This is a genomic window from Synechococcus sp. RC10A2 (genome assembly GCF_047502605.1).
This window is the reverse complement of the sequence record NZ_JANSHP010000064.1, coordinates 1-57671: the sequence shown is the minus strand read 5'-3', so window position 1 is coordinate 57671 and position 57671 is coordinate 1. Positions and strand designations below refer to the sequence as shown.

Here is a 57671-nt window from a genome sequence, read left to right as displayed (position 1 = left end):
CTCTGGCATTGCCAAGCCTATGCGGAGGGGATCCCTGGAGCCCAGCTCAAGATCCTGCCCGGTGCTGGACACGCCATCCCCGCCCTGCATGCGGAGCAGGTGCTGCCCTTGATTCGAGAGTTTCTGGAGAGCTTGAGCCCAAAGCTGGACTAAGGGACGCCGACTCCTCCCTTTAGGCAAGGTGGCTTTCCCGGATTTAGACTAAGAAACCGCCCTCATGCCGAGCTTCTTAGGCCGGCAGACAGAGAACCCCCTCGGCATTTCGGCTGCCTCGGCCCCCCCGCCAAAGGGAGAGGGGAGCGGCAGGCAGCATACAGTTTTGCTACATCTTGCCATAGGCAGCGAGCTATAGACTTGGAGGGAGGTAGGCTGGCAGCGCGGCCGCTTTTTCCGGCAGATCCCTGGGAGGGCAGGAAGGGGAGTGGCGAAGATACCCATCTGGCTGCGGGGAGTGAGCTATGCCATCTATGGCTTTCTCTACCTGCCGATTTTGCTCATTGCTGTCTATTCCTTTAACCGCGCCCGCTTCGGGTTGGTGTGGACAGGCTTTACCTTCGATTGGTACTGGGCTCTCTTTCGCAATGCTGCGATCTGGCAGGCCACGCAAAATACCCTTGTCTTGGCTGGAGTCAGCACCCTGGTGAGCACGCTGCTGGGATCCCTTTTGGGCTATGGGCTGTACCGCTACCGCTTCCCCGGCCAGAAGGCTGTGCAGGGACTGCTGCTGTTGCCGGTGGTCGTCCCCGACATTGTGATGGCCATTACCCTGCTGTTGTTTTACCAGTTGGTGCGCGCCTACACCGGCTGGTTTGAGCTGGGCCTGGGGACGATGGTGATTGCCCACATCACCTTTCAGATTGCCTTTGTGGCCATCGTGGTGCGCAGCCGCCTGCAGCTTTTGGATCCGGCTTTGGAGGAAGCCGCCTACGACCTCTACGCCAACACCTGGCAGAAGCTGCGCTACGTCACACTGCCGCTGGCCATGCCAGGGATCCTGGCCGCGGCGCTGCTGGCCTTTACCCTCTCCATCGACGATTTTGTGATCTCCTTTTTCACCAGCGGGCCCGAAAGCCAGACCCTGCCCATTTTGATCTACAGCACGGCGCGGCGAGGGGTGACGCCGGAGATCAACGCCCTCTCCACCGTGATCGTCGCGATAACCTTGGTTGCCGTGATGGGCTTTCCCCTGCTCAGCCGCTCCTCTAGGGAGAGGGGCCGGGGGTGAGGGATCAAGTATTGAAATAGCGGGCCGCCGGGTGGTAGGCGACGATGGCGGTGGTGGACTGCTCAGGATCCAACTGGTCGCTTTCGTCCATCCTCAGGCCGATGCGCTCCGTCTGGAGCAGCTCCAACAAAACTCGCTGATCGGCGATGTTGGGGCAGGCGGGATAGCCGAAGCTGTAGCGGGAGCCGCGGTAGCCCTGGTGCAGGATCTGGCGGATGTCGGGGCTGTCCTCGCCGCCAAAGCCCAGCTCCCGCCGGATGCGGGCATGGCACCACTCCGCCAAGGCCTCTGCCAGGGTGACGGCCAGGCCGTGGAAATAGAGATAGTCGGTGTACTGGCCCTCGGCAAAGAGGTGCTGGGCGTAGGCCGTGGCCTCTGGCCCCACTGTAACTGCCTGCATGGGGAAGACGTCCACCAGGCCGGTGGAGCGGTCGGCGAAGAAGTCGGCAATGCAGAGGCGCTGGCCGCTCTTCTGGCGGGGGAAGGTGAAGCGGGCCAGCTCCCGCACCTGGGGAGAAAGCCGAGGGCGATCGACGGTGGGCAATTGCAAATAGGTGGTGGAGCCGGGCTCTAGAGCAAACAGCTCGGGGAAGCTGGCCGGGTCGAAGAGGATCACCGTATTCCCTTCCGCCTGCGCCGGGAAGTAGCCATAAACCACCTGCGGGCGCAGCAAGTCTTCGGTAACAATCCGCTCCTTCCAGCGCTCGATCACCGGCTCCACCTGGGTGGCGAGAAACTGGGCAAACTCCTCCGCCGACTGGTCGCGCGGCTTGCGGATCTGCCACTGGCCGGCCACCAGGGCCTGCTTGTCGATGTAGAAGAAGACCTCCGGCCAGGGGATCTGATCCGGCTCGAGAACTTGGGATCCCCAGAAGGGGGGGATGGGCCGCTCGGTATCGAGGGTAACCGCCTCGGAACGACGGGTGTCTGCCCCGCCGTCGCCAGCCGAGACAGCAGGGGCAGGAGCGGCGCCCACGGTCACCTCTGGAGCCGGCAAGGTGGGATCCCTTTCCTCCACGGCTGCCGCAGCTCTCCTCTGGCGGTTGTCAGAGCGGGATCCCAGCTCGAAGTTATCCAGAAAACCCAGCCGGTCATCCCAGCGCCCGGCCGCCTTGGCCTGCATCAGCCGATCCATAAAGTGCAGGTCGGCAAAGGCGTCGCGGCCGTAGATGACTTGGCCCTTGTAGGTCTGGCGGCAGTCTTCTTCCACAAAGCGGCGGGTGAGGGCCGCCCCTCCCAAGATCACCGGCACGGTAATGCCCCGCTCGTTAAACACCTCCAGATTCTCTTTCATAAAGGCGGTGGATTTCACCAACAGGCCGCTCATGGCAATGCAGTCGGGCTTGTACTTTTCGTAGGCCTCGATGATGTTTTCCACCGGCTGCTTGATGCCCAAATTGATGACCTTGTAGCCGTTGTTGGTGAGGATGATGTCCACCAGGTTTTTGCCGATGTCGTGGACATCCCCCTTGACGGTGGCGATCAAGAAGGTGCCTTTGCACACCTCCCCGCCTACTTTTTCCATGAAGGGCTCCAGGTATTTCACCGCCGCCTTCATGGTTTCTGCCGACTGCAGCACAAACGGCAGTTGCATTTTGCCGGCGCCAAAAAGCTCCCCCACCTCCTTCATGCCGTCTAGCAAAAAGGTGTTGATGATCTCCAGGGGGGGGTATTTCTGCAGCGCCTCTGCCAGGGTCTCCTCCAGGCCGATGCGCTCGCCGTCGATGATGTGCCGCCGCAGCCGCTCCTCCAAGGGCAGTTTGGCCAGGGATCCGGTCGCCCGCAGCTCCTGCCCGGAAACCCCCGCAAACAGCTCCGTCAGCCGCGCCAGGGGATCGTAGGTGCAGATGCCCTCAGCGTTGAACTGGCGCCGATCCCAGATCAGATCCCGGCACACCTGCTGCTGTTCTTCCGGGATCTTGCTCAGGGGCAGGATCTTGGCGGCGCTGACGATGGCGGCATCCAGGCCGGCCTGGCGGCACTCGTGCAAAAACACCGAGTTCAAGACCACGCGGGCTGCCGGCGAGAGCCCAAAGGAGATGTTGGAGATGCCCAAGAGAATGTGGGCCTCAGGAAAAGCCTGGCGGATGCGGCGGATGGCCTCCAGGGTAGCCGCCCCGTTGGCCCGGTCTTCCTCGATGCCGGTGGAGATGGGCAAAGCCAGCGGGTCAAAGAAAATCTCGTAGGGCGGGATCCCGTACTCAACGGCCTGGCGATAGGCCCGCTCGGCAATCTGGAACTTCTTCTCGGCGGTGCGGGCCATGCCCTCCTCGTCGATGGTGCCGATGACCACCCCCGCGCCGTAGGTCTTGGCCAGCTCCAGCACCTTGAAGAAGCGCTCTTCCCCATCCTCGTAGTTGGTGGAGTTGAGCAGGCACTTGCCCCCGGCCACCTTGAGGCCGGCCTCCATCTTCTGCCAGTCGGTGGAATCCAGCATCAGGGGAATGGGTATCTGGGTCACCAGCCGCGAGACCAGCTCCCGCATATCCCGCACCCCGTCCCGGCCCACATAGTCCACGTTGACATCCAAGATGTGGGATCCCTCCCGCACCTGCTCCCGCGCCAGGGCCACCAGGCCGTCCCAATCTTCGGCATTCAGCAGCTCCCGCATCTTCTTGGAGCCGCTGGCGTTGAGCCGCTCGCCGATGATCAAAAAAGAGTTCTCCTGCAGGTAGGGCTGAGGGGCATAGATGGAAGCGGCAGCCTGGATGCGCTCGACGGAGCGGCGTTTGGGCCGCAGCCCCCGCACAGCCTCCACCAAAGCGGCGATGTGATCCGGGCGGGTGCCGCAGCAGCCCCCCACCACCGCCACCCCCAGATCCCGCACAAAGTGCTCCAGGTGGAAGCGCAACTGCTCCGGCGTGAGCTTGTAGTGGGCCTTGCCGCCGATGTTTTCCGGCAGGCCGGCGTTGGGGATGCAGGAGATGGGAAAGGGAGAATGGCGGGAGAGGTAGCGGATGTGCTCAGCCATCTTGTCCGGCCCGGTGGCGCAGTTGAGGCCCAGCACATCGATGGGGTAGGGCTCCAGGATGGCCAGCGCCGCCCCGATCTCCGTGCCCACCAGCATCGTCCCCTGCACCTCAAAGGTCAGAGACACCACCAGCGGCAGGCGGATCCCGCGCCGGGCAAACTCCTGCTGCACGGCCACCAGCGCCGCCTTGGTCTGCAGGATATCTTGACAGGTCTCGATGATGAGGAGATCCACCCCCCCGTCGATCAGGCCCCGCACCTGCTCGGCGTAGCTGGCCCGCATCTCGTCAAAACCGATGTGCCCTAGGGTGGGCAGCTTGGTGGTGGGGCCGATGGAGCCGGCCACAAAGCGAGGCTTTTCCGGCGTCGAAAACTCCGCCGCCAGCCGCTTGGCCAGGCGCGCTGCCGCCACGTTCAGCTCGTAGGCTTTTTCCGCGATCCCGTACTCGGCCAAGACGATCGAGGTGGCGCCAAAAGTATCGGTCTCGATGACATCGGCCCCCACCTCCAGAAAGCCCCGGTGTACCCGCTCCACCGCCTCCGGCTTGCTCAGCACCAGGATCTCGTTGCAGCCTTCTAGCTCCGGCCCGCCAAAATCCGCTGCCGTCAGGTTCTGGGCTTGCAGAGAGGATCCCATTGCCCCGTCGAAGACGATCACACGTTCCTGGAGATGCTGCAGGAAGGGATGGGTCATAGGCGGTGCGGCGCTGGCAGGGATCCTTTCCTTTTAAGGTAGTCTGATTTAAGGTAGCATTGAGCCACTTCCCCGGACTAGGCCAACCCAGGGATCCCCTAGACCAGGATCTCAGAGCCGGGACGGGGTGGGGTGAAGTTAAGATTTTCTTCGTCTGCCCCGTTGCTGTTTCCCCAAGGGCGGGCTAATTTAGGGAAGACATTTTGGTGTGAACGGCTACAGTTGCCTGCAGGGATCTTCCTCAAGGTCGCTTGCTGGCGGCTGCAATGCGCTCTTCTCCTTATAGGTTGGGGTGATTGAGGTGCTGAATATCCTGCCCTCTCAGTAAGTGGCCTGGATTGTGCCAGGGGATAGGCAAAGCCAAAGACTTGCCTTTCGAGATCTCAGGAGGTTTTACCCATCAAAACGGGTTTTGCGCCAGTTCGGTTAAACCCTATGAGCGATATCTGCTTCGAGATTGGCCTGAGCGATCGGTTGCCTAGAAGCGGGCGAGCTTGCCCGGCGCAAGTGGGGTTTGGGTCTGCGGAACTTGACTCCCTCCATCTGGCGTCAGGGGCCGCAGCAAAGTTGGAACCTGCTTCCCTCATTTCAGGGCCTAGAACCCCTTAGTCTCCTCCAGTTGTCTGTGATTAAAGTTACGAGGAACTCAGCATGGCTCAAGCAAAGGAATTGGTGCAGTCTGGTCATACGGCTCTTCTCGAACCGGATCTGGAAAGTTCATCCTCCATCCCTCTGGATGCGGACAATGAGGTGGATCCCCTCGAGACGGAACTGGATGCCAGTGACACTGATGCTTTTGATGAGGATGATGAGGACGACGAAAAGTCCCTCGAGGAGGATGCCGATGCTGCTGCCGCCGCTGCCAAGGGCCGTTCCAAGCGCAAAGCGGCCAGCAAGAAAAAACCCTACACCGATGACTCCATCCGCGTCTATTTGCAGGAAATCGGGCGTATCCGCCTGTTGCGGGCAGATGAAGAAATTGAGCTAGCCCGCGAAATTGCCGACCTGCTGGAGCTAGAGCGGGCTCGCGAGGCCGTTTTCCAGCGTATGGGCCTCTGGTCCGACCCAGAGGAGGTACCGGAGACGCTGTGGGCAGAAGAAGTGAAGATGTCCCTGCCCGAATTCCGGCGGCGCTTGCATCGGGGGCGACGGGCCAAAGAAAAGATGGTGCAGTCCAATCTGCGGCTGGTGGTCTCCATTGCCAAGAAATACATGAACCGGGGCCTGTCGTTTCAGGATCTCATCCAAGAGGGATCCCTAGGTCTGATCCGGGCAGCGGAAAAGTTTGACCACGAGAAGGGCTACAAGTTTTCCACCTATGCCACTTGGTGGATTCGCCAGGCCATCACCCGCGCCATTGCCGACCAATCGCGCACCATTCGCCTGCCGGTTCACCTTTACGAGACCATCTCCCGCATCAAGAAGGTCACCAAGCAGCTTTCTCAGGAGCTGGGCCGCAGGCCGACCGAAGAGGAGATCGCCACCCGCATGGAGATTACCATCGAGAAGTTGCGCTTCATCGCCAAGTCGGCTCAGCTTCCCATCTCTCTGGAGACTCCCATCGGTAAAGAAGAGGATTCGCGGCTGGGCGACTTCATCGAGTCGGAAGGGGAAACCCCCGAGGAGCGGGTGGCCAAGGTTTTGCTCCGAGAGGATCTGGAAAGCGTGCTGGAAACTCTTACCCCCCGCGAGCGGGATGTGTTGAAGCTGCGCTACGGCCTAGACGATGGCCGCATGAAAACCCTGGAGGAGATCGGCCAGATCTTCAATGTGACCCGCGAGCGGATCCGGCAGATCGAGGCCAAGGCGCTGCGCAAGCTGCGCCACCCCAATCGCAACAGTGTGTTGAAAGAGTACATCCGCTAGGATCCGGTCTTAGGATGGACTCAGTTGCCGCTGCCAACCGACGTGTGGAGCCTCTTCAGCATGAACCCCAATGAGACGCCGGATCCCAACTTTCCTGAGAAGGCCGACATAGAGGCCAAGGATGTACCTCCGGCCCAGGTGGAGTACCACGTGGAGGAGTTTAAGATCAGCGGGGACGAGCTGTTGGCCAAAATTCGCGAGCTGATCGAGGAGGCCAATGTTCGCCGCATTCTGATCAAAAATGCCGAAGGGCAGACGCTGATCGAGATCCCTCTGGGCGTAGGCGTGGCGGCAGGGGTGTTGGGGGCGGCTCTGTTCCCGGTGTTGGCGGCTGTGGGAGCGATCGGGGCTCTGGTGGCCAAGCTGACCATTGTGGTGGAGCGAACCCTTCGGGATGATTCTTAGCTGATCAACGTTGTTTTGAGCGTCCTGAACAATTGCGGCGCTTCTGGGCAGCCCTGACCTTCTACACTGCCTTGCCTTTGGGGCGGGCGGGCGGGCTACAGTTTGAGGGCATTGCCGCCTGGCTGCCGGCGGTGGGCCTGCTGTTGGGCGGGATCCTCACCCTGGCGGCGCTTTTGCTGCAGATTTTCCCGCCGCCGGTGCGAGCAGCTTTGCTCGTGGCTCTGTGGGTGCTGTTAACCGGCGGGCTGCACCTGGATGGGGTGGCTGACACTGCCGATGGGTTGGCGGTCAACGTCCCCAAAAGCTTTGCCGACGCGGAACGGCCAGCCGTCAACGGGCTATCCCGCCGCCTGCAGGTGATGAGGGACAGCCACACCGGGGCCTATGGGGTGCTCGCCTTGGTGCTGGTGTTGCTGCTGAAATTTGCTGCCCTGAGCAGCCTGCAGGTCTGGCCTCTCTTGCTCTTGGTGCCGGCCTGGGGGCGCTGGGGCCAGTTGCTCGCCATTGTCCTATACCCCTATCTGCGCGACCAGGGATCCGCCCGCTTCCTCAAAGACTCCACTTCCCTGCCGGGATCCCTGTGGCCGGGCACGCTGCTGTTGCTGGCCATCAGCGGGGGGGTGGGCTGGGCCGGGCTCCTGGCTTGGCGGCCTTTGCTGCTTTGGACGCTGGGATCCGCCCTGGGAGCCCTGGCCGTGGGCTATTGGCTCTACCGCCAGTTGGGAGGGCACACAGGGGACACCTACGGAGCTACGGTGGAATGGTCGGAAGCGATAGCCTTGTTGTGGGGATCCCTGCTTGGCCCGTCCTAGCCCCCCTCTCCTTTTGGGATTGGGAGAGGGGCCGAGGGGGAGGGCCTCTAGACTAGGCCAACTTGCTCGGCCAAGCCCAATTGTTGGCGGGCCGTTTGGCAATCCTGCCGGATCTGCTGGATTAAGTCTGCCACACTGGGAAACCGCCGCTCTGGGCGGATAAAGCCTTGCAGCGCCACCTGCACCTCTTGCCCGTAGAGATCGCCTGTCCAATCCAGCAGATGCACCTCAACGGTGTGCTGCAGCCCGGCAAACGTGGGCCGATGGCCAATGTTCATCACCCCAGGCAGGGCTGCCGCCTCAGCAGGCACATTCACCCAAACGCTGTACACCCCGTCGCGGGGCAAAAACTTCTCCGGCGGCAGGCGCAGATTGGCGGTGGGAAAACCCAGCTCTCGGCCTCGCCGATCCCCTGGCACCACCTCTCCGATCAGCCGGTAGGGACGGCCCAAGAGCTCCGTTGCCGCCGCCACCTCCCCCGTAGCCAGGGCAGCGCGAATGCGAGAGCTGCTCACCCGCTCCCCCTTCAGTTGCGCCTCCGGGATCACCTCCACCGGAATGCAGCGCTCGGATCCCCAAGCCTGGAGAGTTTGGGCATTGCCCGAGCGACGGTGGCCAAAGCAGAAATCCCAGCCGACGCTGAGATGGCGAACGCGCAAGCCCTGTTCCAGTACTGTTTGGATAAACTCTTGGGGCGGCTGGCGGGCAAAGGCAGGAGTGAAGGGGAGCAACACCACCTGCTCAAAACCCATCTGCGCCAGCAAAGCCAGCTTTTCGGCAGGGGGAGTGAGCAACAGTTGCCTGCGCCCCGTCAATACTTCTTGGGGGTGAGGATGAAAGGTGAGAACCGTGCGCACCCCCTGCAGGGAGTCGCGAATGGGCTGCAGCACTTTCTGATGGCCCAGGTGCAAGCCATCGAAGTTCCCGATGGCAACGGCGGTGGGTCGCAAGGTTTGAGCCAGGTCAGAAGTTACGTGCACCGCTTGGGATCCCGAACAACAGCTGATTAACCACCGCCCGACAATCTCTACCAGAGGGGCCAAAGCAAAGCCATCAGCCCGCTCAGGCCGGCCACAGCCCACAAGCTACGTCGCAGGCGCTGCAACACAGGGTCGATTTGATAGTGGACGATCAGCCGATGCTGCGCCAGCTCCTCGTCCGATTTCGCGTAGATCGCCCCATCGTACCAGCCACTTTCTTCATAGGGGATCCGCGCCTGCACCAAGCGCCGCCGCACATAGGCCCATCCCAAGTAGAGGTGGAGCAACACCAGGCTGAGCAAGGCATTGGCCCCCAGCACAGACCCAGAGACGAAGTGGCCCCAATCCCCGGCAAAGCTGACCCAGACCAGCGGCGAAACCGCCAGCACGACCACCCCCCAAACAGCGAAGATTCGCTTGAGATAGGGGATCCACTCCAAAGCGGGCCAGGAAAAAGGAAAAGACTCCCTCAGCTCTGCATACTGCCGCAGCGGCTGTTGCTCAGCAGGAATGGGATGGGAGGGATCCACCATATGGCCTTAATGTATCTACACAAAATGATACTGGCAGGCCCAGCCCCCCGCCAAGCCCAGCCCAGCCGCAGTTCAACCGAGGAGAAGAGGAGTATCGTATTAGAGTGTGGTCGCATCTACCTCTCGTTCTACCATGAGCGTCCCAGGCGAACCTGCCGCCACCACCGCCCCCTATGTGATCCTGAGAGAGCCGGACGGCAGCCAGAGGAAGTACATTCTCGCCGGAGCGACCGCTTGGACGCTGGGCCGCGATGAAGACAACGCCATCGTCCTGACCGATCCCAGCGTTTCCCGCCAACATGCCCTGCTGCAATACCTGGACAACAACAGCATCTATCTCATCGATCTGGGCAGCCGCAACGGCTCGTTCGTCAACAATCGCCGCGTCAGCATTCCCACCCTGCTGCAAGATGGAGATCACCTCACCCTCGGACAATCCCAGCTCGAGTTCCACAGCGGATCCCTGGCCAGCCCAGAACCCAGTCCTGCGGCCAAACTGTCGGACACCCTGGTTTTGCAAACCCGCTGGCTGATCTCGGTGGCCGTGGTGGATGTGCGCGGCTACGGACAACTGACCCAGCAACTGGACGAGCGCCTCCTCTCCCAGGTGATGGGCGATTGGTTCCGGCGCGGCGGAGATATCATTCAGCAGTACGGCGGCACTGTCGATAAGTACATCGGCGACGCGATCATGGCCGTCTGGTTTCATGCGCCCCAGGCCAATGAGGATCCCTTACAAGCTGAACAAGTGGGGATCGAGCTCGACGTGAAGTCGGTTTTGCGGGCCATGGTGAAGCTGTTTCAGATGACCGAGCAACTGAACGGCGAGTTTCCGCTGCCTTCTCCCCTGCGCCTGGGGGCGGGCGTCAACACCGGCTCGGCCATTGTGCGGCAGGTGGGCAACAACACCCGCCAGGAATACACCGCCCTGGGCGATACGGTCAATTTGGCCTTTCGCATCGAGAGTGTTACCCGCACCCTCAACGCCGACTTGGCCATCAGCCACGACACCTATACCTGCTTGGCGCAACAACTGGGACAGGCAGCTACCTGCTTTGCGCAGCAGGCGGTTCAGCTCAAGGGATATACCCACCCGCACCAGGTGTACTACTGCGATGTGGGGGCTCTGCAGGCCGTTCTCGGCACCTAGACCCCGCATCCCGATAGCTGGGGACGGCTCGCCGGGCCATGGGATCCCGCTGTTCTTCCAGAACCTTCTGCCGCTCTGTCGGCCGATGGGAGGGCAAGGCCCTTTCGACCGCACAAGAGCCCGACTCCTGACTGGGGTGAATCGGTGGTGGCAGAGCTTGATCAGGGGGAAAACCTGCGCAAAAGCTGCGGATCCACCTCGCCCACATAGGTATTCAGCCCGATAGCCGTGGCGATCAAAGCCCCATCCACCTCCACCCGCCGGTACTGGGCGATGGCCTCTGCCAGGGGCACATCCACCACGCGCCGATTTTGCCAGGCCACCATGCGGTCGTATTTGCCCTGGGCGATCAAGTCCACAGCCGCCACCCCAAAAGCTGCCCCCAGCAGACGATCCAAAGGAGAAGGGGTGCCTCCCCGCTGCAGATGGCCCAAAACCATCACCCGCGTCTCGATGCCGGTGCGCAGCGCGATCTCGTTGCCGATGTAATAGCCAATACCGCCGTAGAGAGACTGCCCCAGGCTGTTGGTGTAGGTCACCGGCTCTCCCGACTCGGTGCGAACAGCCTCCGCCACCACCACAATGCTGAAATTGTTGCCCCGCTCTTTGCGGTCGAGGATTCTTTTGCAGACGTTTTCCAGCTTGTAGGGGATCTCCGGGATCAGGATCACATGCGCCCCCCCGGCGATGCCAGCGCTGAGGGCAATGTGACCGGCATCCCGCCCCATCACCTCCATGACCATGACGCGGCTGTGGCTGATGGCCGTGTAGGTGAGCTGATCCAGAGCCTGCACCGCCACGCTCAGAGCCGTATTGAATCCCACGGAATACTCGGTGGCGCCGACATCGTTGTCGATGGTCTTAGGGATCCCGACAAAGTTCCAATCCCCCTGCAAAGCTAGCTGCCGGAGAATGGCCAGGCTGCCATCTCCCCCCACCCCAATGAGCGCATCCAACCCCAGCCGGTGGTAACCCGTGATCACCTCTGCCGAGCGATCCACCAAGCTGCCATCGGGCATGGGATAGGCGAAGGGGTTGCCCCTGTTCACCGTACCCAGAATGGTGCCGCCATAGCGCAAAATGCCCGAAACCCGCTTCACGTCCAGCAGCTCCGCTTCCACCGGTCGCGCCATCAGACCTGCGGTCGCGTTTTTGATGCCGTAAACCTCCATGTCATAGTCGCGGGCCCGCCGCACCACCGCCCGGATGACGGCGTTGAGGCCGCCACAATCGCCACCGCTGGTGAGGATCCCAATTCGCTTCCGTTTCGGCATGGTGCTCTAGGATGAACAGTTTGAACAAAAAAATTAAGAACTTCTTCGCTCCGCAGTTTCGAGCCGACTAGACTCTACTCCTGCAAGTGGCTTACAGCGGGCCCTGGGCCCTAGCAAGCTGTAGCCATGGGGCGCTTGACCAACCGCAGAGAAGGGAAGGCGACGGCTGGATTGATTATGTCCAGCCCTTGGGACCAAGATGCCTAGCAGAGTTTGCAGTGGGCGAGCGGCTCCGCAGACAAGACCAATTGTTCAGCATCCTTCACAACAAAGAATTAAGAAATATTGCTTGGCAAAGCTAAGTTTGGAGCAGTTTCCGCTATCTCTGAGGATAGATCTTGTAGGCAAGACTTGGGGGGAACAACTTGCCAAAAAACCAAAATTATTTGTTAAGCAACTTTGATCAAAACCCATTCAGGCCAATAAGGGTAGAGATGATGGAGATATAAGGATCGGGTCTGAGTTGGGAGAAGCATTATGACTCAAACCATTGCCCAATGTGGGCTGCGGGGGGCCTCAGAGCTGCTCAGCCGTTACCGGCAAGGAGAGCGTCACTTTCCCCAATCTTGTCTGGAGTACGCCTTCTTGCGGGGGGTCGATCTGCGCCGGGCCGACCTGCGCGGGTCTGACTTGCATGGGGCCAACCTGCGCTATGCCAACCTGCGCGGCAGCAATCTGGCCAATGCCGACTTGCGCTGTGCCGATCTGCGCTATGCCGACCTGGAGGGAGCCTGTTTGGAGGGAGCCAATTTAAGCGGAGCCCAGTACAACCACAACACCTGCTTCCCCGCCGGTTTCGATCCGGTAACGGCAGGGATGCAACGGTTCGAGTTTTAGTCAAGCTTTCAATCAAGGCGGGTGCTGCCTTGCAGCCGCAGCAAGCTCTCTAAAAAAATCGGGATCCCCAGGCGGGGATCCCAGGCTGTTTATCGGGTTAGCTAGGGCTGCGTCCGGAAGCTCTTCACCTCCAAGACCGGCCCCACCTGAGCCACCGTCACCATATCTTCTTTGAGCTGTCCCTGGATGGTGACTTCCAACCCCTCTTGTAAGAGCTCTTTGGGGGCGCGGAAGAGGGCGTAGTGCTGGCCGGAAGGGAGCGTCAGCACCCACACCCCCCCTTCGATATCCAGGAACTCGATGGTACCGCTGTATTCTTGCATCACTTCCTCAGCGCTAAACCGGTGCTGCTGGGCTGGGAATCCAGGATGGCTTGCGCCCCCAAATAGGCCAGGCCCAGGCAGAGCAAACCATTGAGAAGCAAGAAGGAGCGCCCCAGCCAAGCAGAGGATCCAAGCCATAGTACCCCCTCATAGAACAGGGATCCAGCTAGAAGCAGATGGGAGGCCATGCCGATGGAGAGGCCGACAACCGCCCAACGCCAGCGCCGATGTCCCAGGAGCAGCACCATCAACAGCCCTGGGATCAACACGCTGGCAAACAAGGGGTTCAAGGCATTGGTCTGGGCTAAGGCCGTGCCCAGCTCCGGCAGGGAGCTCCCCGCCAATTGGAAGGGCCAGCGAGGGGCACCCACAATGGCCAGGCCCTGCAGCGGGAAGAGGCCGGCGCTGCCCAGCAGGATCCCTCCCAGGAGGGGCGCCGTTGCCAGCATGGGCTTGGGAGCCAGCCACCAGCGGATCAGCACCAGGATGATGTAGCCGCCCACCACCATCAGCAGCTTGGGCACCAGGGCAATCGGGCCGCCGTCAAACCAGAAGCGAGGGTTGAGGTAGCCGTTGTTGTTCAGGTATTGCAGGAAGTCCTTCAGCCACAGCAGCAGGGGGTTCTCCTCTTGCTGACCGGTGGCCCTGGCCAGCGCCTTGGCAGCATCCAGACGACCGGCGCCGTAGAAGTTCTGCTTGTCGCCGGGCACCGGGGTGGCCGACATCTTCAGCACCTCTTCCACCTTGTCCGGATCTTTGATGCCCTGAGCCTGGATCAGCGCTGCTACGCCGGCCACGTGGGGAGTGGCCATGCTGGTGCCTTGGAAGTAGGCAAAGACCGGCTCGTTGGGGTTGCGTCGGTTGATGGTCTGCTGCAGAATGCCGTGCTCAGGATGCTCGGGAGTCTTGGCCCCGCCGGGAGCGGCGATATCTACCCCAACCCCATAGTTGGAGTAGGGGGCTTTGCTGCCATCGGGCCCGGTGGCCGAGACGGCGATGACATGCGGGTAGCGGGCCGGGTAGCTCACCTGGCTTGAGTTTTCGTTGCCGGCGGCGGCGATGATCGTCACCCCTTTGCTGTGGGCATAGGCTACGGCCTCCTCCATCAGTCGGGCCGAAGCGCGGCTACCCAGGCTGAGGTTGATGATCGTGGCGCCGTGGTCGGCAGCATAGCGGATCCCTTCCACCACGTCTGACAGGGATCCAAAACCATTGGCATCCAGCACCCGCACCGGCATGATCTTGGCCTTGAAGGCAACCCCGGCCACGCCTAGGGTGTTGTTGGTGGATTGGGCGATGGTGCCGGCCACATGAGTGCCATGGCCGTTGAGGTCGGTGGGATCCTCATCGTCGTCCACGAAGTCGTAGCCCTGCACAAATTGCGTTTGGGCCAGATCCGGCACCCGCGTCACCCCGGTGTCCACCACGGCTACCGTCACCCCTTCTCCCTGGGAAATGTCCCAGGCTTCCGGCATGCGGATGGCTCGCAGGTTCCATTGCTGGGGATAGAGGGGATCGTCGGGCACAAAAGCCGCCTGAAATTGGTAATTGGGGTGGGCATACTCGACCAGGGCTTCCCGCGAGAGCCGTTTGATGAGCCGCCGTGTGGCTCCTGGATGTTCCGCATCCACATCGAACAGGTAGATAGCCTCCTGGCGGGCAAAAGCGCTGTTGCTGCTGGGTCGCAGCGGCAAATTGTAGGCTTTGGCAAGAGCAGCGATCTCAGTGGGAGTGGCCGTGTTGACAAAGTTGACCACGATGCTGTCGTAGGGGGTGGATCCCTTGCCGCAGGCCGTCAGCAGCAGTGCCATCAGGCCAGCGCAGCAGAGACCCAACCAGCGTCTGAAGTTCATCATGCACGCCCTCGAGATCCAAAATTGTTGCCACCAGTATGCCCTCTGGATGGGCAATTGACCAGAAAATCAGCACGCTGCGTCACGAGCCTGTTCCTGTTGCCAACTTTTTCGGGGGCCACTCAGAAAACCCAGAAAAAGGGATCCCTCTGGCCAAACGATTTGTCCCGATGCATGATGGATCTGTAAGAACTTGAAATACTTCTTAACACCAGTTCTCAGTATCTCGTCATCACAGCCAAGAGAGGAACCAGCATGAGCATCGGATGGCAACGGATACTGCGCGTCGGGGCAAGCTTTTGCCTGGGGCTGTGGATTTGGCTAGGTGGGGGATCCCCGCTCTGGGCCCAGCCTGCTTTGCCAGTGGTGGAGATGGAGTTGCCGCAGCCGCCGGTGCCGGTTTTGGATTTGGCGGATCAGTTGACCAGCAATCAAGAAGCACAACTGGCCGAGCATCTGAACCGGTTGGAGGAAGAAACGGGCTGGAAGCTGCGGGTGCTGACCCAGTTTGACCAAACCCCAGGCCGCCAAGTGAAAGAGTACTGGGGCCTGAACGAGCGCAGCGTTTTGATGGTGGCCGATCCCAGGGGAGGCAACTTGCTGGCCTTTAACGTGGGAGACGCGGTGCGGGAGATCCTGCCGCGTACCTTTTGGATTGAGCTGCAATCTCGCTTCGGCAACCAGTTCTACGTGCGAGAGCACGGCACTCAGCGCGCCATTTTGGAAACCGTTGACGTTTTGGATCGCTGTTTTCACCAAGGGGGCTGCCGTGTGGTGCCCGGACTGCCGCAGGAGCAGTGGATCCTGACGCTGCTCACCTCTATCTTGGGCGGGATCGTCTTCGGGTTTGCCGGCAAACCCCGCCACGCGGAGGAGCTGTTTAACTGGCGTTGGGCTTTGCTTATCTCTCCCTTGTGGTTCATTTTGTTTGGGGCCTTCGGCATCGGCCCGGTGATCACCCGCACCCAGGATTGGCTCCCGCTGGTGCGCAACATCCTGGGCTTTCTCGCAGGAGCCTTGGTGATCTACTTGGCCCCCATTGCCCAACCGGCAGCGGAGCAGCAGTAGCCGTCCTGCCAAGTTGAGGCTAAGCTCCCTTCCCCTCTCCCTCTGGGAGGGGGGTGGGCCTCTGGGTCAAGAAAGCATCCCCCGCCTCTTGCCCCCCGAAGCAAGCCAGCGGCTGGGGGACAACTTCCCAAGAGAGAATGCTAGAATCGGTAGAGCTAAATTGCTGATGTAGCTCAGTTGGTAGAGCACTCGACTTGTAATCGAGCGGTCGTCAGTTCGAGTCTGACCATCAGCTTGGCAGGCGGCTCAGTCACTCAGCTTTGACTCTGGCAGTTTGGTTAGATTGACTTCAGGGGGATCCTTCATCCTCACCCCCTCAGATCCCCGCGCAGGGTATCTGCCAATTTGTTCCTTTGTTTGCTCTAGATGTCTATGTCGGGTCTGCCAGCCGCTACAGTTCGTCGATTGCAAAAGCTGCCCCAGGTGTCCTCGGTATGGGAAGGGGATTGCCACCGCCTACCAGGTTCGCTAGCCCTGGGATCCCAGATCTCCGCCGGCTTGGCTGAGGGGGAGTGCATTTTATGGGTGGATGGCGTTCAGGGCGTGGTGCGGGCCATGGAGGTGGTGCCTGCTGGCTCCGGCTTGGAGCCGATGGTGCGAACCTTGATCATGGCTATGGAGCGGCCCAATGCTGCCTTGCCGGCTCGTCCGCAAAAGGTCGTCGTGCGGGATCGGGAGGTGCAGTTTTTCCTGCGCGGCATTTTGCACGAGCTGGACATCAAAGTGGAATGCCAGCCGGAATTGCCGCTAATCGACGAGATCCTGCAGAGCTTTGCAGAGGCCAGTGAGGGGATCCCGCCGCCGCTGCCGGAGAACTACGCGAAGCTGCTGGCCGGCAAAGCCCTCACCCTCTGGCAAGATGCCCCCTGGGACTATCTAGAGGATCACCAAATCTTGGCGATCGAGCTAAATCGCTGGGATATTGAAACCCTCTACGTCTCGGTCATGGGGCGGCTGGGGATGGAGTACGGGGTTCTTTTTTATCGCTCGCTGCACTCCCTCAAACGGTTTCGCCAGGACGCGGGCCAACCAGAGACTTCCGAGGAGATGGAGGAAGCCTTCCTCAGGCAAGATTGTCTCTATCTCACCTTTCAAGCTCGCAATCCCGAACTCAACGAGCTATCAGACCTGGACTTGGCCGATCTGGATCCCGAAGAAATCGAGCCGAACTTCGGCACCATCCACCCTCTCGAGGGCCTGCGCGTTGTTTTGCAGGAAGATGAGGCGGCGGCTGTGGCGGTGGCTTTGGAGGCCTTGCATCGTTTTTTGAAGCAGTACCGCCGCAAGCTGGAAGAGGATTTCCAACCCTGTCAGGGGCGGTATCGCATTCCCAACCCCCAGGCCCCAGGGGAAACCCTCTCGGTGCAAGTGCGCACCTTGCCCGACTTGGCTGTAGAACTTCTGGAGCTAGAAGGAGACGAAGAAGAGCACACCCAAACCCTGCTGCGAGATGATCTGGTGCCTGAGGGTGCGCAGCTTAGCCTGGGCGTGCTGCCCTGGGCCACCGTAGAGGCGCTGCGCCGCACAGGGCAATGGCATCCTCTCCCCCAGAGTAAGCTGGTGCCAAGGGGTGAAGGGCTGCCGGTGGTGATCGTGCGCACCTCCCGCCCCAAGGCCAAGCAATTGATCGAAAACCTGCGCGGCGAAGGGGGGCCCCAGGGTGTTTGTTTTAACACAGGGGTGGATCCCTTTGCCGGCAGCCGCTACGACTTGGAAATTGTCCAAACGGGCAACCGCGACCTGCACCTGTTTGCAGAGTTTCCCGAGGACGATCCCGTGCACGCCAAAGCTCGCAGGCGCTGGGAGCGGCGTTGCCGCGAGACGGGCGGCTATTGTGGCCTGGTGGTGGCGATGGGGGTAAATTCCAACCGGCCAGAGCTGCAGGTACGCCACATTCTGGCCCTGTTTGAGATGCAGGCGCTCAACCCGACCCGATTGGGCCTGGGGCCTATGGTGCGCATTAGCCGACAGTTGCACTTTCCCTAAAGGCTTCCTGGGGCAGCCCCCAGCTAAGGGATCCCAAGACCGCCCAGGCCTCGCAGACGGCGTTTCAAAGCCTGAGGCTGGAGATATCCTTTGCCAAGCCTTTCCAGAGGCACTTTTTTGCCAGGGAAAGAGGGGGTCTCCTTGCGGAGAACTATCGCCCCGAGGCCCGACGCCGTAGCCTGTGAGCTGCAAGCAAGTGCGGCAGGGGCGGCCGTCCTGGGGTTGGAGGTGAGCCTGTGGCAGGTGTTGGGAATTTGATTTCAACCCCTTTCCATGATAGGAGGCAGCGGATCCCAGGTATCTTGCCAGCGCAAAGCCGCTTGCCGTAGCTGCGCCAAGTTGGCCGATCCGGTGCAAAAAGCGGCGATCCTCAGCTCCTCGATCACGGCTCGGAAGCTGTCCACCACCGCCTGGGCCCGCCCTCGGGAGACGGCGTGGAGAGCGGGAGCGGCCATGCCGACCACATCGGCCCCTAAGCGGATGGCTTTGGCTGCATCGATGCCGGTGCGGATGCCGCCGCTGGCCACCAGGGGCAGGTTGGGCAGGAAGCGGCGGATTTCCAGCAGGGCCAAGGCGGTTGGGATCCCCCAGTCCCGGAAGCTGTGGGCAATGCGTTTCTGGAGGGGATCGGTCTGGCGATGGGCTTCCACCTCGCTCCAGCTCGTCCCCCCTGCCCCAGCCACATCTAGGGCGGCCACGCCACACTCGGCCAGCCGCCGGGCTACTTGGGCGCTGAGGCCATTGCCCACTTCCTTGACCAGCACCGGCACCGGCAACTGGTTCACCAACTGCTCGATGCGGCGATAGAGGTTGCGCCAGTCGGGATCCCCCTGGGGCTGAACCGCCTCCTGCAGCGGGTTGAGGTGCAAAATCAGCGCATCTGCCTCGATCATCTCCACTGCCCGTCGCGCCTGCTCCAGGCCATAGCCGTAGTTGAGCTGCACAGCGCCCAGGTTGGCCAAAAGCAGAATATCCGGAGCCACTGGGCGCACCTGGTAAGTCTGGGCCAGCTCCGGGTGTTCTAAAGCTGCCCGCTGGGATCCCACCCCCATGGCAATGCCCAGCTCTTGAGCGGCAGCCGCCAGGTACAGGTTTAGCTCCCGGGCAGTGTCTGTCCCCCCGGTCATGCTGCTAATCAGCAGAGGGGCCTGCAGGCGTTTTCCCAGAAACTGGCAACTGAGATCGATCTCGGGCAGCAGCAGCTCCGGCAGCGCCACGTGCTCGAAGAAAAACCGCTCAAATCCGGTGCGGATCCCTCTGGCGTTTACGTCCTGCCGCAAAACAATGTCCAGGTGATCCTGCTTACGTTCGGAGATAGGGGATGGAGAATCGGCCATGGTCTGGATAGAGGGCTGTCCAACCGGTAGCGGGCGAACAACATTGTCCGAAGGTGGCCCGCTGTCTATGATGAGGGCGGGATCCAACCTAGTAGCCATGCAACCTTTGCACATCTTGCTGGCAGAAGGCAACCCTCATCTGCGCAGCTTGCTGGGTTGGCATCTGCAACAGGCACGGCACCGGGTTTGGGAAGCGGAGACCATTCGCCAAGCCAAAACCCTGCTGCAACAGCAGCCTGTCCACCTCTTAATTTTGGATGCGGAGCTGTCCAGCCGTGCCGGACTCCAACTATGCCGGTGGGCGCATCGCCATTGCGATGTGTTGATCTTGCTCCTCTCCCAACAGGGAGCGGAAGCCGACATCATCGCTTGGCTGAAGGCAGGCGCAGACGACTACCTCACCAAGCCCCTTAGTCTGCCCCTTCTGGATGCTCACATTCAGGCCCTGACCCGTCGGCTGCGGCGCAGCCTTCCCCCCACCTTCCTGCAGTATGGGGATCTGAAAATCGACCTGGTGCAGCGGCGCGTCACCCTGGCCGGCCAAGGCATCGACCTCACCCCGCAGGAGTTTAGCTTGCTGATGGTGCTGATCCAGGCCGATGGGGATCCTCTCTCGCGGCAGGAGCTGCTGGAGCGGGCTTGGCCCGATTCCACCGCCAACCCCCGCACCATCGATACCCACATCCTCTCCCTGCGCAAGAAACTGGAGCGCGATCCGCACCAACCCCGCCTCATTCACACTGTGCGCCAGGTGGGCTACAGCTTCGGCATAGAGCCGCCTCCTCCCTTGCAGCAGCCGAGTCGAGCTGCTGGCGCAACTGCCCCAGGATCTGGGCCTCAACAGCGGCGCCGTAGAGCTGCTTCAAGTGTCGGGTGAGTGTGAAGAGATGCACTTGCAGTTGCGTGGCTGCCTAGATGCAGTTTTCGGCAGGCAGGGTGACAAGGTAAGCCTTCACCCCAGGGGTAACTTTTGGGGGAGCGCCAAGTGCTTTGCCGTCCGCAAGCCCATCGCAGCAACGCTGTTGCCCTCGCTTGAGGTCGTTGAGGACAGTGGCGGGGTGGCATCCGAGAAACTGTGCAATGCAGGGTGCGCTCCGGTGTTGTGCGGAGAGTCGAATGACAAGGGCGCGTGTACTTCGGTCGCTCAGCGGCTGTCTGGCAGGGAGAGACGCTCTCAGGCTTGGGTGAATCACTGCCTCTCCAAAGCGATTGTTTGTAGGGCGCAGGCAACCAACAGTCCTATTGCCTTGGAAGACTTGCCCCCCGGCCCCCCTGCCCCCCGTATACGAGGGGATTGAGGGGGGCGGTCGGAGCCGGTTAGTTTACTGCTGATGGCAAAACCTTGATCAGCAGCAACCGAGCTCCTGGGCTAGACCCCAACCCCAGAAAGCACCACCATCACCACCACCGCCGCAAAGATGATCAAAGCGTAAAACTGCGCCTTGCCGTTCTCCAGATATTTCATCACTTCGCCGCCGACCATGGTCGCCAGGCCCGTCAAGTTGACCACCCCATCCACAATGCGGCTGTCCACCTCCAAGGCCTCCCGCGCCACAAAGCGGGTGCCCCGCACAAAGACCCGCTCGTAGAGGTCGTCAATGTACCACTTGTTGAGGGAGAAGTAGTACAGGGGTTGCAGACTTTGGGGGAAGGTGCTGGGATCAATACGTTTTTGCCAGTAGATAAGACCCGCCAGGGCAATGCCGATCAGCCCAATGCCCACCGAGCTGCCCGCCATGATCAGAAACTCTGCCCAATCGAAGTGGCCGGCCAGCACCGCTTGCCACTCGGCGGCCACCTGGGCCCAACCAGTTTCTGCTGCAGACTCACCAGGCGCATGGATGAAAGCCTCGAAGAAGTTGGCAAAGGGAGTGCCCACCAAGCCGATCAGCACGGAAGGAACGGCCAGCGCCACCAGCGGAATCGTCATCGATGCCGGAGATTCATGCGGCTCGGCAGCGTGGCCATGCCCTTCGTGTCCCTCTCCCCCAGCTTCGGGATGGCTGCTGGGCTGGGGCTTTTCGTAAATGTTCATGGCTCCGGGACCATAGGCCGCCTCTTTCCCGGCAAACGCGTAGGCAAAAGCCGGCACCGGTCGGCCTTGGCTGACGGCCACCTCCTGCCGCAGCTTCAGGTTGGTGCCGCGAAACTCCCCTTCAAAGGTGAGGAAGTAGATGCGGAACATGTAGAAGGCGGTGATCCCCGCCGTGAGGAAGCCCACCCCCCAGAGGGCCGGGTTGCGCTCAAAAACCGCGGCCAAAATCTCATCTTTAGACCAAAAGCCGGCAAAGGGCGGGATCCCACAGATGGCCAGCGTGCCGATCAAAAACGTGAAGGCCGTAACGGGCATGAACTTGCGCAGCCCTCCCATCAGGCGCATGTCCTGGGCCAAGACCGGGTCGTGGCCCACCACCGCCTCCATGCCATGAATTACAGAGCCAGAGCCCAAGAAGAGCAGCGCCTTGAAGTAGGCGTGGGTCATCAGGTGGAACAAGCTTGCCCCATAGGCACCGGATCCCATGGCCATGACCATGTAGCCCAGCTGGGAAATGGTGGAGTAGGCCAGGCCCTTTTTGATGTCGTTTTGGGTGATGGCAATGCTGGCCCCCAAAAAGGCCGTGCCCGCCCCTGTCCAGGCGATGAGGTCCATGACTGGTGGGATCCCTTCCAGCAGCGGGAACATGCGCGCCAACAGGAACACCCCGGCGGCCACCATCGTGGCTGCGTGGATGAGGGCCGAAATGGGCGTGGGGCCTTCCATGGCATCCGGCAGCCACACGTGCAGCGGGAACTGGGCCGACTTGGCCACCGGGCCCAAGAACACCAACACCGCAAACAGGGCAACCAAGCTGCTGCTCACCGCGCCGTTGGCCACCATCTGCTCCACATTGCGAGCCAGCTCCTCGAACCCAAACGTGCCGGAAATCCAGTAGAAGCCCAAAATGCCCAGCAACAGCCCAAAGTCCCCCACCCGGTTGACGACAAACGCCTTCTGGGCTGCCTCCGCCGCTGCCTGCCGCTCGTACCAAAAGCCAATCAGCAGGTAGGAGCACATCCCCACCAGCTCCCAGAAGACATAGATTTGCACCAGGTTGGGGCTGACCACCAGGCCCAGCATCGAGGAGGCAAACAGGCTCAGGTAGGCGTAGAAACGCACATAGCCAGGGTCGTGGGCCATGTAGCCGTCGGAGTAGATCTGCACCAGAAAGGCCACCGTGGTTACCACCACCAGCATCATGGCGCTCAAGTGATCCACCACAAAGCCCATGTCCAGGGAGAAGGAGCCCGCCTGAGCCCAGGTGAGGGTTTTGAGAACGGTCTCATGGCCCTGCACTTGGCCGGCCAAGAGGGCAAAGGCGTGAACCATCGCCGTTCCCGTCGCGAACACGCTCAAGAAGGCGGCCAGAGAGCGGTTGGCCCTTGTCCAGGCATTGAACAGCAAAATGCCCAAGCCGAGTAAAAAAGCCGCCACCAACGGATAAACGGGGATCAACCAGGCGTATGCGTAGATGAATTCCATAGGAACTGGTGCTGAATGCGTCCTCTTGCAGTGATGAGCCCTTCTTGCTGGCCGGTGGCAATCTGTCTGTCGGGATCAGGGGCCTAGGCCGGCAGGTGCTCTGGAGCTTCTGATATTGTAAATCTTTGCAACACGATCAGCGCCCCCCCTGCAACCACCCAGTCCATGAGAGCAAAGATTCTTCTTCCCGATCAACCGAGATCCCCGCAGGAGAATCGGGAGATATCCTGAAGACTCTCCCCCAGCTCAGATCCGCAAGGCCTACGGCCCGCTGACGGGATCGGCTGAGACTGTCGTTGCCAAGATGACAGGGATCCCTTGCAAGCGCTACAACTAAAGGCTGAAAGCTGCAGACTGTCTGGAGAAAAGCCCATGAGCCTGAACTTGGTGACCTTGGTGGGGCGAGCCGGCATGGATCCGGAGGTGCGCTACTTTGAGTCGGGCAGGGTGGTGTGTACCTTTAGCTTGGCGGTGAACCGCTTCCGCAAAGGCGAAGACAAGCCCGATTGGTTCAACCTAGAGCTGTGGGGGCGCACCGCCGAGGTGGCCGGAGAATATGTGCGCAAGGGCAGCCTCATTGGGGTAACCGGTAGCCTCAAGTTCGATCGCTGGAAAGACAAATCCACCGGTGAGGATCGCCAAAGACCCGTCATTGCCGTAGATCGCCTCGAACTCCTGGGATCCCGTCAAGACCGGGAGGCTGACCTGCCCGCCGAGGAGCCGTTTTGATTTGTTTGAGCGTGAGCTCCGGCCAGTCGGCGCTTGCACTCCTGCACCACCGCTGTCAAATCCTGGCTGCACCAGGGATAGCGCAAGGGTGGCCGCCGGATGACCCACAGCGGGATCCCCAGGTTTTTGGCCACTGCCTGCTTGACGGCCAGCCCACCCGCTTCTCCAGACTCCTTGCTGATGACTACCTGAGGATCTAGACTCTGCCAAAGCCGCAGTTCCTGCTCAAAGCTGAGGGGCAGGCGCATTCCGATCACCCGCTCGGCAGGGATCCCGGCTTGCACCGCTTGGGGAACCGACTCCGGCAGCACCCGCGCCCACAGTTGGCAGCGATCCTGCCAGGGCCCAAACAGGGGCAATGCCTTCACCCCCACCGTCAGCAGCACCCGCCGCCCCGCCAGTACGCCATCCGTGAGCACCGCCTGCCAGTCCGGCGCCACCTGTACCCAGGGATCCAACGCCACCGGGGGGCGCTCGTAGCGCAGGTAGGGGATCCCCAGTTGGGCGGTCACCTGCATGGCCAGTTGCGAGATCTCCTGGGCGAAGGGATGGGAAGCATCTACCAGCACGCGGATCCCGTGTTCCTGTAGGAATTGTGCCAAAGATGGCGGCGAAAATCGCGTCACCACCACCTGGCCGGGCAGATCCCGATACAGCCTTCTTCCGCCCTCGGTGGTGACGGTGGCTATCCAAGGGATCCCCTCATGGCTGAGGACGTGGGCCAAGCTGCGGCTTTCGCTGGTGCCACCGATGAGGGCCACTTCAAGTGATGTACGAACCGAGCCCATGCTGTGTTGCCAAAGTTTGCTACCAGTGGATACGATCGAGGTCTGAAGGCTGGAGGCGAGTGCTCATGATCGAGATGCATGTGGCTGGGATCGCGGTCGACGCTGTCAACCAGGCTCCCATTGTCATCTTGCGCGATACCCATGAGCGGCGTGCCCTACCCATCTGGGTAGGAAGAGCGGAGGCCAACGCCATTCTGCAGGCGCTGGACGACCAAAAGCCCCTCCGCCCCATGACCCACGACCTTATTCTGAACTCCTGGAAAGCTTGGGGGATCAAGCTGGAGCGGGTTATCATCCACGCGCTGCTGGACAACACCTTCTATGCAGTGCTTGTTACAGTCTGCGGCGATAAAAAGCAGGAGATCGACTGCCGCCCCAGCGATGCCATTGCCCTTGCCTTGCGGGCCCATGCCCCCATCTGGACCGTAGAAGAGGTGATTGCGGAAGCTTCGATCCCGATGAACCAAGATGCCGACGAGGCAGAGCGGGAGGCCTTCCATAAGTTTGTGGAAAGCGTGACGCCCAAAGACTTTATTCGCAGCCACCTCCTCAGGGATCAGCCCACGGAATCGGATGGCTGAAGCCCTGTCTTCTCCGCTAGGACAGATGCTGAGCGGCTCCAAGAGCACCCTCAGCGCCGGCAGTTGCCTCTTTCCCTGTAGACAGTTCCCCTAGGCCCTTGAGTGCCGTTTTCAGGGGCGGCTTGCCTCCACCTCAGACTTGGCCGCAAAGGACGCCCTCGCGCCAGCCCAAGGGGAGCATTTTAATTCCTGCTTATCGGCCCTAGCCAAAACGCTGCCTGCTCGTGCGGAGGGATTTCTCTAGAAACCTTTGAGACCGAGGTTATACCGCTAACCGGGGATTGCTCTCTCTCCCTCTAGAGCTCCCAGGTGCATACGGCTCATCTTGGAACTCAGGGTGTTTTGCTTTGACACCCTGTTGCCGTCCAAGGCAGGCGGGCTTGCTTCAAAGCCACCGTCCCCCTGGCAAGAATGGCAGGGGAGTTTGCCCAGCTTGACAAAGGGAGTACCGACACCCTAGTTTCTAGCAAATTGTGCGGCTTGTGCGGCTAGGACGGCTTCATCGAGAGTGATCCTGCTCCCCTGGGGCAGTTGATTGGCTTGACTTTTCTTTATTGCGCCATTTGTCCGAGAAGTCAGCTCGTTTGCGCCTTCTACCCCTAGACCTGTGCCGCGCTTTTTAGCCAAAGCCGGGGGGTCGGAGCTGTGGGCCAAGCGGGGAGATCCTCGGTCTTGCTGGCATTTCGGCCTACAATCAAGCTAGAGCAGCCCTTTTTTAGCAAGCCATGCAGACTCTAGATCGGCCCAACGCGCCCTCTCAGCAGCCCTACCCAGAACCGGTCTACCCCCGTCGTCCTACCCGCACCGTAGCCGTAGGCAACGTGTTGATCGGCAGCCAGCACCCGGTGGTGGTGCAGTCCATGATCAACGAAGACACTCTCGACATCGATGCGGCGGTGGCGGCCATCCGTCGTCTGCACGAGGCGGGCTCGGAGATCGTGCGGGTTACCGTTCCCAGCATGGCCCATGCCAAGGCGATGGAGGCGATTCGGAGCAAGCTGATCCAAACCTACAAGCCGGTGCCGCTGGTGGCCGATGTCCACCACAACGGCATCAAGATCGCCCTGGAGGTCGCCCAATACGTGGACAAGGTGCGCATCAACCCGGGTCTGTTCGTCCTGGAAAAGCCGCAGCCCGGTCGCACCGAGTACACCCAAGCCGAACTGGAGGCCATCCGCAATAAGATCCGCGAAACCTTCACCCCCCTGGTGCAGACCCTCAAAGCTCAGAACAAAGCCCTGCGCATCGGCGTCAACCACGGATCCCTGGCCGAGCGCATGCTCTTCATGTATGGAGACACTCCAGAGGGCATGGTGGAGTCGGCCCTAGAATATGCCGAGATTTGCGCCGAGCAAGACTTCCACAACGTAGTTCTTTCCTTCAAAGCTTCCCGTCCGCAGGTGATGTTGGCGGCCTACCGGCTGGCGGCCCGCCGCTTCGATGCCTTGGGCCTGAACTACCCCTTCCACTTGGGGGTGACCGAGGCCGGCGATGGAGAATATGGCCGCATCAAATCGGCAGTGGGGATCGGGACGCTTCTGGCCGAGGGGATCGGTGACACCATTCGGGTTTCCCTAACCGAAGCCCCGGAAAAAGAGATCCCGGTGGCCTACGGCATCTTGCAGGCCCTCAACCTGCGCAAAACCATGGTGGAATATGTGGCCTGCCCCTCCTGTGGCCGCACCCTCTTCAACTTGGAGGAAGTACTGCAGAAGGTGCGGGCCGCAACCCAGCACCTGGTGGGCCTCGACATTGCCGTCATGGGCTGCATCGTCAACGGGCCGGGGGAAATGGCCGACGCCGACTACGGCTATGTGGGGAAAACCCCCGGCTACATCTCCCTCTACCGCGGAAAGGAGGAGGTGAAGAAGGTGCCCGAGTCGGAGGGCGTCCAGGCGCTGATCGAGCTCATCAAAGCCGATGGGCGGTGGGTGGATCCCCCAGAAGGAAGCCCAAGTAACTAAAACCAAAAGAGAGGGCAGCAGTCCACCAGCAGGTCTCCTTGCCTGCTAGCCTAGAAGATGCGTTGAACAGCTCCCAGTATGACCAGCACTCTCCCCACTCGCTCGTTTAACACCAGCCGCTCCAGGCAGATCTTTGCACGGGCGCAGCAGCTTATGCCGGGGGGCGTCAGCTCTCCGGTGCGTGCCTTTAAGTCGGTGGGCGGGGATCCCGTCGTCTTCGACCGCGTTGCCGGCGCCTACGCCTGGGATGTGGATGGCAACCAGTACATCGACTACATCGGCAGTTGGGGGCCGGCGATTGTCGGCCACGCCCACCCCGAGGTGATCGAGGCGTTGCGGCGGGCCCTGGAGAAAGGCACCAGCTTTGGCGCCCCTTGCGTTTTGGAAAACGAGCTGGCCGAGCGGGTGATCGAGGCGGTGCCCAGCGTGGAGATGGTGCGCTTTGTCAACTCCGGCACCGAAGCCTGCATGGCGGCGCTGCGCCTGATGCGGGCCTACACCGGGCGGGAAAAGGTGATCAAGTTCGAGGGCTGCTACCACGGCCATGCGGACATGTTTTTGGTCAAGGCCGGCTCGGGGGTAGCCACGCTGGGCCTGCCAGATTCGCCGGGGGTGCCCAAGGCTGCCACCAGTGCCACGCTGACCGCCCCCTACAACGACCTAGAGGCAGTCAAGGCTCTGTTTGAGCAGTATCCCGACTCCATTGCCGGCGTGATCCTGGAGCCGGTGGTGGGCAATGCCGGCTTCATTCCGCCGCAGCCGGGCTTTTTGGAGGGTTTGCGGGAGCTGACGCAAAAGTATGGCGCCCTGCTGGTGTTTGACGAGGTGATGACCGGCTTTCGCATCAGCTACGGCGGCGTGCAGGCCAAGTTTGGCGTCATCCCCGATTTGACCACCCTGGGCAAGGTGATCGGCGGCGGCCTGCCGGTGGGGGCCTACGGCGGTCGGCGGGAGATTATGGAGATGGTGGCGCCGGCGGGGCCCATGTACCAGGCGGGCACCCTCTCCGGCAACCCCCTGGCCATGACGGCCGGGATCCACACTCTGGACATCTTGCGCCGACCCGGTACCTATGAGTATCTGGAGCGGATTACCGAGCAGTTGGCGACGGGGCTGCTGCAGATTGCACAAGAGACCGGTCATGAGATGTGCGGGGGCTATTTGCCCGGCATGTTCGGCTTTTTCTTCACCGCCGGCCCGGTGCGCAACTACGAGGAGGCCAAGCGCTCGGATTTGCAGAAGTTTGCCCGCTTCCACCGCGGCATGCTGGAGCGGGGGGTGTATCTGGCGCCCTCGCAATTTGAGGCCGGCTTCACTTCCCTGGCCCACACCGAGGCCGATGTGGAGAGAACCCTAGAGGCAGCGCGAGAGGTGCTGCGCACGCTCTAGGGTTTTTCTCCCCTCTCCCCTTGAGAGAGGGGTTGGGGGTGAGGGAGCTCCCTTGCTGCATTGGGATCCCCGACCATGGCCGAGCACATCCACCGCAACTGGCGCATCACCACCCAAACTACCGACAAGGGGTTTATCTTTTGCTGCCAGCGGCTACGTCAGGATGGCTCAGTGGAGCCTGCTGCCAAAGCCTACGGCTACTTCCAAAATGAGGCCGAGGCGATTTTGGCGGGCATGGTCTGGATCGACCGGCAGCAACTTCCGGATCACCTGGACGGCTTGCTCTTCGACAACGAGGAGCCAGAGGGCTAGACAGAAGCTTCTTCGCGTACCAACTGTTCCCAGCCCAAGCCTTTGAGGGCGGCGTTGCGCCGCAGCGGGCGGGTGACCAACTCCAGCAGCGCCTGGGTGTTGCCGAAGCCGTGGATCGGGGCAAAGGTAAACTCCACCGACCATTTGGTGGTGATGCCGCGGGCCTCGAGGGGGTTGGCGTGGGCCATGCCCGTGATCACCAGATCCGGCTGCAGGGCTTTGATGCGCTGCAGTTGGTGGTAGTTATCCGGCTTCTCCACCAGGGTGGGCTTGGGCACCCCCATCTCCTCGCAGGTGCGCTCCAAGAGGGCCAGCTCGGCGGCTTGGTAGCGCTTGTCGAGGTAAGGGATCCCGATTTCCTGCACCGTCATGCCGCAGCGCACCAGGAAGCGGGCCAGGGAGACCTCCAGCAGGTTATCCCCCATGAAGAAGACGCTCTTGCCCCGCAGCAGGCCCAGGTACTCTTGAACTTGGGGGTGGCGCCACACTTCCGCTTCCCGCTCTGCCAGGCCTGGAGTCGGGATCCCCAGCTCGCGGGCAATGGCTTCGATCCAGGCGCGGGTGCCATCTGGCCCGATGGGAAAAGGAGCAGGGATGAGCTTGGCCTTTTTGCGGCGCACCAGCGTGGTGGCGGTGCGGCTGAGGAAAGGATTCACCCCCACCACATGGGTGCCCGGCTCGATGGCCGGCAGCTCCCCGTAGCGCTTGGCCGGCAGCCAGCCGGAGACGCGGATCCCGTATTTTTTCAGCTCCAGAGTGAGTTGGGTAACCACCGGATCCGGCACGGAGCCGAAGATGACCAGCGGCGGGTGGGGGTGGAAGCCCTCTTCCTCTTTCTTTTTGCCGGAGCGCAGCCCGTAGAAAAGGGCCTGCAGGCCGCCCCGCGTCTCCCGCTCCTCTTCCTGCACCTGCTCCGGGCAGCGCTGGGCCATGGAAGCCAACACCGTGTCTTCCCCCTGGGTAAAGGCGTAGTCGAGGCCGTTGGCCCGCGCCACCACAATCGGGATCCCGATCTCGGCCTCTAGCTTCTGTGCCAGGCCCTCCAGATCCATTTTGATGATCTCGGTGGTGCAGGTGCCGATCCAGACGATGACGCTGGGGTTGCGATCCCGCTGGATTTGCAGGCACAGCCGCTTCAGCTCCTCGTAGTCGTTGAGCTTGGCGCTGATATCTCCCTCTTCCAGCTCGGCCATGGCATAGCGCGGCTCGGCGAAGATCATCACCCCCATGGCATTTTGCAAAAAGTAGCCACAGGTTTTGGTGCCGATCACCAAAAAGAAGCTGTCTTCGATTTTGGGGTAGAGCCAGGCCACGCAACTAATCGGGCAGAAGGTGTGGTAGTTGCCGGTCTCGCATTGAAAGTGGAGGGTATTGGAAGTATCCACAGCAGCAGTCATCGTCGGCTCCTAGAAAAGGGTTTGTCAAGCTAGAGGGCGACCAACTGGGGCACGCCCACCAATTTTTCGCTCAGATCCCAGAGCAGCTTGGCCTTGGCCTCGTCCCCTGCTTCGTCCGAGACTTCTTGGTTAAAGGGCTTGGCATTCTTGCGTTGCCGGTTGCCCCAGCTCCAGTAGAACCCTGACTGGCGAAACTCGGGATCCGCCACCACCTGGGCCACCCGCTCGCCGGCCAGCTCCTGGGAGACATAGCCACCGGTGATGTTTTTTTGAAACCAGGGGAAGAGCTTTTGGAACAGGGGATAGTGATGGCGGAAGAGGCCTGTTTCCGCCACGCAGCCGGGGTAGAGGGAGAGGAAGGTGATGCCGGTGCTCTCGTGGAAGCGGCGGTGCAGCTCCCGCATGGTGAGGATGTTGCAGACTTTGCTGTCTTTGTAGGCCTTGACGGGATCGAACTTGCCGCCATCGGCCATGCTGATCGGCTCCTTGAAACCCTGGGCAAAACCCCGCAGATCCCCCAGGTGGGGTTGGGGCGGGATCTTGCCCCCCAGCTCCTTGGGGTTGTGGGTGACGGTGCCCAAGATCACCAGCCGCCGATCCGGGTAAGTGGAGCGCTTCAGATCCTCCAGCATCAAATGGCAGAGCAAGAAGTGCCCCAGGTGGTTGGTGGCCATGGTCAGCTCATAGCCCTCCGGGCTGCGCAGGGGCTGCTTGAGCAAGGGCATGTAGATGGCGGCGTTGCACACCAGGGCATCCAGAGAGCGGCCCGACTGGCGAAATTGCTCGACAAATTGCCGCACACTGGCCAGGCTGGCCAGATCGATCGGCATCAAGGTGTAGCTGCCCTGGGGGATCCCCACCTGCTGGGCCATCCGCCGGCCTTTGTCCAGATCCCGACAGGCCATCACCACGTGCCAGCCCCGCTTGGCCAAAGCCAAAGCCGCATACAGGCCGACGCCGGAAGAAGCTCCGGTAATCACCACGGTGGGTTGCGCTTGTGCTTGCATATCCAACTCCTCTGCCATGTCCTCAAGAGGGATTTCCTGCACAATCCATCTTGGAGTGGAAAGCGGGCCAGACAACGAATTGATAAGGTTTGCGACGGTTTTTCGAAACAATTGCTTCACTTTTAGACACACCGGCAAGCTGGCAGGCTTGGGATCCCTTACACCAGCGCCGGCTCCCGCACGGGGGTTTTGTAAAAGTCCGAAAGCAGGGCAAACAGCTCCCGATCCTCGGCAGGCCGGGGCACGATCCCCTCCGGGCGGGCCAGCAGCTCGTCGGCGATGTTCAGGTAGTACTGACAGACGGGCTCCAGGCTGGGATCCGTCTCTGCCATCTCGAAGAGGGTTTTGCCCTTCACCCGCGAGATGCGAATGTCCTCGACCAGTGGCAACACCTCGAGCACGGGCATGGGCACTGCCGAGACGTATTGGTCGATGAGATCCCGCTTGCTGGTGCGATTGCCGATCAACCCGGCCAGCCGCAGCTTGCGGGTTTTGGCCTTCTCCCGCACCGAGGCGGCAATGCGATTGGCGGCAAAGAGGGCGTCAAAGCCGTTGTCGGTCACGATCACGCAGTAGTCGGCGTAGTTGAGGGGGGCAGCAAAGCCGCCGCACACCACGTCCCCCAGCACGTCGAAGAGAATGACGTCGTATTCATCGAAAGCATTTAGCTCCTTCAGGAGTTTGACGGTCTCCCCCACCACATAGCCGCCACAGCCGGCCCCCGCCGGTGGACCGCCCGCCTCGACGCAATCTACGCCGCCATAGCCGCGGTAGATCACGTCCTCCGGGTAGATGTCTTCGTAGTGGTAGCCCTTGGCCTCCAGAGTGTCGATGATGGTGGGGATCAAAAAGCCGGTCAGGGTGAAGGTGCTGTCGTGCTTGGGATCACAGCCGATCTGCAGAACCTTTTTGCCCCGCTTGGCCAAAGCCACCGAGAGGTTGCAACTGGTGGTGGACTTGCCGATCCCACCCTTTCCGTAAACTGCCAACTTCACAGCACGTTCCTCCACAAGCCTGGCAAAGGCCATTATCGGCAGCCCATCCACCTCCTGAGAAGTGTTAAGAAGAGTTAAGGGAAGTCTAAAACAGGTTAAAGGAGTTTCCTAAATCGCTGGACAGACAAAATTCCGTCCAAAAGATTTTTAGAGCTAGATTTTAGCTGTTTATCAGCTTTTGTTTTTTGTTTTTGTATAAAAGTAGATCAAAAGCAAATGATGCCTCTCTCCTCGCCTCTGACGAGCGCTGACGACAAACGTCCTCCCGTCAACCCGATGGAGACGGCTGGCGGGATCCCTGTTCCCGGTGTGAGGGCGGGTCTCAAGAATTGTCTCAATGTCCAGAGGAGCGGCGGAATCGGCAATTCAAAAGGGATCCCTTAGGGATCGAAGGCAAAGGTCATCTGCACGGCCCCTGTAGAATCCACCTCAACCCTGCGCAGGAATTCCCGCAGGTAGGCGCGGCGCTCACTCTCGCTGAGGTCTTGCCAGAAGGGCGGGATGGAGAGAGTTTGGGCAATCTGGAGGAAGTTGGCGGGGGGGAGCTGTTCCAGCTTTTGGGCCAAGCGGGCCGTTTCCGCCCGCAACTGGTAGCAGCGCTGGGCCAGGGCAGGTTCGTCCATTAGTCCAGATTGCTGCAGCTCCTCCAGTTGTCGCAGCCGCTCGCTGTTGGCTTGGATCTGGGCTTGGAGCTGTTGGCGGGTTTGATCCAGGGCCTGCCGATCCAGGTTTTGGGCCCGCTGGGGGAGCTGTTGGCAGACTTGGCGGATCACCTCCTGCAGAACGGCGGCGTAGTGGAGGCTGTAGCGACAGGTTTGGCAACGCAGGTAGAGGTAGGAGGAGCCGTTCTTCTTGGCCTTGCGAGGGGTGGTTTGCACAATGCGCAGAAGGCTGCCGCAGACGCGGCAATGGACTAGGCCGGCCAAGGCGCGGGGGGCGCTGGCGCTGCGGCGCGGGATCTTTTGGTTGCGTTTGAGCCAGCGATCGATCTGGGCGGCCTCGGCGCGGCTGAGGAGAGCCGGGTGGGTATCGCGCAGAACGGTGCCGTCGGCGTAGGCCAGATCTCCACGATAGACCGGGTTGAGCAGCCAGTTGCGCCCGGTGGCCACCGAAATGCGCTTGTGGTGTTTTTCAGCGATGAAGCGCACCGCCTGGCGCAAGGATCCGTAGAGAAGAAAGTGCTGGAAAAAATCCTGAACAATGGGGGCTTGGCGGCGATCCAGCGCGTAGCGATCCCCTTCGCGGCGGTAGCCAAAGGGGGCAGGCCCAGGGGGAGGCTTGCCCGCTAGACGGTTTTGGGCTTGGCTGCAGCAGAGGCGGCGGCTCTGCAATTGATGGGGGAGCTCGGCCAGCAGCGGGATCCAATCGGCAGCAGCGCTGGGGGTGTGCAGGCCGGACTCGTTGACCAAGCTGAGGCGGAGCCCCGCTTGTTGGATCTGCAATAGCCGTTGGTGGACTTCCTCCACTCGATCCCCCAGATCCGCCAGGCGCACCAGCAGCACCTGCTGCACCGATCCGGCGGCAATGCCCTGCAACAGCTCTTCCAGATGGATGCGGGATCCCCAGTCGTGCCAGATGGGATCGGCCCCGTGTGCTTTCAACCAGGCCAGCTCCTGGTCTGGCCAAGAGGCATGGGCGGGCGTGTAGAGGTAGCCGCAAACGCTCATGGACAAGCAAACTCTCACCGCTGCTGTACCCGCACCCGACACCCCTCTTGGCCAGGGATCCCAGCTAGGCTAAGGGAGAGACAAACCGGCAAGCCTTGGCCGCCGAAGGCTCTCCGCAAGATGGCTTTACTCCACCGCCGCAGCCGCGTATTCCAGCTCCTCTTCCGAAACCTCCAGCGGCGCCTCCTCGACTTGTCCTTGCTTGGCAGCCCGCAGTTGCTCGCGGTACTTGGCCGCCATTTCTTCTGCTTTTTCGTAAACCAGCTTGGGATCTCGCAGCATGTCGCCGGGATTGGGCTCCAGTTGCTTGGTAGACAGCGAGATGCGACCCCGTTCTGCGTCTAGGTCGATGATCATCACCTTCACTTCGTCGTTGACGTTGAAGACGCTGTGAGGCGTGTCGACATGCTCGTGGGAGATCTCGGAAATGTGCAGCAAGCCAGAGACGCCGCCAATGTCGATGAAGGCACCGTAAGGCTTGATGCCGCGCACCGTGCCGACCACTACCTCGCCCACCTCCAGCTTGTTCATCTTCCGCTCCACCAGGGCGCGGCGATGGCTCAACACCAGTCGGTTGCGGTCTTCGTCCACCTCCAAAAACTTCAGGGGCAGCTCTTCGCCCACCAGCTCTTCCTTGGGCTTGCGGCTGCTGATGTGGGAGCCGGGGATAAAGCCGCGCAGTCCCTCAATACGCACCAGGGCGCCTCCGCGGTTGGTGGCAAAAATGGTGGCCCGCACCGTGGCGTCTTCTTTTTGTAGCTGCCGCACCCGCTCCCAAGCCCGCATGTACTCGATGCGGCGGATGGAGAGGGTCAGTTGCCCCTCTTCATTTTCTTCGGTGAGGATAAAAAACTCGCGCGTCTCTCCCGGCTGCAGCACCTCGTGCGGATCCTCTATCCGGCTGATGGACATCTCCTGCAAAGGCAGGAAGGCAGCCGTCTTGGCCCCAATATCGATCAACGCACCGCCCGGCTCCACCGAAAATACCGTGCCAGCTACAATTTCGCCAGGGCTGAAGTGATAGTCGTACTTATCCAAGAGGGCGGCAAAGTCCTCGGTGGTGAAACCTACATCGGCAGCAGCGGTGAATCGACTCATAGGGGTGTAACAGCAGAGCAGTTGATGCGAATTAGCAGTTGAACTTGTAAGGAACAGCTCCCATACTCGCTCACCCTCCCAGGCGGGACAGGCAATGGCTTGGGAAATACTATAGTAGCTTAAGAGGGCAGCTTTTGTGGCAAACTTCCTCGCGATCCTGCCAAGCTAGAGAGAGAGGGCCACAGGTGGGAGAGGGGCGATTGCACTTTATCGACCAGGCGGAAATTGAAGTGCAGGCGGGGAACGGCGGAGATGGCATTGTTGCCTTTCGCCGGGAAAAGTATGTGCCCGCCGGAGGGCCCTCAGGGGGCAATGGAGGACGGGGCGGCTCGGTGATCCTGGTGGCAGATCCCGGCCTGCAGACCTTGTTGGATTTTCGCTTTCAGCCGGTGATCAAGGCAGAACATGGGGCCAAAGGGGGGCCCAACCATCGCAGTGGCGCCAGTGGTGCGGATCGGCTGGTGCGGGTGCCCTGCGGCACAATGGTGTTCGACACAGAGACCGGCGAGCTGCTGGGGGATCTGGTGCAGCCCGGGGATCGGCTGCTGGTGGCTCGGGGCGGGAAAGGCGGCCTGGGCAATGCCCATTTTCTCAGCAACCACAATCGGGCTCCCCGCCAATTTACCAGGGGCCAACCGGGAGAGCGGCGACGCCTGCGCCTGGAGCTAAAGCTCATTGCCGAGGTGGGGATCGTCGGTATGCCCAATGCGGGCAAATCCACCCTGATCTCGGTGGTCTCGTCCGCCCGGCCCAAGATCGCCGATTACCCCTTCACCACCCTGCAGCCCAATTTGGGAGTGGTGCCCCATCCTGCCGGGGATGGGGTGGTGTTTGCCGACATTCCCGGACTGATCGAGGGGGCACACCGAGGGGTGGGGTTGGGCCACGACTTTTTGCGCCATGTGGAGCGCACGCGGGTGTTGATCCACCTGGTGGACGGCACAGCAGCAGATCCCGTCAGGGATTACCAAATCATTCAGCAGGAGCTGCGCGCCTACGGCCACGGGCTAAGCGACAAGCCGCAGATTGTGGTTTTGAACAAGATCGATGCCCTTGAGCCCCAGGAGGTGAGCGAGCGCACCCAGCGGCTGTCAATGGCTGCCGGTGCCCCGGTATCGGCCATCTCGGCGGTTGCCAGGCAGGGGCTGGAGCCCTTGTTGCAGCGGGTGTGGCAGTGCCTGGGCCGGGATCCGGATCTCCATCGACCCGCGGCGGCTAGCAAAATCCAGCCAGTTCGGGGGCAGGAGAATCTTAGAATAGGAGTGCCCCTGCCTTCCCAAAACTCAGAGATGAGCGGCTATGTATATCTCGGCGGAGGATCTGCCCCCCGATTTGCGCCAGATCAAGTTGGCCATTGAGCAGGCGGCCCAGGCGAGGGCGGGAGCTTGTGTGGAGCTGTTGATGCTCCTGCGGTTGTTGGAGGATCTGCACCGCACGATTTTGGAGGGGGCCTTCCGAGAGTCTTTGCCCAACACCCGGCAAGAGCTCTATCGGGTGCTTCAGGATTTGGAGGAAGCAGGCGACTGGCCCTATTTGCCTCGTCTGCATATTCAAGCGCTGATGCAACGGCTAAAAGATTGGCCGCAGGGATCCCTGTCGGTGCCGCCTACCCCTCGTTCTGGGGGAGTTGCGGAAGTGGTGGAAAGCCCTAGCCGCTCCGAGTCTTGAGGTTTTGCTTTTTTCTCCCGAATGGCCGAGTATTTTAAGCTCCATCCACAGCATCCCCAGGCCCGTTCCATCCAACGGATTGCAGCCGCTCTGCGGGAAGGGGCGGTCATGCTTTACCCCACCGATACGGTCTATGCCATTGGCTGCGATGTCACCCACAAGCAGGCGGTGGAGCGGGTAAGGCGTCTCAAGCGGCTTTCCAACGACAAGCCCCTCACCTTTTTGTGCCCTTCGCTTTCCCAAATTGCCCAGTATGCCCAAGTGAGCGATCCCGCCTATCGGCTGATGCGGCGGCTGATCCCGGGCCCGTTTACGTTTTTGCTGCCGGCCACCAAGCTGGTGCCCAAGTTGGTCATGGATCCCAAGCGGAAAACCACCGGCATCCGCGTGCCCGATTCGGCCATCTGTCAGGCGCTGTTGGCCGAGCTGGGCAATCCCATCGTCTCCACCTCGGCCAAGCTGGGCGGGGATCCCGTCGGCTCTTTGGAGGTGGGTTTTGACTCTGCTGGGGATTGGGAAGAGGGGGGAATCTTTACCGCCGAGGAAATGCGACAGTTGGAGAAACAGGTGGATTTGGTGCTGGATGACGAGGCTCCCTATCGGGCCCAGGTCTCGACGGTGATCGATCTCACGGGGCCGGAGCCGCTGCTGGTGCGGGCCGGCTTGGGGTACGAGCAGGTGGCGGATCTAATAAATCTAAATCTGAAGCCGGTGGAAGCGGAGGGTTGAGGGCAGAGGGATCCCGTGTTCTCTAGAATAGGGCCGGTGCCTGTGGAGTGTGCCCATGCCTGAGTCTTTGGCTGAGCAAAAGCTGGCCCTGTTGCGCCTGCTGGAGGGGGCTGACCGAGGCCGGAAGGTTTCCCCTGACCAGAAAGCCCAGATCTTGTCTCACATTGCTGCTTTGGAGGCGCTCAACCCCACCCCCAGGCCAACCTCTGTTCCTGAACAGTTGGAGGGGAACTGGCTTACCCTATTTACCACCAGCACAGACCTGCTGCGGCTGGCCCAGTTGCCCCTTCTGACCACCGGCGAGATCTACCAGTGCATTCGGGCCAAAGCTGGGCGGGTCTTTAACGTGGCGGAGATCCAGGGATCCGGCTGGCTGCAGGCTTGGCTGCCCCGGGGAGTTGTGGCGGTGGCGGCCCGCTTCTACCCAGAGTCGGAATGCCGGGTCAGGGTCATTTTCGAGCGCTTGGTGCTCGGATCCCAGGCCTTGATGAGCTACGAGATCGAGAGTTTTCTCGATTTGCTCGAGCGGGCTCCGGAGCGGATCCCGGCTATTCAAATCGATATCCGCCGCCGCGAGCCAACGGGTTGGCTGGATATCACCTATTTGGATGAAGACTTGCGGCTGGGTCGGGGCAGCGAGGGGAGTGTATTTGTTCTAAAGCGGGTCGGCTAGTCGGAGGATCCAGAGGACTCCGTTTCCGCCCTTTCGTGAGATGGGTTTTGGGTTAGGGTGGAGCTTATTTCCTGGAGAACTTGCAAGGCGCGGTAGGACTCTCGCAAAGTTTGCAGCTCCTGTTGAGTTTGCTCCAGTTGCCGGGCTTTTTGCTCCTGTAAGAAGCGCAGCCTTTGATTTTCGGACGCCGTGCGACGCAGAACGTGCTTGAGTTTCTGCTTCTGCTGCTGAAGCCGAGTCCGCCTCACCTCCAACTGCTGCAGTTGGATTTCTTGGAGTTCCAGTTCTATTTTCAGAGTGGCGACCTGCATCTGGAGTTGGCGAAGTTTTTGGTTGAGCTCTGGCTCTGGTGTGGGTTTTGCCGACTCAGGGCTTGGGGAAGAAGGTGATGACAATTCTTGTAGGGGCTGCAACTGTTGGGCCTTGGCCTGCGAAGCTTGATCCTGGTGCTGCTCGCCCTGCAGTCTTACTTGAGTGTGTTCGCTTACTTCGGTTTCAGTTTCCGTCTGCTGCTCAGCTTGATCAAGAATTTGTCGATCGCGGATCTGGGTTCGAGGATCCTCGTCAACCGACTGCAAAGGGAGAGAATCCTCCTCGGGTTGCCGAGGGTTGCCGCCATAATCGGCGGGATCAAAGGGAGACAGAGCCGCTACCAGCGAGGCCCGAAAATCAGTCCAGGAGCCCGACTGCAGACCCATCTGAACCACCCGCCAGGCCCCATAGGAGGCCCCAATTGCAGCCAGGAGCCCAGGGATCCCGGCCAAGGACAGGGAAACCTTGGGCAGGGTCGGCAGGATCTGATCCAGCAGGCCCACCACCAACGCGAAGACAAAGATCCCGCTCCCCGCGGCAGCGGCACCTGAGACCCAAGAGGAGCGGGAGAACATCATCGTTTCTGTTTTTTCGCTAGCAGAACCACCGGAGCAGGAGAACCAGAGGTCAGGTTCACAGATCGCCTGCCTGCATCTCAGTTTATCCCGCCGGCAGCCTCTGTTTCTCGCTTAGGGCACTTGCCAAGCCCGCTGGTGGTAGCTCTGCAATTCGGCCCAGGGATCCGCTGCTGCTGCGGGGGTATGGCCGTGGTTGTGGTGATGGTGAGAGTGATGGTGATGGGATCCGTGCCCATGGGAGTCATGGTCATGGTGATGAGTATGCCCCGCTCCCAGCTCTGCGCTCACCGCCAGGCGAAACTTGCAGAGGTGGCAGTTCATCAGGGTTTGGCCCTGGAGAGCTTCCTGCTCCAGTTGCTGCAGGCTGTGCAGCACCGCGTCCACAAGGCCCAATTCCGGCAGCATCAGCCAGTCGATCTCGGGGTATTGGCGTCGCCGTTCTTGCACCGCCGCCTCGATTTTTTTCACCAGCACCCCTGTAAAGAGAAAATAGGGCAGCACAACCACCCGGCGCGGCTGCCAAGAGAGGGCCCGCTCCAATCCCACGGGCAGGCGGGGATGGGTAATGCCGATAAAGCAAGTTTCCACAGCGGCAAACCCAGATCCTTCCCAAAGCAGCCGAGCCAGTTTACAGGCTTCGGCATTGGCCTCGGGATCGCTGGAGCCGCGACCCACAAACAGGAGCACGGTTTCTGCTTCTGGGATCCGCTGCGGTTGGGCGGCCATCAAAGCGGCCAATCGGTCTCGCAGCAGTTGCAGGATCTCGATGCGGATCCCCAACGGCCCACCGTAATGAATGCGCAACTGGGGATAGAGGGCCTGCAGGCGATCCAGTTCCATCGTCACATCGAACTTGTTGTGGCGCGCCCCAAAAAGCAGCAGCGGCAGGGCCACGATCTCCTGCCACCCTTGGGCCAAGCATTGTTCCACCCCCTGGGCAATACTGGGCTGGGCTAGCTCCAAAAAGCAGGAGATCACCGGCCGATGGGGGGTGAGGGATTGATAAACTTGGGCCAGCTCCAGAAAGGCTTGCTGCCCTTCAGGGTCACGGGATCCATGGCCGATGAGCAACAGGGGCAAGGCAGGAGAAGAAAACTGCCCAACCGCACGGGGAGGGGAAAAACTGAGGACATCCAACACAAAAAACTCCGTTCCTTGTGAATCGCAAGGGGTACAGGACAACGGCAGGTGGGTGTTCTGGCTGAGGGAGGGATCCCATCACAGTTGCGTCACAGTGGCGGACTTGCACCGCACTTTCCCCAGTCTGCCTGAGCCTTTTAGGTTAGCTTGCCGCTTGTCGTTCACCAAGCCCCCTGGGGGGGATGTCCTTGTCTGCCAGAAGATAGCCCTGAGGCATGAGCGGTACGGCAGACTCATGCTCAAAGGGCAGCAAAACTGTTGCCGCGCTAATCCCCCTTGCCCCTGGGAGAGGGCCTAACGCCGGCCTGCCGGTCTGTGGGCTCGAAAGTGTCGCAGGCGCAGGGCATTGGCGACCACCGAAACGGAACTCAGGGCCATGGCTGCCCCCGCCAGCATGGGGTTGAGCAGCCAACCGGTGAAGGGGTAGAGCGCCCCGGCGGCAATCGGGATCCCGAGCGTGTTGTAGATAAAGGCGAAGAAGAGGTTCTGGCGGATGTTGTTGAGGGTGGCCCGGCTGAGTTGAATGGCTGTGGCGACTCCCCGCAGATCCCCCGACATGAGGGTAATATCGCTGGCGGCCATCGCCACATCCGTACCTGTACCAATGGCGATCCCCACATCAGCTTCTGCCAGAGCCGGAGCATCGTTAATGCCATCTCCCACCATCGCCACCCGCCGTCGCGGTTGTCTTAGGCTGCGTATGTAAGCTGCCTTCTGATCCGGACGGACTTGGGCAATTACCCGCTGAATGCCTGCTTGCCGAGCAACCGCTTGGGCCGTAGTGGGGTTATCCCCGGTTAGCAGGATCACCTCTAGACCCATCTGTTGCAGCTGTTGCACTGCCTCAGGAGAGGTGGGTTTGAGCGGATCGGCAATGGCCAACAGCCCCACCAGACTCTGGGATTGCGCTACGCCGATCACCGTTTTGCCCTGGCTTTCCCAATTCTGAACCCGCTCTGACCAAGAGGGATCCCAGGGGATCCCCATCTCCTGTAGCCAGCTCAGCCGACCGATGCGAATCCACTGATCTTCCACCCAAGCTTCTGCCCCACTGCCTACCCTTGCCTGAAAGTGCCAGGCAGGAGGGATCACAATTTTTTCGGCTTCGGCTTTCTGCACCACCGCCTGGGCCAAAGGATGTTCCGAGTGCCGCTCCACTGCCGCTGCCAGGCGCAACACCGTCAGGGGAGAGGAGCCATTAGCCCAAATATCGGTGACAGTGGGACGACCTTCGGTCAGGGTGCCGGTTTTGTCCAAGACCACCGTGCGCAAGTCGTGGGCCAATTCCAGGCTGTCGGCACTTTTCACCAGGATCCCCAATTCCGCCCCTCGTCCCACGGCCACCAGGATCGAGGTGGGGGTCGCCAACCCCAGCGCGCAAGGGCAGGCGATGATCAGCACCCCAATTGTGTTCACCAAGGCCAGTGTCGGGTTATCGGCCAGCACCCACCAGAGCACAAAAGTTAGAACTGCCACCCCAATCACCGCCGGCACAAACCAGGAGGTGACCCGATCCGCCAACTGTTGAATCGGAGCTTTGGATCCCTGAGCTTCCTGCACCAAGCGCACGATCTGGGCCAGAACTGTGTCTTTGCCCACCCGCCGCGCTTCCATCACAAAGCTGCCCGTCTGATTCAGCGTTGCCCCAATCACCTCATCCCCCGCCGATTTGACAACAGGCAGGCTCTCGCCGGTCACCATCGACTCGTCGAGGGTGGAGGATCCCTCTAGGATTACCCCATCCACCGGCACCTTCTCGCCGGGGCGCACCCGGATCCGATCCCCCACCTGCACTTCCCGAATCGGAATATCCTGCTCCACCCCATGGCGAATTACCCTTGCCGTTTTCGGTTGCAGCCCGATCAGCTTGCGAATGGCCTCAGAGGTTTGCCTTTTGGCCCGTTGCTCCATCCACTTGCCCACCAGAATCAGGGTGGTGACCACCGCCGACACTTCGTAATACACATCGGGATGCAGTCCCTGCCGATGGAAAGAGTCGGGGAAAACCGTTGGGAAAATGGAATAGAAGAAAGCCGCGCTCGTCCCCAAGGCCACCAGCGTGTTCATATCCGCTGAACGCCGTTGCCAAGCGGCCCAAGCGCCTCGATAAAAATGCTTGCCCACCCAAAACTGCACCGGAGCCGTCAGCAGCAACTGCAACCCAGGATTGTGCAGCCACATGGGAAAGCCCGGGATGTCCATCCCCAGCATCATCGGCAGGGATCCGATCACCAGCACCGTGCTGATGCCCACCCCTATCGCCACCTTGAGCTTCAGTTCCCGTTCTGCGGCCCGTTGGGCGATCCGCTCTGGATCCGACAGATCGTCCAGCTGCCAATCCTCCTGGATAAGGCGCGCCCGATACCCCGCCCGCTCCACCGCCCGAATCAGCGCCTGCGGATCCACCAGCCTGGGATCCCCTTTGACGGTGGCCTGCTCGCTGGCAAAATTCACTGATCCGTGGGACACCCCCTGCACCTGAGTGAGGGCCTGTTCGATGCTGCGGGCGCAGGAGGCACAGCTCATCCCTTGCAGGGCCAACTGCCAAGTGCCCTCAGGAGAAGGCGCAGAGGCCGATAGTGCACCCGATGACCCTTTATGGGCAGACATGGCAACACCTTGTTGATGAAACGACAGCTACTCTCCACCCTGGGCAGGGCGAAGGCAGCCATCTGTACAGAAATTCAAAACAGACGCCCGACCGTTCCCGGCCCAAAATTGACTAGGCCGGGGGATATCCCACCTGGGTGAGGGCCTGCCGCAAATCGCTCACAGACCGCTCAGAAGTGATCCGCACCTGTTTGGTTTTGGGATCCCCTTCCACCTGCGCCTGGGGATCCAGTTGCCGCACCGCTTGCGCAATGGTGTCTATACAGGCCCCACAGGCCAGCTTGGGCACCGTCAAAACAACCTGCATCTTGGAAAACCCCCCCAATGCCACTGAAAGGATGCTAAACCTTACAGTGGGCTGGAAGGTCAAGAGGGAGGCTGAGGCTCGTCCATATTCCAGCGGTAGTCCACCTGATAGCCCCGCTGTCGCCACTCTTCCTCCAGTTGCACCTGTTGGGTGAGGGCTTTGCGCAGGGAGTTGATCAGCTCTTGCGTGCGGCCTCGGTTGCCAAAATCCTGTTCCTCTACTGCCGGAAAGGTTTGCCGCTCCAACACCCGCAGCAGAAATTCGTAGTGGATATGAGCCGGCACAGGAATACGTTTCATCGATCCAAGCAATCCTTAGAGATCAATTGTTCTCGCAGAGATCCATTGATAAATGGTTTTCATTCACTGAGATGACAACAGGTGGCGCACAGCTTGGCCGGGATCCGGCTGGGTCACCAGCGCTTCCCCCACCAGCACAGAGCGCACCCCCCAGGCCCGCAACTGCTGCAGATCGGCGGGGGTATGGATGCCGGACTCGCTGACCACAGGCAGATCGCCAAGGAGCTCCGAGTGGGCGGCCAACAGGTCGCGCGTTGTGTTCAAGTCCACCGCAAAGGTTCTCAGATCGCGATTGTTGATGCCAATGAGCACCCGTCCTTTGGCCTGTTGCAGGTGCGGCAAGGCCAAAACCCGCTGCAACTCTTGGCAAGTGTGCACCTCCAACAGAGCCGCCATGCCCAGTTGCTGAATGAGCTTGAGAAAATAGCCCAAATCCGCATCCGAGAGAATGGCGGCAATCAAGAGCACCGCATCTGCCCCCAGGCTGCGGGCCCAGAGGATTTGGTAAGGGTAGAGGATGAACTCCTTGCAGAGGATGGGGATCCCTACTGCCTGACGGATCCGGCGCAGATACTCGCCGCTGCCCTGAAAGAACCGCTCATCTGTGAGCACCGAGAGGCAACTGGCCCCACCGGCTTCATAGCTCTGGGCAATGGCTACCGGGTCAAAGGGATCCCGGAGGATGCCGCGGCTGGGAGAGGCTTTTTTGACCTCGGCAATCACAGAGATAGGGTGAGGCGACTGGGTGAGGGCCGCCACAAAATCCCGCACCGGCGGAGCCTGATCCAGTTGCCGTTGCAATTCCTTGAGGGGAAGCTGCTCCCGTTGCCGCTCCACCTCCTGCTCTTTATGCCAGACGATCGCTTCCAAAATGTGGCGCGGTTTGGCTTCCGGCGCTGTTGTCTGGTACACCTGAGAGGCTACGACCACCGGCGGGGCAGGAGAACGCCGACGAACAGAAAGCGGCTCACCTTGCAGCTCCATACAAACCCTGAGCAGAACCCTACACCACACCCTAGACTACCTTAGTGCTCCGCCACCGGTTTGAATAGCTACCCCAGGCATCCCCAAAACTCATCTGGCGAAGGCGTTTTTTTTACCCTATGGTTGAGTCTAGAAAGGTGGTGTAGTCTTTATGCGCCTCGGCGAGCCATGTTCTGGCGGCCGTTCATTTTTCCCCGGCCAGGGGCAGTGGCTCGGTGAGGTCAAGGCTGGTGCTGTCCATGCTGTTTTAGAGGAGTTCAGGCGTGCTGTACCTAGCAGAGCTATCCAAGCCGATTGGATTTGCCAAGTCGTCTCTGCAATTGCTGGCCAAGCAGCAGCAGGACAATACCTGGGTGGCCGTGAACGAAGAATCCATTACCTTGGAAGGCCGCATCGCCCAGGAGGCTGGGCGCTTCAAGGATGGGTCATTGGTGCTGGCGGAAATCTCCGGCAACCGTCAGGTCGCCCGCATCAGCGAAGCCGCTCGCCAACTGGTGACCTATCTGCAAAACTTCAGCCAACTTCAGCTCAGAGCCCGCAGCCAGGAGGAGGAGATCGAGGTTTGGAAACAGTCCCTCACCTTTCAGGCGCATGAGCTTACCCGCCGCGAGATGGAGCTAGCAGCTCAAGAAGAAGAGGTGCAGCGGCTGTATGAGCAATACAAGAGTGTGGAGGAAGATCGCAAACTTCTGGACAGCCTCAAAGAGGAACTGGCAGCCCAGCAAGCTTACTTGGCTGAACAACAGCGCCTGATCGGAGAGCAGCGGGAAGCTCTGAATCGGCAGCGGCAAGAGTTGGAAGCCCAGTTGCAAGAAGCTCGCTCCAGCCGCTTGGGGGAGGCAGAAGCAGCGCAGCTACAGGCTTTGATGCAACAGCTCCAGGAGAGTCTGCATCCGGCTGGAGATCCCTTGGCGCTTCTGCAAAGCTTGAAAAGCCACATTCAGCAGCAGCAGGAGCACTTGAATCAACAGATTGCCCAACTGGAAGCAGAACGTCAGCAGGCCCAGGCCCGGCAAGACGAGCTGGATCGAGACTACCGCGCTTGGCAAGAACGCCACACCGCTTGGTGGGGATCCCAACGATCCCTGGAGCAGAGCCAAGCCGAATGGCATGCCCGCCAGGGATCCCTGCGAGCCCATCAAGAGCACCTGCAGAGGATTCTCCAGCAGCTGCAATCTCAAGAGAGCCTATACCAGAAAGCCTCTCGTCTGGTGCAGGAGTACGACTTCATCGTCGATGGCAGCAGCAACGGCGGGTCAGGTGCCTCAGGGTCTGCGATCTCGGTCGAGGAGCTGGCGGCCTTGGTGAGCCAACTGCGCCGAGATTACGAGCAGCGGGCAGCCCAAGTCAGCCAACAGCGGGCCGAGCTGGAGCAAAACCGGCAAACCCTGCGGGAGCTGCAAGAGCGGCTGGCCACCGCCTCTCCGGAGGAGCGGTTCGACATCGAACTGGATATCGACTACGCCCAGTCTGCCTGCAGCGCCCTAGAGGAAGCCCTGCTGCCTCAGGAGAAAAACCTGCAACGGGAATACGAGGAGCTGGCCCGCCAGGAAGCCCGCCTTAGGCAGCTTCAAAATCAGGCTGCCGCCCCAGTTCAGGTCGATATCGGGCCGATCCTGGAGCAGATCGGCAGCCAGAAGCAGGAGCTTCTCCAAGAAAAAAGCCGCCTGCAAACCCTCGTCCACCAACTGGAATCCTCTCTGCCCTTTCAACAAGAGCAACTGGCCCGCCAGCAGCAGGAATTGCAGCAGCAGTGGCAACAGTTGCAGCAAGAGGAGGGATCCCTGCGGGCCCGCACCCAGGCGATGGCAGAAACCTGGGGCCGCCTCAACCATCTGCAGGCCACCCTCTACCCCGAGCGAGATCGCTGGGCGGAGTTAGCGGAACAACTGGCTCAGTTGGAGGCAGAGCTGGCTCAATATCAAGAAAGGGGCTCCACGGCCAGCGCCCATGTCCAGCAGGTGCAATCGCTCCTGGCCGCCCTCACCCAGCGGTAAGGAGCTGTGTCCTGTCGTCTTCCCAAGCAGGCAGGCAGTGCCCACACATTCCTTTTGACACAAAAGGATAGCTTGGTAGCCCCGTACTTGAGGACGGGGCGGAAAAGCCCTTGAGCCACTTTAGTTGCTTCTTTAGAGCTTCTCCAGGAAAACAACCTACTGCGGTGCCAAACCCGCGCGGCAATGACTAACCTGGAGGAACTGAAGTCCTCCGAAGTAAGCAGAACTTTGAGGTTATGCCTCAAAAGACTATCTAGGGGCGTCTTGACAGCGCCTTCGCCAGTCCATTTTGGGCTGCGTAAGAATCCCCTGCCTTCAGGCGCTGGGAGTGTCAAGGGCTTGACGGCCTCAACCAAAGACAGCAAATCTGGTAAAATTCGGTAGCGCCTTGTAGATAGCGGGATCCCAACTTCTCGAGGCAGAGGAGCAGCGGAGATCTCCGCATTTTATCTGTCAGGAGTGTTCCAGTGTGAGGTCAGCTCGTGCGAATTGCAGTTGATGCGATGGGAGGTGACTACGCTCCCGAAGAGATCATCAAGGGCGCCCTGCTGGCCCATCGCTATCTTCAGGTGGGGATTGCGCTGGTCGGCCGTCCAGACGCGCTTGAGCCTTTCTTGCCCCGGCCCCTGCCTCCTGGGATCACCGTCGTGCCCGCTGAGGAGGTAGTGGGCATGGCGGAAGAGCCCCTGGCGGTGCGCAGGAAGCCGCAAGCCTCTATCAACGTCTCCATGCAACAGGTGCGCGCCAAGCAGGCAGATGCAGTGGTGGCTGCCGGCAACACTGGGGCTACGATGGCCGCTGCCTACCTCAACTTGGGCCGATTGGCGGGGATCGACCGCCCGGCCATCGGTGCTCTTTTGCCCACTTTGAAGGGCAAGCCGGTCTTGCTTTTGGATGTGGGAGCCAACGTGGACTGCCGGCCCCGCTTCTTGGAACAATTTGCCCGCATGGGATCCCTCTACTGCCAGTGCGTGCTGGGGATTGAGAAGCCGCGGGTGGGCCTGCTCAACATTGGCGAGGAGCCCAACAAGGGCAACGACCTGGCCCTGGCCACCCATCAGCGCCTGACCCAGTTGCCGGGGATTCACTTTGCCGGCAACGCCGAGGGGCGAGACGTGCTGACGGGGGACTTTGATGTGGTGGTGTGCGACGGCTTTGTGGGCAACGCCCTGCTCAAGTTTGCCGAGAGCGTCGGCCAGGTGATCACCCAGGTGCTGCGGGAGGAGTTGCCCCGCGGCTGGCGTGGCAAGCTGGGCTGCTGGCTGCTGCAGCCCAATCTGAAGCAGGTGAAGCGGCGCATGGACTATGTGGAATACGGCGGCGCTTTGTTGCTGGGGGTGAACGGCATCTGCGTCATTACCCACGGCAGCTCCAAGGCGGCGATGGTCTACCATGCCATTCGCCTGGCCAAAGAGGCGGCGGAGCAGAAGATCCTACAGCGGCTGCAAGCGGAAATGGCCGACTCTCACCCATCCAAAGTCAATGCCGGAGAGAATGCTCCTCCTCTGGCCTCAGCCTCTAACCCCAGTCCAGAAGCCCTGCCGGTAGGATCCCTGGATCGGGTGGAAGGATAGCGTTCATGCCCAGCAATGGCCTCCCGAGCGTGCGGCTGGTGGGGGTGGGGGCTGCCCTGCCGACTCCCTGCCTGAGCAACGACGACCTCAGCCAGATCGTGGAGACTTCCGACGAGTGGATCTGGCCCCGCACCGGCATTCGCCAACGGCGCATCCTGCCCCCCGACCTCAGCCTGGTGGATTTGGCGGCGCAAGCGGCAAAGGCTGCCCTGGCGCAGGCCGGCATCCCGCCCCAGGAGCTGGATCTAATCCTCCTGGCCACCTCCACCGGCGTCGATCGCTTCGGCTCCGCTCCGCGGGTGCAAGCAGCGCTGGGGGCGACACGGGCGGTGGCTTTTGACCTGACGGCAGCCTGTACAGGGTTTGTGTTTGCTGTGGCCACGGCGGCCCAGTTTCTGCAAACCGGGCTGTACCGGCGGGCGCTGGTGGTGGCGGCGGACGTACTCTCTCGCACAGTGGACTGGACAGATCGCACCACCTGTGTCCTATTTGGGGACGGGGCAGGGGCGGTGGTGCTGGAAGCCGCAAGAGAGGGGGACGGCGGCATCCTCAGCATCGAGCTGCGCAGCGATGGCAGTGGCAGCGAGCTGCTCAGCCTGGCCATGGCCACCGAGGCCAGGCCCCTGGTGGGATCCCTGCAGGTGGGTCAATACCACTGCTGCCCCATCGCCATGAACGGCCGTGAGGTGTACAAGTTCGCCGTCCAAGCGGTGCCGGAGATTATCGAGAAGGCTCTCTTTCGAGCTGGGATTGCCGCAGCAGCCGTGCAAGGCTACTTCATCCACCAGGCCAACCAGCGCATCCTCGATGCTGTGGCCAAGCGGCTGCAGTTGGATCCCCAGCGGGTGGCCAGCGTTCTGGAGCGCTACGGCAACACCTCCGGCGCCTCGGTGCCGATTGCGCTGGCCGACTGGATTGGCCAAAGGCGGTTTGGCCCTGGGGATTTGGGGGTGATGGCTGGCTTCGGCGCCGGCCTCACCTGGGGAGCAATTGTCTTTCGTTGGGGCAGATGAGTTGGAGAGTATTGAACTGATGAGCGTTGCCTGGATCTATCCCGGTCAGGGATCCCAAGTCGTGGGCATGGGAAGGGATTTACAAGATTGGCCAGGGGCGGCCCGCAAGTTGGCTGTGGCCCGCGAGGTGCTGGGATGGGATCCCCTGGCGCTCTCGGAAGAGCAGATCCATCAGACCGGCTACACGCAGCCGGCTTTATTCACTGTATCGGCCCTGCTGACGGACTATCTCTACGCTCAGGGTCAGGCTCCCGCCTGTACAGCCGGCCACAGCTTGGGAGAATATAGCGCCCTCTACGCCGCGGGGGTATTTGATTTTGAGACTGGCCTGCGGCTGGTGGCGCTGCGGGGCCAGTTGATGGAAGCTGCAGGGGATCCCCCCGGCAGCATGGCGGCGCTGATTGGGTTTGATCGCGACAAGCTGGAGCACCTGTGCCAGATGACTCCCGATGTGGTCATTGCCAACGACAACAGCCCGGATCAGGTCGTGATCAGCGGCTCGGTCGAGGGGGTGCAGGCCATCTGTGAGCAGTTGCAGGCCAAGCGCACCGTTCCCCTCAAAGTCAGCGGCGCCTTCCACTCGCCCTTGATGCAGGCGGCGGCGGAAACCTTTGCCCACACCTTGCGCGAGGTTGACTTTCAGGCTCCGCGAGTGCCGGTCTACAGCAATTGCACGGCTGCCGCTAGCCGAGATCCCCAGGTCCTCAAGCAGGCACTGCTGTCTCAGATGACTGCCCCAGTCCGCTGGCGAGAAACGGTGCTGCAGATGGCCGCCGACGGCATCCGAGAGGTGTGGGAAATCGGCCCTGGCAATGTGCTGACGGGCTTGGTGAGGCGAACGGCACCTGCCCTGGGACGGTGCAACATCAGCAGCCTCAGCATCGGCTAAGGGATCCCGGCAGCCCTGTTGCTGCAAGTTGCGTTGCTAGCTCCTCAAGGGAGAAGGGCTGCGGGTGAGGAAACCTCCCCAAACAGCAGTTAGGATCAATGAAAACCTGTTTCTGGGGCCGACGATGCCGTCTTCTCCCCCTCGCCAGCTTTGGGTCAATGCTTTTCCCGCTTTGGCTGGCCTTGCCGTGGCCCTCGGCAGCCTGGGATCCGGCGGATCCCTGTGGCAGTCGGGGGCAGCCGCTTTGGCTACGGGCATGACCGGCTACCTCGCCTCCGCCCTGGCTGGGAGTGAGTCCAAAGCCAAAATCCACCTGCTGGAGCAATCTCTGGAGCACCTCAAAAGCCGGCAAGAGCTAGGTTTACAGCACCTGCAAAACGAGCTGGCCGATCTGCGGGCTGCTCTTGCCAATTGGACACCCCTTCGGCAGGAAGAGAAAGCCGGCGATGGAACTGATGCTCAAACCTATTTTGAGTTGGGATCCCAGATCCAAGCTCAGCAAGAATTGCTTTCACAATTGCGTACAGAAGAGCAGAATCTAAAAGCCTCAATAGAAGACTTGCAAGCCAAAAAACAAGAGCTTGTACAACTTTTGAAAGAGTACGTTGCGAAAATTGACCAACTCCGCTGCAAACGGGATCTTTTGGCCCAAGAGATCGCCCGCCTTAATCAAGCTCGCCAAGCAACAGGCTGCAGCAACTTTGCCGCCCACCCCTCTGGGTTTGGAAAGGGATCCCTGGGCTTCAGCTCCGTTTCTGCCACCGCCTACGACGAAATTCTTGCAGCTATTGAGGAGCGAGTAAACGACTTGGACGACATGGCAAAAGCGATGGCAGAGCTGAGCTCGCTCGAGGGCAGATGGTAGCCTATCAGACGCCTTCCGAGTCCGGATCTATTTCATGAATTCGCCGCAGGGATCCCTTATTAAAGGCCGGGAAGCGTAGATAGGGGTACTGTTCCTTGGCCTGCTGCAGCTCTTGAAAGGCGGGGGCCAGGTGGTCTTGGGGGGAGATCCCTGTCACGACACACCAGATCTTGGTGCGTGTCAAGGCCACAAAAGCTTGGTTGCGCCGGCGCAGTTGCTCTTCCACACTGAGCCCCGGTTCGGTGGCGTTTTGAAACTGGCAAACGTAGACTTTCCAAGCTTCATTGCCTTTGGCCCGGAAGATCCCCGCTAGGGTGACATGCCCCGGCAAGCGGAAAATATCCTGACCGGCATCTTCGCCGGCTATGAGAGCTCTAATTCCTCTTTGTTTGAGCTTGGCCTTCAGGCTTTCCCAATAAGGTCTGCTCTTCTTGAAGCTGCCTACACCGGTAACCAGGAGATCCTCCGGCTGAAAACTCCACTGCTTCAGGTCGCGCTCGATTTGTTGGGCAATCCAATTCTGCTCCTCTTCCTCAGAAGGGAAGGTGCGCCAGATTAGCAGCGATTGCGGATCCACCTTGGGCTCAAAGTCTTCTTGATCGATGGGATGGCAAGCCTTGCGGGTGAGGGTAATTGTGGATCCAGGCTTACGAAAATCGCCTTCTACCACTTCGTAACCTAAATTTTCCCACTGCCCTTTTTGAGTAACTCCCTGCAAAGGCTGGTCTCCACGCAAAAGACCCATGTTGATGGCATGGGCAGCCATGAGAATAATCTTCGGAGTGCGGTAGCAATGGGGCAACACAGTGGCCCGCCCTCCCAACTGCACTTTGGGCTTGCCTGTCTCGTCGCGCCCGAATAGCTCGGCTATTCCTGGCACCGTCAGCGAGCCAATGCCCTGGGCTTCGTCATAGGCCCAATAGAGCCGTTTGGGATCCCGTAAAGCCCGATAGGCTAAACGGTAAAAGGCAGGGGGCAAATCTTGACCTTCATCGATCAAAATAACATCGAAGAGCTGAGGGATTTCCTTGGCTTCTTTTTCTAACTTTTCGCAGACGTAGTCGAAGGGCTCAGTTGTATAGTCATTTTTATCCCTTAGCTCTGCCTTTGCCCGCTCCAAGCTTTTGGGCGTTAAGCCACATTCGTTAGCGAGCAATCGATAGAACCCAGTTTGATTTTGGGATCCCCAGGCGTGCATCACCTGGATCTTTTTCCAGTCCGGCTCAAGGTCAAACTTGCTCTGACAGACCTTTGAGATTTGCTCGCGAATTTGGTGATAGAGAGAGCGGGTGTAAAAAACTACCGCAATGTCCCAATCGGGGTGGTCGGCGTGGATCTTGGCCGCTCTGCGAGTCAAGACTACCGTTTTGCCTGTCCCCGCCAGGCCCCGCAACCGCTGTGGCCCCTCAGGATATTGGGTGGCAATTTTGCGTTGGTCTTCATCAAGCTTAAAGATCTGCTCTTGGACGCGACGGATCACCGCCTGGGGATCGTAGCTGTAAGATATTGGGTCATCGCCGGGATCCCCCAACTTTATTCCCAACGTTTTGAGGATCACTTCCCATTCTGTGGCGTTGAGAGGAGCGCCATTGGCCTTTTTGGCCGCATACAGAGTCTGCCGCAACTGCTCTGGATGCTCCAAATCATCTGCAAAAAGCAGCGCCCCGAGAAACGGGGGATCCCCGAAGCGCTCCTGCCATTCTTGTCGCCGAATGCGAGGCAAAGCCAGCCGATATTGCCAGGCAACGCGAGCTTGGAGAGGCCGGGTTTCCGGATTTTGCTGCAGCCAATTCTTGATCTGAAACATTTGGTTATCGGCCTGCCCCAAGGGGGTCTCGGTTTCCCTGTGCCACTCCCGCATGCGCCACTGGCTGCCGTCGATGGCTTCGATATTGTAAAGGTTGCAGCCCTTACACTCGAAAACCCAAAAGCCCAGTTCAAAATGAATCAATAGGATGTCGGGCTTGGCCGTGACGTGGCCCTGATGGTTATAGATACTGAACTGATGGAGGAGGTAGCCGGGATCGGATCCCAGGGCCTGCCGCAGCGCATTCCAAACCACTGCTTCCGCAGCTACCCCAGGTAAGCTGTCGTCCAGAGCGCCGTCGGGTTGAAAGTGCATGGGGGATCCCTCGTTTTCCAACTTGAACCCAATGTACAACAGGAAACCTGAGCTCTTGGGGAAGGATCCAAAGCCCCTAAAGCAAAGACTCAGGTCGGATCCGGGGATCCACCCACATCAAGAGCAGATCGGCCAACAAATTGCCCAGAATGAGCATCACGGCCCCCAGCAAAAGCCCGGCCATCACCACGTTGATGTCGAAGCTCTGGACCGCTTCCAAGAGCAGCTTGCCCAGCCCCGGCCAGTTGAAGAAAAACTCGGCAATAAAAGAGCCGCTGAGCAAATTGGCAAACTCAAAGCCCAAGATCGTGATCAAGGGGTTGACGGCGTTGCGCAATGCATGCAGCCAGATCACCCGCCATTCCGGGATCCCACGCGCCCGCGCCGCCTGGATGTATTCCTGCCGCAGCACGTCCAAGAAGTTGCCGCGGGTAATCCGCTGCAGCCCGGCAAAGCTGGTGATGCTCAGGGCCAGCGTGGGCAAGAGCAGGTGACGGCCCAGATCCAGCAGCTTTCCCCCCCAACCCAGCTCGGCAAAATAAACACTGGTCATCCCGCCCACCGGCAGCCAGCCCACGTTTTGGGCCACGATCAGCAGCAAAATGGCTAGCACAAAGCTGGGCATGGCCTGCCCCAGGTAGCTGAGCAACTGCAACGCCCGATCCAGAGGAGTGTTCTGCTGCAGCGCCCCCAGGATCCCCAGCGGAATGGCGATCATCCAAGTCAGCAAAACGGAGCACACTGCCAACAGCAGGGTGGCGCCGGCGCGGGAGAGGATGAGCTGCGCTACTGGCACGCGATAGGTGTAGCTGACGCCAAAATCCCCCTGCAGCAGATTGCCCAGCCAGGTCAAATACTGCCAAAGCAAGGGTTTATCCAAGCCCAGCCGCGCCTCTTCCTGGGCGATAAACTCCTGGCTGATACTGGGATCCGCCCGCAAGGGATCCAAAAAATCGCCGGGGGCCAGTTGCAGGAGCAAAAAGCTGAGCACCGTGATCAGCAGCAGCACCGGCACCGCTTGGACCAGCCGCTGCAAAACAAGGGCTAGGGGAGGCCAAAGGCTGAACACCCGTCCAGCAGGGGGAGAAGAGGTTGCGGCCACAGGCAGAAGTCGAGTTGAGCGAGGTCCAAATCTCCCTGGGAGTGGGATCCCTGTCGAACTATGCTGCCATTCTCGCGGCCAAATTTCCAGGTTGCTGCCTGGCTTGGAACAGGGCGCAGTTGCCCGTTAGGGGAATTGGGGGTTAAGCCAATCCGGCAGGCGCAAGCTAAGGCGGTAGACTAGTTAGAAGCTTTTTCGATGAGTTGCCGTTGGGAAGATCTCTTGCGAAACCTGTTTCTTACCGGCGCTAGCGGCTGTCTGGGGCATTATGTGTTGGAGCGCCTGGCCCAACAAAGGGATCCCGAGTTTCCGGAGCAGCCCGCCTACCACCTGTACATTCTTATCCGCAACCCCAGCCGCCTGCGGTTGCCCCCGGAGCGTTTGCCTGCCCCCATCACCCTGGTGGCCGGCGATCTCCTGCGCATTCGGGAACACGCCGCCCTGCTGCGGCAGATGGATGGGTTGATCCACATGGCGGCGGCTTGGGGGGATCCCACCCTGACCTGGGCGGTGAACGTCACCCACACCTTGGAGTTGCTCAGCTTGTTGGATCCGGAGCGCTGTCAGCAGGTGATCTACTTTTCCACTGCCAGCCTTTTGAATCAAGCGTTAGAACCTTTGGCCATCGCCGGCCAGGCCGGCACCGACTACATCCGCAGCAAGTACGCGATGCTGCTGCGACGGCAGGAAAGCAGCTTCTGGCCAGATCGCCTGCTCACCCTCTACCCCACCCTGCTGTTTGGCGGCAGCCCCCACCACCCCTACTCCCACATCACCGCCGGCCTCAAGGAGGTGCTCCGCTGGCTGGATTTGATCCGCTTTTTGCGGGTGGATGCCAGCTTCCACTTCATCCACGCTGCCGATGTGGCCGAGATGGTGGCCCATTGGGTGGCCCATCCGCCGGGGGGAGGGGATTGGGTGTTGGGCAACCCCCCCTTGTCGGTGGATGAATGCGTAGAGCAGGTGTGCGCCTATTTTAAAAAACGGATTTATTTCCGCCTGCCCCTGCCCATCGGCCTATTTCGCGCCCTAGCCTTCCTACTTCGGGTGCGACTTTCGGCCTGGGATGAGTACTGCCTGCGCCACCGCCACTTTGTCTATCCGGCCCTCTCCCCAGCAGCGCTGGGCTTGCCCTGCCGCTTCCCTACCGTAGCCTCTCTTCTCGACGCCTACCTCTAGGCCACCTTTGATAGAGTCACGCAACTCCCCTCTCCCCAGGGGTAAGGGATCCCGACAGGGATCAGCCGGCAGAGGCCACTGCTTCTCTGTGAGCCAAGCCTTGAAGCTGAGCAGCAATGCGCTCCCGGTCGAGCCTCTGGCCGATGAACACCAGGCGGGTCAACCGCGGCTCTTGCGGGCGCCAGGGGCGGTCGTAGTAGGTCTCAAATCGGGATCCCACCCCCTGCAGCACCAGGCGCATCGGCTTGTGGGGCACGGCCACAAACCCCTTTACCCGGTAGAGGCATTCCTCTTGAGCCAGTTGACGCAGTTGGGCAACTAGGGATCCCGGCTCATAGCTGCCCTCCAGGCTGAGGCAGAAAGACTCAAAAGCTTCGTGCTCGTGCTCCTCCTCGAAGTCGTGGTGGCTGGGGCGGCGCTCCAACTGATCCTCCACCGCCGCCTGGAAGCCCAAGAGCACTTCTGGGGCAACCTGGCCCCGCTCACAGGGGAGAACTCGAACCTCAGGGCGCAATTGTTGCCGCAGCCAGCTCTCCACCTGGGTTCGCTCCTTCGGCGTGATCTGATCCACCTTGCTCAGCAGCACCAAATCAGCGCAGCTCAACTGATCCTCAAACAGCTCCTCAATGGGAGTCTCGTGATCCAGGCTCTCATCGGCCTGACGCTGCGCCTCCAGCGCCGCCAGATCCCCCACCAGTTGCCCAGAAGCCAGGGCCTGGCCATCCACCACTGCAATCACCGCATCCACCGTGGCGCCGGTGCGAATGGTGGGCCAGCGGAAAGCCTGCACCAGCGGCTTGGGCAAGGCCAATCCTGAAGTCTCAATCAGGATGCAGTCCAGCTCTGCCCGCCGCCGCAGCAGAGCCTCCATGGTCGGCAAGAACTCCTCCTGCACCGTGCAGCAGAGGCAGCCGTTGGCCAGCTCCAGAATGGGGATGGAGCCCCCTCCCTCGCAGAGTTGGCAATCCCGCAGCAGTTCGCCGTCGATGCCCACTTCGCCAAACTCATTGACCACTACGGCGATGCGGCGGCCCTGGTTGTTGAGCAAAAGGTGACGGATCAAAGTGGTCTTGCCGGATCCCAAAAATCCGGTGATGACCGTAACCGGAACTTTGTGCATCTTGATTTGCGCATTCGGCCTTCCCAGTCTCTACCCGTGCTTCCCTCTCTGTCCATCCCGGCAGGGGGGATCCCCAAAAAAAGGCCCCCTGCCGGGGGCCAAAGGTTGTGATCTCCGAGAGACTTCCGGGCTTATCGGATCGGCTTCATCCGGTAAACCGGCTCGTTCTCGCGGCTGATCCCCTTCTCAAAGCCGGCAGCAGCGGCGCGCGCGCGACCAGCATGCCACAGGTGACCGACGAAGAACAGGAAGCCGAAGATGAAGTTGTGGGCTGCCAGCCAGGTGCGCGGGCTGGTGAAGTTCACCGTGTTGATCTCGGTAGCCACACCCCCCACCGAGTTCAGGGATCCCAGCGGCGCGTGGGTCATGTACTCTACCGCACGGCGGGCCTGCCAGGGTTGGATGTCGTTCTTCAGCTTGTCCAGATCCAAGCCATTGGGGCCCAGCAGCGGCTCTTTCCAAGGGGCCCGCACATCCCAGAAGCGCATCGTCTCACCGCCGAAGATGATCTCGCCCGTGGGAGAGCGCATCAGGTACTTACCCAGACCGGTGGGGCCTTGGGCCTGGCCGATGTTCGCCCCCAGGCGCTGGTCGCGCACGATAAAGGTGAGGGCTTGGGCTTGCGAGGCTTCCGGGCCGGTGGGGCCGTAGAACTCGCTGGGGTAAACGGTGTTGTTGAACCAGATGTAGCAGGTGGCAATAAAGCTCATCAGCGAGACCGCCGCCAAGCTGTAGGAGAGATAGGCCTCTCCCGACCAGATAAGAGCACGGCGGGCCCAGCCAAAAGGCTTGGTGAGGATGTGCCAGATCCCACCGGCAATGCAGATGATGCCGATGTAGATGTGGCCGCCGATCACATCCTCCATGTTGTCCACGCTGATGATCCAGCCGTCGCCGCCAAAGGGAGACTTGAACAGGTAGCCGAAGATGACCGCCGGGTTGAGCGTGGGGTTGGTGATCACCCGCACGTCGCCACCCCCCGGAGCCCAGGTGTCATAGACGCCACCAAACCACATGGCCTTGGCCACCAACAGGAAAGCCCCCAACCCCAACAGGATGAGGTGGATCCCCAAGATGGTGGTCATCTTGTTCTTGTCTTTCCAGTCGTAGCCGAAGAAGGGGAAAGACTGCTCCAGGGTTTCCGGGCCGCGCACGGCGTGATAAATGCCTCCCAGACCCAGCACCGCGCTGGAGACCAGGTGCAGCACACCGATCACAAAGTAGGGGTAGGTATCGATCACCTCGCCGCCTGGGCCAACTCCCCAGCCCAAAGTGGCCACGTGGGGCATCAGGATCAGCCCCTGCTCGTACATGGGCCGATCCGGCGTGAAGTGAGCCACCTCAAACAGCAGCATCGCTCCCGCCCAGAAGACGATCAGGCCGGCGTGGGCTACGTGAGCGCCCAAAAGCCGACCGGAAAGATTGATCAAGCGAGCATTCCCGGCCCACCAGGCGAACCCGCCCTGGGTGCGATCCTGCATCGCTGCGGAACCAAACGTCGTTGAAGTCACTGAGGCCAGCCTCCGAAAACAGTAAAGGTCACAGTACAGCAAAAGATATGAGGTGAAAAGCAAAGGAGCTTAGGAATGGCCGAGCGCCTACCCATCCAATCCAAGACTTGAATAGGCGAACGCTCGGCCTCGGCTCTCACGTAAAGGATCGAGAGAACTCAAGCGTTCGACAGCCAGCGCCAGTTTAGAGCGCGTTGCCGCGGGGCAGGACTTCCTCGGGGAACTCAAAGCGCTCGTGC

Annotated in this window: 49 protein-coding genes, 1 tRNA gene and 1 riboswitch (1 of these 51 running past the window's edge); of the genes, 26 read left to right on the top strand and 24 right to left on the bottom strand. The window is 60.7% G+C overall.

Translation table 11 applies throughout. The annotated features are described in order from the left end of the window. Both NW848_RS08360 and NW848_RS08355 read left to right on the top strand, forming a co-directional pair. Positions 1–153 carry the final stretch of an alpha/beta fold hydrolase gene (locus NW848_RS08360; RefSeq protein WP_228375314.1) on the top strand. It extends 759 nt beyond the left edge of the window, so the window shows 153 of its 912 coding nt (coding positions 760–912); the start codon falls outside the window, past its left edge; its stop codon occupies positions 151–153. Positions 154–421: 268 nt separating this feature from the next. Then, the gene (locus tag NW848_RS08355; RefSeq protein ID WP_206336834.1) at positions 422–1225 is read left to right on the top strand and encodes an ABC transporter permease; all 804 of its coding nucleotides are present in this window, start codon (positions 422–424) and stop codon (positions 1223–1225) included. 4 nt (positions 1226–1229) lie between these two features. Here the strand turns inward: NW848_RS08355 and metH are convergent, their stop codons facing one another. Beyond that, a complete protein-coding gene (gene metH / locus NW848_RS08350; protein ID WP_099812841.1) occupies positions 1230–4889 on the bottom strand; it encodes a methionine synthase in 3660 nt (1219 codons plus the stop codon). A gap of 651 nt (positions 4890–5540) precedes the next feature. On the opposite strand from metH, the gene rpoD reads away from it, so the two are divergent. Genes rpoD through cobS form a run of 3 tightly spaced genes read left to right on the top strand, consistent with a single transcriptional unit; the run spans position 5541 to position 7972 of the window. Beyond that, positions 5541–6755 (top strand): RNA polymerase sigma factor RpoD, encoded by a 1215-nt coding sequence (rpoD, locus tag NW848_RS08345; RefSeq protein WP_414402858.1) that lies wholly within the window; start codon positions 5541–5543, stop codon positions 6753–6755. Positions 6756–6779: 24 nt separating this feature from the next. Beyond that, a complete protein-coding gene (locus NW848_RS08340; protein WP_228375312.1) occupies positions 6780–7160 on the top strand; it encodes a DUF4342 domain-containing protein in 381 nt (126 codons plus the stop codon). A gap of 32 nt (positions 7161–7192) precedes the next feature. Next, positions 7193–7972, top strand: a complete 780-nt coding sequence (cobS, locus tag NW848_RS08335) for an adenosylcobinamide-GDP ribazoletransferase (protein ID WP_011431205.1) — start codon at positions 7193–7195, stop codon at positions 7970–7972. A 47-nt stretch (positions 7973–8019) separates the two neighbouring features. On the opposite strand, the gene NW848_RS08330 is transcribed toward cobS, so the two are convergent. Together NW848_RS08330 and NW848_RS08325 are read right to left on the bottom strand one after the other, a co-directional pair. Continuing rightward, positions 8020–8952 carry a bifunctional riboflavin kinase/FAD synthetase gene (locus tag NW848_RS08330; RefSeq protein WP_011431204.1) on the bottom strand — a complete coding sequence of 311 codons (933 nt, stop codon included), beginning with the start codon at positions 8950–8952 and terminating at the stop codon, positions 8020–8022. A gap of 47 nt (positions 8953–8999) precedes the next feature. Next, positions 9000–9485 (bottom strand): CGLD27 family protein, encoded by a 486-nt coding sequence (locus tag NW848_RS08325; protein ID WP_414508734.1) that lies wholly within the window; start codon positions 9483–9485, stop codon positions 9000–9002. Positions 9486–9618: 133 nt separating this feature from the next. On the opposite strand from NW848_RS08325, the gene NW848_RS08320 reads away from it, so the two are divergent. Then, complete coding sequence (locus NW848_RS08320; protein ID WP_011431202.1) at positions 9619–10635, top strand: adenylate/guanylate cyclase domain-containing protein; 1017 nt, start codon at positions 9619–9621, stop codon at positions 10633–10635. A gap of 161 nt (positions 10636–10796) precedes the next feature. Here the strand turns inward: NW848_RS08320 and NW848_RS08315 are convergent, their stop codons facing one another. Beyond that, positions 10797–11909 carry an ATP-dependent 6-phosphofructokinase gene (locus tag NW848_RS08315; protein ID WP_099812844.1) on the bottom strand — a complete coding sequence of 371 codons (1113 nt, stop codon included), beginning with the start codon at positions 11907–11909 and terminating at the stop codon, positions 10797–10799. A gap of 477 nt (positions 11910–12386) precedes the next feature. Between NW848_RS08315 and NW848_RS08310 the strand changes: the two genes are divergently transcribed. Further along, positions 12387–12746 (top strand): pentapeptide repeat-containing protein, encoded by a 360-nt coding sequence (locus NW848_RS08310; RefSeq protein ID WP_011431201.1) that lies wholly within the window; start codon positions 12387–12389, stop codon positions 12744–12746. 101 nt (positions 12747–12847) lie between these two features. On the opposite strand, the gene NW848_RS08305 is transcribed toward NW848_RS08310, so the two are convergent. Both NW848_RS08305 and NW848_RS08300 read right to left on the bottom strand, forming a co-directional pair. Next, complete coding sequence (locus tag NW848_RS08305; protein WP_011431200.1) at positions 12848–13069, bottom strand: hypothetical protein; 222 nt, start codon at positions 13067–13069, stop codon at positions 12848–12850. Then, positions 13069–14925, bottom strand: a complete 1857-nt coding sequence (locus NW848_RS08300) for a S8 family serine peptidase (protein ID WP_011431199.1) — start codon at positions 14923–14925, stop codon at positions 13069–13071. The genes NW848_RS08305 and NW848_RS08300 overlap by 1 nt, the downstream gene beginning before the upstream one ends. 369 nt (positions 14926–15294) lie before the next feature. Between NW848_RS08300 and NW848_RS08295 the strand changes: the two genes are divergently transcribed. From NW848_RS08295 to NW848_RS08285, 3 genes are all read left to right on the top strand, one after another. After that, entirely contained in the window at positions 15295–15990 is a 696-nt protein-coding gene (locus NW848_RS08295; protein WP_011431197.1) for a TPM domain-containing protein, read from the top strand. 162 nt (positions 15991–16152) lie between these two features. After that, positions 16153–16225, top strand: a tRNA-Thr gene (locus NW848_RS08290). A gap of 131 nt (positions 16226–16356) precedes the next feature. Beyond that, positions 16357–17976, top strand: a complete 1620-nt coding sequence (locus NW848_RS08285) for a DUF6930 domain-containing protein (protein WP_414508733.1) — start codon at positions 16357–16359, stop codon at positions 17974–17976. A 260-nt stretch (positions 17977–18236) separates the two neighbouring features. Here the strand turns inward: NW848_RS08285 and fni are convergent, their stop codons facing one another. Next, positions 18237–19313, bottom strand: coding sequence for a type 2 isopentenyl-diphosphate Delta-isomerase (fni, locus tag NW848_RS08280; protein ID WP_041438548.1), 1077 nt, complete (start codon positions 19311–19313; stop codon positions 18237–18239). A 67-nt stretch (positions 19314–19380) separates the two neighbouring features. On the opposite strand from fni, the gene NW848_RS08275 reads away from it, so the two are divergent. After that, entirely contained in the window at positions 19381–20190 is an 810-nt protein-coding gene (locus NW848_RS08275; protein ID WP_414508732.1) for a response regulator transcription factor, read from the top strand. 492 nt (positions 20191–20682) lie between these two features. Here the strand turns inward: NW848_RS08275 and NW848_RS08270 are convergent, their stop codons facing one another. Continuing rightward, a complete protein-coding gene (locus NW848_RS08270; RefSeq protein ID WP_099812848.1) occupies positions 20683–22833 on the bottom strand; it encodes an NAD(P)H-quinone oxidoreductase subunit 5 in 2151 nt (716 codons plus the stop codon). Positions 22834–23205: 372 nt separating this feature from the next. Between NW848_RS08270 and NW848_RS08265 the strand changes: the two genes are divergently transcribed. Beyond that, positions 23206–23562 (top strand): single-stranded DNA-binding protein, encoded by a 357-nt coding sequence (locus NW848_RS08265; RefSeq protein WP_011431189.1) that lies wholly within the window; start codon positions 23206–23208, stop codon positions 23560–23562. On the opposite strand, the gene NW848_RS08260 is transcribed toward NW848_RS08265, so the two are convergent. Further along, positions 23520–24350 carry a cobalt-precorrin-6A reductase gene (locus NW848_RS08260; RefSeq protein ID WP_414510874.1) on the bottom strand — a complete coding sequence of 277 codons (831 nt, stop codon included), beginning with the start codon at positions 24348–24350 and terminating at the stop codon, positions 23520–23522. The two genes, NW848_RS08265 and NW848_RS08260, sit on opposite strands and share 43 nt — an antisense overlap. A 65-nt stretch (positions 24351–24415) precedes the next feature. On the opposite strand from NW848_RS08260, the gene NW848_RS08255 reads away from it, so the two are divergent. From NW848_RS08255 to NW848_RS08240, 4 genes are all read left to right on the top strand, one after another. After that, positions 24416–24931: a bifunctional nuclease family protein gene (locus NW848_RS08255; protein WP_041438544.1), complete on the top strand. Its 516-nt coding sequence runs from the start codon at positions 24416–24418 to the stop codon at positions 24929–24931. 725 nt (positions 24932–25656) lie between these two features. Further along, on the top strand, positions 25657–26895 hold the full coding sequence (ispG, locus tag NW848_RS08250) for a (E)-4-hydroxy-3-methylbut-2-enyl-diphosphate synthase (protein WP_011431186.1): 1239 nt from the start codon (positions 25657–25659) through the stop codon (positions 26893–26895). A gap of 78 nt (positions 26896–26973) precedes the next feature. Beyond that, a complete protein-coding gene (gene hemL, locus NW848_RS08245) occupies positions 26974–28284 on the top strand; it encodes a glutamate-1-semialdehyde 2,1-aminomutase (RefSeq protein ID WP_011431185.1) in 1311 nt (436 codons plus the stop codon). A 75-nt stretch (positions 28285–28359) separates the two neighbouring features. Next, positions 28360–28596, top strand: coding sequence for a hypothetical protein (locus tag NW848_RS08240; protein ID WP_011431184.1), 237 nt, complete (start codon positions 28360–28362; stop codon positions 28594–28596). On the opposite strand, the gene NW848_RS08235 is transcribed toward NW848_RS08240, so the two are convergent. The 5 genes from NW848_RS08235 to NW848_RS08215 all read right to left on the bottom strand — a co-directional run bounded on the left by NW848_RS08235 (position 28593) and on the right by NW848_RS08215 (position 34760). Then, positions 28593–29993 (bottom strand): ferredoxin:protochlorophyllide reductase (ATP-dependent) subunit N, encoded by a 1401-nt coding sequence (locus tag NW848_RS08235; RefSeq protein WP_011431183.1) that lies wholly within the window; start codon positions 29991–29993, stop codon positions 28593–28595. The two genes, NW848_RS08240 and NW848_RS08235, sit on opposite strands and share 4 nt — an antisense overlap. 29 nt (positions 29994–30022) lie before the next feature. Beyond that, on the bottom strand, positions 30023–31000 hold the full coding sequence (locus NW848_RS08230) for a protochlorophyllide reductase (protein ID WP_011431182.1): 978 nt from the start codon (positions 30998–31000) through the stop codon (positions 30023–30025). 158 nt (positions 31001–31158) lie between these two features. Beyond that, positions 31159–31995: a ferredoxin:protochlorophyllide reductase (ATP-dependent) iron-sulfur ATP-binding protein gene (gene bchL, locus NW848_RS08225; RefSeq protein WP_041439195.1), complete on the bottom strand. Its 837-nt coding sequence runs from the start codon at positions 31993–31995 to the stop codon at positions 31159–31161. Between the two features lie 380 nt (positions 31996–32375). Next, entirely contained in the window at positions 32376–33662 is a 1287-nt protein-coding gene (locus NW848_RS08220) for a recombinase family protein (RefSeq protein WP_011431180.1), read from the bottom strand. A 126-nt stretch (positions 33663–33788) separates the two neighbouring features. Beyond that, positions 33789–34760, bottom strand: coding sequence for a 30S ribosomal protein S1 (locus NW848_RS08215; protein WP_011431178.1), 972 nt, complete (start codon positions 34758–34760; stop codon positions 33789–33791). A 200-nt stretch (positions 34761–34960) separates the two neighbouring features. On the opposite strand from NW848_RS08215, the gene obgE reads away from it, so the two are divergent. Genes obgE through NW848_RS08195 form a run of 4 tightly spaced genes read left to right on the top strand, consistent with a single transcriptional unit; the run spans position 34961 to position 37830 of the window. After that, a complete protein-coding gene (gene obgE / locus NW848_RS08210) occupies positions 34961–36118 on the top strand; it encodes a GTPase ObgE (protein ID WP_011431177.1) in 1158 nt (385 codons plus the stop codon). After that, positions 36060–36428 carry a hypothetical protein gene (locus tag NW848_RS08205; RefSeq protein ID WP_228375305.1) on the top strand — a complete coding sequence of 123 codons (369 nt, stop codon included), beginning with the start codon at positions 36060–36062 and terminating at the stop codon, positions 36426–36428. Before obgE ends, NW848_RS08205 begins: the two co-directional genes overlap by 59 nt. A gap of 21 nt (positions 36429–36449) precedes the next feature. Then, positions 36450–37157 carry an L-threonylcarbamoyladenylate synthase gene (locus NW848_RS08200; RefSeq protein WP_011431175.1) on the top strand — a complete coding sequence of 236 codons (708 nt, stop codon included), beginning with the start codon at positions 36450–36452 and terminating at the stop codon, positions 37155–37157. A gap of 55 nt (positions 37158–37212) precedes the next feature. Continuing rightward, positions 37213–37830 carry a PAP/fibrillin family protein gene (locus NW848_RS08195; RefSeq protein WP_414402788.1) on the top strand — a complete coding sequence of 206 codons (618 nt, stop codon included), beginning with the start codon at positions 37213–37215 and terminating at the stop codon, positions 37828–37830. Here NW848_RS08195 and NW848_RS08190 read toward each other — a convergent pair. The 6 genes from NW848_RS08190 to trpC all read right to left on the bottom strand — a co-directional run bounded on the left by NW848_RS08190 (position 37827) and on the right by trpC (position 44060). Next, positions 37827–38720: a hypothetical protein gene (locus NW848_RS08190; RefSeq protein WP_414402789.1), complete on the bottom strand. Its 894-nt coding sequence runs from the start codon at positions 38718–38720 to the stop codon at positions 37827–37829. The genes NW848_RS08195 and NW848_RS08190 overlap by 4 nt on opposite strands. 111 nt (positions 38721–38831) lie before the next feature. Continuing rightward, the gene (locus tag NW848_RS08185) at positions 38832–39860 is read right to left on the bottom strand and encodes a sirohydrochlorin chelatase (RefSeq protein ID WP_414508730.1); all 1029 of its coding nucleotides are present in this window, start codon (positions 39858–39860) and stop codon (positions 38832–38834) included. A gap of 29 nt (positions 39861–39889) precedes the next feature. Then, positions 39890–40026, bottom strand: a riboswitch (cobalamin riboswitch). A gap of 128 nt (positions 40027–40154) precedes the next feature. Then, positions 40155–42470 (bottom strand): heavy metal translocating P-type ATPase, encoded by a 2316-nt coding sequence (locus NW848_RS08180; protein ID WP_414508729.1) that lies wholly within the window; start codon positions 42468–42470, stop codon positions 40155–40157. A 112-nt stretch (positions 42471–42582) separates the two neighbouring features. Beyond that, a complete protein-coding gene (locus tag NW848_RS08175; RefSeq protein ID WP_099884728.1) occupies positions 42583–42777 on the bottom strand; it encodes a heavy-metal-associated domain-containing protein in 195 nt (64 codons plus the stop codon). A 59-nt stretch (positions 42778–42836) separates the two neighbouring features. Beyond that, a complete protein-coding gene (locus NW848_RS08170; RefSeq protein WP_041436722.1) occupies positions 42837–43076 on the bottom strand; it encodes a DUF5340 domain-containing protein in 240 nt (79 codons plus the stop codon). Between the two features lie 63 nt (positions 43077–43139). Next, positions 43140–44060, bottom strand: coding sequence for an indole-3-glycerol phosphate synthase TrpC (trpC, locus tag NW848_RS08165; protein WP_414508728.1), 921 nt, complete (start codon positions 44058–44060; stop codon positions 43140–43142). Between the two features lie 263 nt (positions 44061–44323). Here trpC and hmpF point away from each other — a divergent pair, with 263 nt between their 5' ends. The 5 genes from hmpF to NW848_RS08140 all read left to right on the top strand — a co-directional run bounded on the left by hmpF (position 44324) and on the right by NW848_RS08140 (position 50398). Further along, positions 44324–46057, top strand: coding sequence for a pilus motility taxis protein HmpF (gene hmpF / locus NW848_RS08160; protein ID WP_414508727.1), 1734 nt, complete (start codon positions 44324–44326; stop codon positions 46055–46057). A gap of 482 nt (positions 46058–46539) precedes the next feature. Then, complete coding sequence (gene plsX, locus NW848_RS08155; RefSeq protein ID WP_011431166.1) at positions 46540–47631, top strand: phosphate acyltransferase PlsX; 1092 nt, start codon at positions 46540–46542, stop codon at positions 47629–47631. Positions 47632–47636: 5 nt separating this feature from the next. Further along, on the top strand, positions 47637–48644 hold the full coding sequence (locus NW848_RS08150) for a beta-ketoacyl-ACP synthase III (protein ID WP_414402848.1): 1008 nt from the start codon (positions 47637–47639) through the stop codon (positions 48642–48644). Positions 48645–48663: 19 nt separating this feature from the next. Continuing rightward, positions 48664–49533: an ACP S-malonyltransferase gene (gene fabD / locus NW848_RS08145; RefSeq protein ID WP_011431164.1), complete on the top strand. Its 870-nt coding sequence runs from the start codon at positions 48664–48666 to the stop codon at positions 49531–49533. Positions 49534–49657: 124 nt separating this feature from the next. Beyond that, positions 49658–50398 (top strand): hypothetical protein, encoded by a 741-nt coding sequence (locus tag NW848_RS08140; RefSeq protein ID WP_011431163.1) that lies wholly within the window; start codon positions 49658–49660, stop codon positions 50396–50398. 4 nt (positions 50399–50402) lie between these two features. On the opposite strand, the gene NW848_RS08135 is transcribed toward NW848_RS08140, so the two are convergent. Both NW848_RS08135 and NW848_RS08130 read right to left on the bottom strand, forming a co-directional pair. Next, entirely contained in the window at positions 50403–52520 is a 2118-nt protein-coding gene (locus NW848_RS08135; RefSeq protein WP_071813564.1) for a DEAD/DEAH box helicase, read from the bottom strand. Between the two features lie 76 nt (positions 52521–52596). Next, a complete protein-coding gene (locus NW848_RS08130; RefSeq protein ID WP_011431161.1) occupies positions 52597–53622 on the bottom strand; it encodes an ABC transporter permease in 1026 nt (341 codons plus the stop codon). A 222-nt stretch (positions 53623–53844) separates the two neighbouring features. On the opposite strand from NW848_RS08130, the gene NW848_RS08125 reads away from it, so the two are divergent. After that, a complete protein-coding gene (locus tag NW848_RS08125; protein ID WP_414510873.1) occupies positions 53845–54801 on the top strand; it encodes an NAD-dependent epimerase/dehydratase family protein in 957 nt (318 codons plus the stop codon). 61 nt (positions 54802–54862) lie between these two features. On the opposite strand, the gene cobW is transcribed toward NW848_RS08125, so the two are convergent. Beyond that, entirely contained in the window at positions 54863–55921 is a 1059-nt protein-coding gene (gene cobW, locus NW848_RS08120; protein WP_011431159.1) for a cobalamin biosynthesis protein CobW, read from the bottom strand. A 131-nt stretch (positions 55922–56052) separates the two neighbouring features. Next, positions 56053–57402 (bottom strand): photosystem II reaction center protein CP43, encoded by a 1350-nt coding sequence (gene psbC / locus NW848_RS08115; protein WP_041438536.1) that lies wholly within the window; start codon positions 57400–57402, stop codon positions 56053–56055. Positions 57403–57671: the final 269 nt, after the last annotated feature.

Excerpts from the sequence above, each read along its gene's own strand:
- metH (WP_099812841.1), bottom strand. The coding sequence starts at position 4,889 with ATGACCCATCCCTTCCTGCAGCATCTCCAGGAACGTGTGATCGTCTTC.
- rpoD (WP_414402858.1), top strand. The coding sequence starts at position 5,541 with ATGGCTCAAGCAAAGGAATTGGTGCAGTCTGGTCATACGGCTCTTCTC.
- NW848_RS08325 (WP_414508734.1), bottom strand. The coding sequence starts at position 9,485 with ATGGTGGATCCCTCCCATCCCATTCCTGCTGAGCAACAGCCGCTGCGG.
- NW848_RS08320 (WP_011431202.1), top strand. The coding sequence starts at position 9,619 with ATGAGCGTCCCAGGCGAACCTGCCGCCACCACCGCCCCCTATGTGATC.
- NW848_RS08315 (WP_099812844.1), bottom strand. The coding sequence starts at position 11,909 with ATGCCGAAACGGAAGCGAATTGGGATCCTCACCAGCGGTGGCGATTGT.
- NW848_RS08310 (WP_011431201.1), top strand. The coding sequence starts at position 12,387 with ATGACTCAAACCATTGCCCAATGTGGGCTGCGGGGGGCCTCAGAGCTG.
- NW848_RS08305 (WP_011431200.1), bottom strand. The coding sequence starts at position 13,069 with ATGCAAGAATACAGCGGTACCATCGAGTTCCTGGATATCGAAGGGGGG.
- NW848_RS08300 (WP_011431199.1), bottom strand. The coding sequence starts at position 14,925 with ATGATGAACTTCAGACGCTGGTTGGGTCTCTGCTGCGCTGGCCTGATG.
- NW848_RS08295 (WP_011431197.1), top strand. The coding sequence starts at position 15,295 with ATGGAGTTGCCGCAGCCGCCGGTGCCGGTTTTGGATTTGGCGGATCAG.
- NW848_RS08285 (WP_414508733.1), top strand. The coding sequence starts at position 16,357 with ATGTCTATGTCGGGTCTGCCAGCCGCTACAGTTCGTCGATTGCAAAAG.
- fni (WP_041438548.1), bottom strand. The coding sequence starts at position 19,313 with ATGGCCGATTCTCCATCCCCTATCTCCGAACGTAAGCAGGATCACCTG.
- NW848_RS08275 (WP_414508732.1), top strand. The coding sequence starts at position 19,381 with ATGATGAGGGCGGGATCCAACCTAGTAGCCATGCAACCTTTGCACATC.
- NW848_RS08270 (WP_099812848.1), bottom strand. The coding sequence starts at position 22,833 with ATGGAATTCATCTACGCATACGCCTGGTTGATCCCCGTTTATCCGTTG.
- NW848_RS08265 (WP_011431189.1), top strand. The coding sequence starts at position 23,206 with ATGAGCCTGAACTTGGTGACCTTGGTGGGGCGAGCCGGCATGGATCCG.
- NW848_RS08260 (WP_414510874.1), bottom strand. The coding sequence starts at position 24,350 with ATGGGCTCGGTTCGTACATCACTTGAAGTGGCCCTCATCGGTGGCACC.
- NW848_RS08255 (WP_041438544.1), top strand. The coding sequence starts at position 24,416 with ATGATCGAGATGCATGTGGCTGGGATCGCGGTCGACGCTGTCAACCAG.
- ispG (WP_011431186.1), top strand. The coding sequence starts at position 25,657 with ATGCAGACTCTAGATCGGCCCAACGCGCCCTCTCAGCAGCCCTACCCA.
- hemL (WP_011431185.1), top strand. The coding sequence starts at position 26,974 with ATGACCAGCACTCTCCCCACTCGCTCGTTTAACACCAGCCGCTCCAGG.
- NW848_RS08240 (WP_011431184.1), top strand. The coding sequence starts at position 28,360 with ATGGCCGAGCACATCCACCGCAACTGGCGCATCACCACCCAAACTACC.
- NW848_RS08235 (WP_011431183.1), bottom strand. The coding sequence starts at position 29,993 with ATGACTGCTGCTGTGGATACTTCCAATACCCTCCACTTTCAATGCGAG.
- NW848_RS08230 (WP_011431182.1), bottom strand. The coding sequence starts at position 31,000 with ATGCAAGCACAAGCGCAACCCACCGTGGTGATTACCGGAGCTTCTTCC.
- NW848_RS08220 (WP_011431180.1), bottom strand. The coding sequence starts at position 33,662 with ATGAGCGTTTGCGGCTACCTCTACACGCCCGCCCATGCCTCTTGGCCA.
- NW848_RS08215 (WP_011431178.1), bottom strand. The coding sequence starts at position 34,760 with ATGAGTCGATTCACCGCTGCTGCCGATGTAGGTTTCACCACCGAGGAC.
- NW848_RS08205 (WP_228375305.1), top strand. The coding sequence starts at position 36,060 with ATGTATATCTCGGCGGAGGATCTGCCCCCCGATTTGCGCCAGATCAAG.
- NW848_RS08200 (WP_011431175.1), top strand. The coding sequence starts at position 36,450 with ATGGCCGAGTATTTTAAGCTCCATCCACAGCATCCCCAGGCCCGTTCC.
- NW848_RS08195 (WP_414402788.1), top strand. The coding sequence starts at position 37,213 with ATGCCTGAGTCTTTGGCTGAGCAAAAGCTGGCCCTGTTGCGCCTGCTG.
- NW848_RS08190 (WP_414402789.1), bottom strand. The coding sequence starts at position 38,720 with ATGATGTTCTCCCGCTCCTCTTGGGTCTCAGGTGCCGCTGCCGCGGGG.
- NW848_RS08180 (WP_414508729.1), bottom strand. The coding sequence starts at position 42,470 with ATGTCTGCCCATAAAGGGTCATCGGGTGCACTATCGGCCTCTGCGCCT.
- NW848_RS08175 (WP_099884728.1), bottom strand. The coding sequence starts at position 42,777 with ATGCAGGTTGTTTTGACGGTGCCCAAGCTGGCCTGTGGGGCCTGTATA.
- NW848_RS08170 (WP_041436722.1), bottom strand. The coding sequence starts at position 43,076 with ATGAAACGTATTCCTGTGCCGGCTCATATCCACTACGAATTTCTGCTG.
- trpC (WP_414508728.1), bottom strand. The coding sequence starts at position 44,060 with ATGGAGCTGCAAGGTGAGCCGCTTTCTGTTCGTCGGCGTTCTCCTGCC.
- NW848_RS08150 (WP_414402848.1), top strand. The coding sequence starts at position 47,637 with ATGCCCAGCAATGGCCTCCCGAGCGTGCGGCTGGTGGGGGTGGGGGCT.
- fabD (WP_011431164.1), top strand. The coding sequence starts at position 48,664 with ATGAGCGTTGCCTGGATCTATCCCGGTCAGGGATCCCAAGTCGTGGGC.
- NW848_RS08140 (WP_011431163.1), top strand. The coding sequence starts at position 49,658 with ATGCCGTCTTCTCCCCCTCGCCAGCTTTGGGTCAATGCTTTTCCCGCT.
- NW848_RS08135 (WP_071813564.1), bottom strand. The coding sequence starts at position 52,520 with ATGCACTTTCAACCCGACGGCGCTCTGGACGACAGCTTACCTGGGGTA.
- cobW (WP_011431159.1), bottom strand. The coding sequence starts at position 55,921 with ATGCACAAAGTTCCGGTTACGGTCATCACCGGATTTTTGGGATCCGGC.
- psbC (WP_041438536.1), bottom strand. The coding sequence starts at position 57,402 with ATGCAGGATCGCACCCAGGGCGGGTTCGCCTGGTGGGCCGGGAATGCT.